Below are 57,671 nucleotides of genomic sequence, written 5' to 3' on the forward strand. Positions count from 1 at the left end.
GGCCGCCTATATCGGGGTCGAACAGCAAGGTCCCTTCAAGACCGACGCCTATCGCTACTAGCTACACCCCAAACCCAACCAAAGGGCGCCCGCCAACAACGGCCGGCGCCCTTTCTTGTGCGCAATGCGCGGCCATTTCTTATGGGTCCTGTGACCCGATGGAATGCAGATCCGGAGGGCGCCGGGCACGATTGTTGCCGGGAAAGCACCATTTTTTGCAATATGAATAAGTCAGGCTTGCACGTTATCAGCTTTTCTTATAATGCCAGTTCGACACCCGGCAACAATGGCCGGTGGGAATAAGAAGCGGTGCTGCAAGCACCGGAGTAAGAGGGGAGACTGAATATGCAACATCTGAGCGATGGCCGCCGTCCGACGTGTTCGCGGTGGCTTATGGTTACTACAGCGCTGAGCGCTGCCGGATTGATCGCGTCGCCGGCACTGGCGCAAGACGAAGCGCCCGCAGCCGCGCCTTCCGCCGAAGCCAATCAAAGCAACGAGACGATCATCGTCACAGCTTCGCGCACCGCCTCGTCCGGCCTCGATTCGCCGACGCCTACACAGGTTGTAAGCGGTGAAATTATCGACCGTCAGGCGGCGGAAACGATCATGGAGGTTCTCAACCAGAACCCCGCCTTCAAGGCGACCCGCTCGCCGAACGCCAACGCGACTAACCTTGCCAGCCCGGGTCAGGCGACCGCCGATCTGCGCGCCTTAGGTGGCCAGCGCACGCTGGTGCTGGTCAATGGCGCGCGCGTCGTTCCTTTCGCCCCGGCTTCAAGTCGTTCGGTACCGACTGTGCCCGACCTTAACCTGATGCCTACGATCATGATCGAGCGTATCGACGTGGTCACCGGCGGCGCCTCCGCGCTCTATGGTTCGGATGCTGTTTCCGGCGTCGTCAACCTGATCATGCGGACCGAATATGACGGGATCGACGCCCGCGTTCAGTATGGCATTTCTGACGAAGGCGACGATGAGCGCTATCGCCTCGGTGTCCTCGCAGGCACCGACTTTGCGAACGGGCGCGGCCATGTTGTCGCCAGCTTCGACTATTCGCAGTCGGAAGGCGTTCAGAGTCATTATGAACGCGACTGGGGCCGCCAAGAAGAACTGATCGTTCCCAATGTCGATGGCATCACGGGCCCTACCGGCGTCCCCTACGACCAGATCCGCACGACCATGGTGCGGCAGCAATTGGGTGCCGGCAGCGTGATCGTTGGCGGTCCGGCGGCACTGGTCGGCCAGACCTTCAATCCCGATGGCTCGATCCGTCCGTTCAACTACGGTACCCAGCGCGCCGGCCGGAACATGGTGGGCGGCGAAGGCTTCTCGCAAATCCTGATGACCGACCTCGTTCCGGAAGTCGAACGCTTCACCTTTTACGGTAGCGTCTATTACGACCTTGCCGACAATGTGACGGCCTATATCGAGGGCGGCTGGTCGCGCGGTACGGGCCGGATCGACGGCGCGAACCTGCGTATCACGAGCCAGTTGATCAGCAACGACAACCCCTTCATCCCTGCCGAAGCAAGGGCATTGCTGGGTGCGGATGATATCCGGATCAGCCGCCAAGGCTATGATCTCGGTGTCAACTATTTCACCACGAAAAACGAAACGCCTCATGGCACGCTCGGCGTCAGGGGCGACTTCGACAGCGGCCGCTGGCGGTGGGATGCGCATGCGACCTACGGTGAAAACCACTACGCGCAGCGTGCGTTCAACCAGCCCATCATCCAGAATCTCGCATTTGCATTCGATGCGGTGGATGAAGGTGCCTATCTGGGCGGCGTTCCCAACGGCAACGTCGTGTGCCGTGCTGTCGCTGACGGCAACCCGGCCGCAGCCGGCTGTGTGCCGCTTAACCTGTTCGGCGAAAATAACTTCAGCACGGCCGCCAGAGACTATATCATGGGCGAGCCCACGAACGACGTGGAGTACACGCAGTTCACGGTTGCGGCTAACCTGATTGGCGACATCTTCGAACTTCCGGCGGGGCCGGTCACAGTGGCGATCGGCGGCGAATATCGCAGGGAAACCCAGTCGCTGGTCTCCGATGCACTTTCCGAGATCAATGGGTATCTGGGTGCGGGTAACGCTCCGTCCTATTCGGGCGAGTTCGATGTCACCGAAGGCTATATCGAGGCGAGCGTACCGGTGTTCGACATGCTCGATCTCAACGGCGCCATCCGCTACGCCGACTATAGCTCGGCAGGTGGATTGACCGCTTGGAAGCTGGGCGGCGTTTTCGAACCGATCGATGGACTGAGGATCCGTGTTTCGCGTTCACGCGACATCCGGGCACCCCAGATCGCTGAACTCGCCAGTACCGGCAACTTCGTTTTCGGCCCGGTCACCCTGAACGTCGATGGTACGCAGAAGACGAACGTCATCCAGCAGAACTCGACGGCCGGTAATCCCGATGTCGGCGCGGAAATCGCCAGAACCTGGACGGCGGGCTTCGCCTATCAGGGTAGCGGAGCGCTTTATGGTCTGGGCTTCTCGGTCGATTATTACGATATCGACATCCAGAACGCGATTTCGAACCCGTCCGCGGCGCAGATTGCCGGTCTCTGCAATGCAGGCCAGCAGAATTTCTGCGATATCTTCGAATATGGTCCCGATCCCCTGAACGCCGGCGAGCGGATTCACACGCGGCTCATCTCGGGTTCACAAAATATCGGTTCCTTCGCGCAGACGGGCATCGATATGACGGTGAACTACCGCACCGATGTCGATTCCTTCGGTCCCGGCGGTTATTTCAACCTGCAGGGCAGCGGCACCTATGTGATCGACTCGATCTTCGATGCGGGCCTGGTTGGCAGCGCGCCGCTGGACAGTGCGGGGGCGCATAACCCCTATACGCTCGGTGCCACGCCGACTTTCCAGGGCAATCTGTCCGGTACGGCGGGCAATGACGATTTCAACGTCACCTTGCAGGCCCTGTTCATCAGCTCGGGTGTCCAGGATCGCAACTATACCGAAGACGCAGATAGGGCCGCGGCCGAAGGCCTTGTCTATGTCAACGATAACAGCGTGCCGGCGACTTGGTACTTCAACCTTTTCGGGCGTTTCTATCTCGGAGAGAATGAACAATACGAGATCTTCGGGGCGATCAACAATCTCCTCGACCAGGATCCGCGCTTTACGCCCTATTACATTCTCACCTCACCGGTGAATGGGCAGTATTACGACAAGATCGGCCGGCGCTTCACGATCGGCGCGCGCGTGAGGTTCTAGTTTGGTTTAGCTTTGAATCGATGGGTGTCCCGGCAACGGGGCACCCATTTTTTTTCCGGGTCGCGGCGACGAGAGGGTAAAAGTCAGGCAAGCGAATTCGGAACCGGCGGAAAAGGCACCGGAAATATGTATATGGCACGAGCGACGATCCGCACCACATTGCTTGCCCTGGCATCGCTGTGCGCCGTGTCATGCCAGACCAGTGAAAGGCCACCGTCCGTGACCCTGTATGATACCCATGCCCATTTCTTCACCGACGATATCGAAACCTATCCGATCGATACCTCGGGCGCGCGTGAGGGCGCCGATGTCCTGCGCGCTCGCATTCTTGCACATCCCTCGACGCCGGAGGCCATTCTCGAACTCTGGGATGTCAACGATGTTACCGGCGGATCGGGCGTCCAATATACGAGCGCCTACAAAACCGATAATCGTTATGTTCTCGACAGTTCGGACGCCTATCCGGAGCGTATTTCGGCTGTCGTCATCTTGGATGCGCGCGATCCCGATTCCCCTGCACGGTTGCGCGAACTGGTCACCGAACGAGGGGTTGCCGGCCTGCGTCTTACCGGCTTTGCGGCCGAGGACGGCTCTTGGCCATGGATGAATTCCGCTGCTGCTCTGGAAACCTGGGCCGAGGCCGATCGGCTGGGTATTGCGATGGTGCTGATGTACCTTCCCAAGCAACCCTCGGCTAGTGCGCTGGAGGAAATCCGCCAGCTTGCCGAACGGTTCACCAATGTGAATATCGTTCTGGATCATGCCGGCTGGGCGGCCACCGAAGGCGCGCCCGATTATGGGCTGACGCCCGCGCACTACGCGCTGGCGCCCTACCCGAATGTCTATTTCAAGTTCACCACGAACAACCTCTACGTTCTCGAGCGCCATGGCCTTCAGGCCGATACCTTCCTTCGCCATCTCGTGGACAGCTTCGGGGCGGACCGGATCATGTGGGGATCGGATTATGGCAACACGGACGGGGAATTCGCGGATATGGCCGCCCGCGCGCGCGCTGCTGCCGCGCTGCTGACCGACCAGGAACGGCAGCAAGTCCTCCATGACACCGGCGAAGCGCTTTTCGCCCGGCGCACGAACCCCTAGCGCGGGCCGCCCGCGCGCGTTTAGGAGCTGAAATTCAGCTGCTCGCCACCCCGAAACAAATTCACCAGTTCGCGCCGGGAGCATAGCCAGCGACCTTCTTCTTCGTCCCATCGGAACGTTTCGGTCGCCCGGCTGATCCGTGTCGGTACCATGCTTTCGCGCGGCGCGGCTCCGTCCGCGGCCCATAGCAGCATGTACCAATTGGCGGTCGCCCCGCCATGGTCGTCGAACTCCGCGCGAAAATTGCTGAAACCGTGGACCGCGACGCGCTCGCCGCGGCCTTCGCGCCAACTGTAAAATTGCTGGATTTCATCGCGCCCGGCCAGATGAAGCCGGCCCGACTGGTAGACGGCGTCCGGCGTATAATATTCCCTGGCACGGCGTCCCCAATTGGTGTCCACATCGTGCCAGAAATCGGCCAGGCCCATCTCCAGTTCGGCGGTCGCTATCGCCCTGTCTCTGCGATTCATCGTGTCGGCTCCATCATTGGAAGAACAATTTCATGGCTGCCTCGTCGATCGCCTGCCGTGTTGCTGCGTTCGGAACGAGGCGAGTGTAGAGTGCCAGTGCATCTTCGAAACTGGCGCTATTTTCGTGGTTTACGAAAGGCGCATCGCTGCCCCAGAGCAATCTGTCCGGCCCGATGCTGCCAAGCAAGCGATCGGTGCATTCCGCCGCTATATCATAGGGGATCCGAAATCCGGCCGACAGCTTTACCCAGAGATCGGCCCTTTCGGCAGCTTGCCCAATGGCGTCCAGGCCCGCCGCGCGTTGGGTGGGATCGCGTGGCGGCGCGCCGAAATGATCGATTACAATACGAACGCCGGTTTCTGCAAAGCCGGGAAGCAGTAGGGGAAGTTGCTCGCCCTTGGCCAGCAATTCGGCATGCAAACCGCAATCGGCCATCCGTTTGAGGAGGGAGCGATAAGGCTCCTCGCGCAGGTCCGGAAACTGATCCGTGCGGCGCCATTGCAGCCGGACGCCGACAACGCCTTGGTCGGCCATCTTTTGCAACGTCGCAAAATCGCTCCGGGGGCTGACGATCACCGTTCCGCGCAGACGCGGATATTGGCGCAGCGCGGCCAATGTGTATGCGTTATTCTCGCCGTAAAGGCTCGCGGCGGCGATAACGCCATAGTCGATGCCATAGGTGTCGAGGTCCGCCAGATAGCTCTCTACCGCATAGTCATAGTCCGGCGTCGAATGGGCGTCTTCGGCAAAGGGCATCGCACGCGTGAAAATATGCGCGTGCGCGTCGACGCGCGGGGCCGGTTCGACCGCTGCCGGTTCAGCCATGTTTGAGGGAGGCGCGGGTAATCGTCGGCGCGCCCTTCATGCTCATCAGCCAGAAGGAAAAAACCGCGCCCGAGGCGAGCGGAACCGCCAGCAGCATGAACAGCCCGACCGGACCCATCCCGGAGGTCACGATATAGCCGTACATCGGCGCAAAGATCGAGGCGATGCGGCCTGCGCCATAAGCCCAGCCAACACCGGTGGCCCGCACCTTGGGCGGATAGAGCGCCGCAGCCATCGCCGCGACGCCGGCCTGGCCTCCGTGCTGGAAGACCGCCATCACCGCGACCGCGACGAACATGCCATAGCCGGGAGCGAGAACGCCGATCATCGCCGCGCTGACGGCTGCGATCCCGAATGTCAGTGGCATGACAAGCCGGAAGCCGAGCTTGTCGATAAAGCCGCCGATCAACAGCATGCCGAAAAAGCCGGCAATGGTGTTGGTCGCGTTGATCGCCGCCACTTCCTGCCAGTTGAGCCCGACCACATCCTTGAAGATCGTCGATTTCCAGACACCTGCGGTGATGAAAACGAAACTGGAGATGGCGACCGCCCACATCAGCAGCGTCTTTGCGAGCTGGCCGCGGCCAAGAATTTCGATGATGTTGCCGCGCGTCTTGTCGCCCGTTTCGCCGGCTTCTGCCTTGAGGGTGATCGGGGGGGCGCCGGCGGGCCGCATTCGCGCAACGAGCGCGGGAATTTTCGGGTCGTCCGGGTTGCGCGTCATCATCGAGCGCAACGATTCCGGGAGGAACCACCAAATCAGCGGCAGCATGATCGCCGGCATCAGCACGGCGATCCAGAAGGCGCCCTGCCAACCATAAGGCTCCAGCACGAAGGCCTGCATTCCAGCGCCCAATAGCGCGCCCAGCATCGTACCGGAAACGGTGATCGTGCTGAATGTGGACCGAAGATGTCTCGGCGCCGTTTCAGATGCCAGCGTCACCAGGATCGGGATCATCGCGGTGCCGCACAGTCCGGCCAAAAACCGGAATATCGCGAAGGGAACAAGCGACGTCGTCTGGAGGATCGCCAGCGCGCTCAACATCATGCCGGTATAGCAGAGTAGCAGCACTCTCGGCCGGCTGAAACGGTCGGCGAGCGGGGGAATGAGAAACGCGCCGATCAGCATGCCGACCTGTTGTGCGATCATCGCCGATGTGATGTCTGAGCGCGGGACCCCGAAATCTTCCGCCAGCAACGGCAGGATCCAGCCGACAACATAAAGCTCATAGCCGTCGATCGCCGCCAATACGGTACACAGCACGAGAACGATGACATGGAAGCGGTTGAGCTTGAGGCCATCGAGAAAGGTGTCGACCTCGATCGGCTGCTGGTCGGTGTCGGTCATTCCCTCTCCCTCGGCCGGGCATCAGCCTCACAATTTTGATACCGATTTGAATAGCAACTGGATCATCCTGTCAATCATCTATATCATATAGCATTCTAAATAGACAAACGCAGGCTAAAGGTTCATATTCTAATCGCACATCGCCGCGTTGGCGGATTTTGAGGGTTTCGAGAGAATTCATGGAGATAAACGCGTCTCGCGACAATGTTGGCGCCACGCCCGTATTCGATGCGGATGCGGATTGGGAAAAATTACCCGAGGGAGTGTCGCATCGCGATGTCACGGGCGTTGCAGTTGACTCCGCCGACCGTGTCTATCTCTTCGTTCGTTTCCCGCACCGCGTCCTCGTTTACGAACGGGACGGGAGGTTCGTCGGCCGCTGGGGCGACGACATTTTCACGATGGCGCACGGCCTCACCATCGGTCCGGACGACCGCGTCTATTGCGTGGATAATGGCGATCATTCGATCCGCGTCTTCTCGCTGGATGGCCACCCGATCATGACCCTCGGCGTGCCCGGCCAGGCTTCCGATACGGGTTATGATCCCAAGCCGCCGTTCGAGGTTCATGCCTGCGAATGCATCCAATATCCGGGTGAGCCTTTCAACCGCTGCACAAATCTGGCTGTCGCGCCGAATGGCGAGCTTTATGTTGCCGACGGCTACGGCAATTGTCGCGTTCATCGCTTCACCGCCGATGGAGAGCTCATCCAGTCCTGGGGCGAGGTCGGCACCGGGGCCGGCGAATTCCATTTGCCGCACGGCATCGGCTGCGACGCCGAGGGGAGGGTGCTGGTTTGCGACCGGGAGAATGACCGGATCCAGATATTCTCTGCCGATGGCGAGTATCTCGATCAGTGGACAGACGTCCAGCGGCCCTGCGACATCGCCTTCGACGCCGACGGGCTGGCTTATGTCGCCGAACTCTGGCGGCCCAAGGGCAAGAAGAGCTTCGTCCATGGCGAAATGCGTGAAGACCATCCGGGCCGGGTGACGGTGCTCGATCGCGACGGCCGGGTGCTCGATCGCTGGGGCGGGTCGTCCGAAGGCCGCCACACGCCCGGCAATTTCATCGCGCCGCACGGCATCGCCGTGGACAGCCATGGCGACGTGTATGTGGCCGAAGTCACATACAGCTTCGCGCTTCGCGTCGGCTGGATCGACGAGGCGCATGCCGATCATCAGATCCAGAAATTTACTCGCCGAACCTGATGTCGGCCCAGATCACGTAACGGAGAAAAAAATGCGGCGTTCAACCGACCATATTCTGACGAGCCATGGGGGAAATCTGCCCCGCCCTGCGGATCTTGACGCACTGCTCGTCGATGCCGAGGCAAATAGAGAGGCGATCGAGGAACGGCTTCCTGTTGCCGTGCAAGAGGTGATCGACAAGCAGATCGCGTGCGGGCTCGATGTCGTCAATGACGGTGAATATGTGAAGGCGGCCAATATGGGCAGCTATTCCGGCTATGTGCAGGCGCGCACGAGCGGATGGGAAATGCTACCGCGCGACACTTCGATTCCGCCCAAGCGCAGCGGACCCGGCGAACGCGACCGGCGGGATTTCCCCGGCTTTTACGAATCCGGACTGTGGCTTGCGGGCGCCGGCGGTCCGGTCCGCCCCGGTTTCATGACCCCCGGCAAAACGATGCAGCTCAAGCCGAACGAAAAAGTGTGTACCGGCCCGCTATCCTATATCGGTCAGGATGCGATCCAGGCCGATATCGACGCGCTGAAAAAAGGGCTGGAGGGCAAGAGCGATACCGACGGTTTCATTGCCGCGCTTGGCCCACTGAGCGCGGGTGCCGGCGCGCGCAATGCCTATTATGACAACGAGAGCGACTATATGATGGCAGTCGCCGAGACAATGCGCGAGGAATATAAGGCGATCACCGATGCCGGACTGGTGGTCCAGCTGGACGAACCCGAATTCGCCACGACCTGGATGTTCTATCCCGACTGGAGCGTGGAGGAGTATCGCAAATATCTCGAATTCGCCGTCGAAGTGATCAACCACGCGCTGGAGGGCCTGCCCGAAGAGCAGGTTCGCTTTCATATGTGCTGGGGCAGCGGCCACCGCCCGCATGTTCACGATATCGAATTCCGACACATTGTCGATCTGCTGCTGAAAGTGAACGCGCAATGTTATACGTTCGAAGCCAGCAACCCACGTCATTCGCACGAATATCATGTGTTCGAGGATGTGAAGCTGCCCGATGGCAAGATCATCTGTCCGGGCGTGGTCGGCCATTATACGGACCTCGTCGAACATCCCGAACTCGTCGCCGAGCGGCTCGTCAATTTCGGCAAGCTGGTCGGAATGGAGAATCTGCAGGGCAGCACCGATTGCGGGATCGGATCGCGGGTCGGCCATCCGGAAATCGTATGGGCGAAGCTTACTGCAATGGCCGAAGGTGCGGCGTTGGCGGGGAAGCGCTTGAAAAACGCATAAATAAACGGCGGCGAGGCCGGGCGTTTCTTCCGGGATTTTCGGGCGGAAGGCCTTGCTGCGCCGCCGTTTTGCGACCGGCGATAACCTGTCCCCCCTTTTGGGTGTCGCGCGCGCTCGGCAAATCATGCTAGGCTCTAGACAGCAGCGCTGATATCCGACACTAAGGACGCGATGGGGAAAACCGTTCGTCCAAATCTCGACAAGCAATGGCCGTCGATCCTGCACCTTGTAAAGCAAGTGCAGTATAAGGCGTATGTGCAACTCGAAACGGTGTTCCATCCCTATGATATTACGGCGGTTCAGTTCCGCATCCTGACCACACTTTCGGCGCGTCCCGGAATGTCTTCGGCGCAACTTGCCCGGCTCTATGATGTGAAGCCGCAAACGATGATCAAGCAGATCCTGCTGCTCGAATCCAAAGGTCTGATCGACCGGCGGCCGAGCAAGAACAACAAAAGGCTGCTCGAACTCAAGTTGACGCCGGCGGGCAAGGATCGTCTCGAACAATGCCAGAAGGACTCGCGGGAACTGGAACGCGAAATCCTGGAGCCGCTAAGTTCGCGAGAGCAGAGCGAGCTGCGGGGATATCTGGTGCGCCTGCATACATCGCTGAGCGCGCCGCTGGACGACGAAGACGAGGATTCCGAGATCGAGGAATTCACGGAGGAATATAGCCGCGTTGGCGTCCAGCGCCCTTAAGCGACCTCAATCGGCCCCGGCCGCTCCCTCTCTCCCTCAATCCTTACTCTCAACCTGCCTCGCACCGTCCCTTAATGGGCTGCGGCGCGCTGCGCCGGGTTGAGCTGTTTGATGGTGAGCAGGATGTAGAGCGTAATGCCCGCGACGGCCAGCGGCCCTGCGAGAAGGAAGAAATAGCCGATCGCCCCCATATCATGTTCGAGGGCCAAGGCCCCGTAAATCGGTCCGATAATGGAGGTTATGCGCCCCGCGCCATAGGCCCAGCCGACGCCGGTGGCGCGGTTCCTGGTCGGATAGAGGGTCGAGGCGATGGAAGCGAGCCCGGCATGGGCCGCATGTTGGGCGGCGGCGTTGATCGCCAGCGCGACGAACATCAACGGCCCGGGGGCAAATACGCCCATCGCGATCGCGGCCAATGAGGCGATGATGAAATAGGTCGGAACGATGGCCTTGAATCCGAACCGGTCGATCATCATGCCGATCGTCACCATGCCGATGCCGCCGAAGATTACTCCGATGGCGGTGGTGAGGCCCACCTGTTCCCAATTCAGGCCGATAACATCGTGGAAGACGGTTGTCTTCCAAAGCGCGGCGCTGATGAAGCCGAAGCTCCCGACGAAGCCGAACCAGAGCAAAAGGGTTGGTATTCCGAGCCCGTCCTTGAACAGGCCTTTGACCCTAGAGAGACCGCCATCGCTCGCATCGCGCGCATCCTGCGCCGTGGGCGGCGCCAGTTCGGGCAGCTCGCCATCGACCGTCAGCGCCCGGAGGATCGTTTTGAGCCGCGGGTCGTTCGGATCGCGGGCGGCCAGGAATTTGGGAGATTCGGGTAGAAAGAAAAAGATGATCGGGACCAGAAGCAGCGGCATCGCCGTGCCGATCCAGAAAGCGATATGCCAGCCATAATCCTCCAGCAGGAATGCCTGCATCGCCGATCCCAACAAGGCGCCGGGCATCGATCCGGCGAGCACGATCGTCACCATGGTCGAGCGCCGCTTGGCCGGGGCCATTTCCGAAGCGAGTGCCACCATGTTGGCGATCACCGCGCTGGCGAATACGCCCGTTGCCAGACGGCAAAGGGCGAGGGCCGGGACGCTGGTCGTGAATATCGTCACGAAACAGCTGATCGACACGGTGAATACACACAGCATCAGCAATCGCCGCCGTCCAATCTGGTCGGCGATAGGCGCGATGAGGAAGGCGCCGATGACCATGCCTACCTGTTGGGTCATCAGAACCCAGGTCAGCGATGTGCGAGGCACGCCATAGTCGTCGGAAATCTTGGGCAGCACCCATGAGAGCAGGGCAAGATCGAAGCCATCGACCATCATCACCATCGCGCCGATCAGCATCACCCGGACGTGGAAACGTCCAAACTTAACCGTGTCGAGAAAGGTTTCGATATCGACGGGCGTCTTGCCGGGGGGCGCTGCGGCCATGGGGGCATCCTCTCTTTTTTATTCTGGCGACCACTCGATGGACCAAGCCCCGCTGGGTCGCATAAGAGTATAAGCCTAGCTGCTTGTCAACGCCGCGCACTGCCAGGATGCGGAGCGGCCCTTTACATAGCCGTCCTTTCCTGTCAGTTCTACTGTTATAAGCTTGGCTGTTAAAAATCAGGGTTGGAGAGGACCCTCAATCATGCCGATAGAGCAGATCGACCCGGGGCTGGGCGCTATCGTCCCCGCCGGTGCAGATTGGGAGCAATTGGGCGAAGGCTTTGGCGGTCCTACCGGGCCTGCCGAGGGGCCTGTATGGATCGCCGAGGGCGGCTATCTGCTGTTCAGCGATATCCACAACTCCAAGCGTTATCGCTGGTCTCCGGAAGACGGAATCACTCTCGACAAGGACGATACCAAGAACGGCAACGGCCAGACGCTCGATCGCGAAGGCCGGCTTGTCGTTTGCCATCATTTCAGTCGCTGCGTCGATCGCGAGGAAGCCGACGGCACCGTCACCGTGGTCGCCGATCGCTATCACGGGATGAAGCTCAACCGGCCCAACGACGTCGTAGTTAAATCGGACGGTTCGATCTATTTCACCGATCCGCCGCCCAAGGTGCCGTTCACGCCGGCCGATCATCCGCCCGAACTCGACATCGCCGGCGTCTACCGCGTCGCGCCCGAAGGCGATCGGATCAACCTGGTGACACGCGACCTCGTCAATCCCAACGGGCTGTGCTTCTCGCCCGATGAGAGCATCCTCTACGTCAATGACAGCAACAAGCACCGCAAGCTGATCATGGCCTATGACCTCGAAAAGGACGGCATGGTCGATCTCGGTAGCGCACGGCTGTTTTGCGACATGCGGGGCGATGATCGCCCCGGCGTCCCCGACGGGATGAAATGCGATATCGAGGGCAATGTCTATTGCACGGGCCCGGGCGGCATCTGGATCCTCGATTTCACGGGCAGGCATCTGGGTACGATTCTTGTCGAGGGCCGCGCTTCCAACATGAACTGGGGCGACGAGGATTGGCGCACGCTGTACTTCACGGGCGCGCGCTCGCTCAACCGCATCCGGCTTACCATCCCCGGCATTCCCGTACCTCGCGGCGCCCCGTCGTGACCGAGAGCGGGAACGGCGTGGGGCCGAAACAGACGCAAATCAGAGAAAGATAACAGCCATGCAGTTTGGATTATTTTACGAGCATCAGTCGCCAGCGCCGTTTAGCGCGGAGGGGGATCATGAGACCTTCCAGAATGCGCTGAGCGAGCTCGAGCTGGCGGACCGTCTCGGCTATGATTACGCGTGGCTGGTGGAGCACCACTTTCTCGAAGAATATTCTCACTCATCGGCGCCGGAGGTATTTCTGGGGGCGCTGTCGCAGCGCACGAAGCGGATGCGGCTGGGGCACGGCATCTGCGTGATGCCGCCCAAGATCAACCATCCGGTGCGGGTGGCCGAACGGATTGCGACCCTGGACCTGCTGTCGGGCGGCCGGGTCGACTGGGGAACCGGGGAGAGCGGTACGGCGATGGAGCTGGAAGGCTTCGGGGTCGACTATGATACCAAGAAGGATGCCTGGCGCGAGGCGACCGAGCAATGCGCGAACATGCTGACGATGAGCCCCTATCCGGGCCATGACGGCGAGTTCTTCTCGATGCCGACGCGCAACATCGTGCCCAAGCCGCTGCAGAAGCCGCACCCGCCTCTATGGGTGGCCTGCTCGCGGCGGGATACGATCCTCCATGCGGCAAGGAACGGTATGGGGGCGCTGGTGTTCGGCTTTGCTGCGCCGGAACAGGCGGGCAAATGGGTCGAGGAATATTACGACATCATCAAGTCGGACGAGTGCGTGCCGATCGGCCATGCGGTCAATCCGAACGTCGCGATCGTGACCGCGCTGTCGGTGAACGAGGATGAGCAGGTGGCGATCGACCGGGGGACGGAGGGGTTCAAGTTCTTCGGCTACTCGCTGGGCTTCTATGCCGCGTTCGGCAAGACGACACCGGGCCATTCGACGGTCTGGGAAGACTTCAAGAAAGCCGAAGGCTCGATCGACGACAATCACGGCAATGGCGGCATCGGTACGCCCGACCAGGTATATGAGCATTGCAAGGCGTATGCGGATGTGGGGGTCGACCAGATCATCTTCGTGCAGCAGACGGGCCCGGCCAATCACGACCATATCTGCGAATCGCTCAAGCTGTTTGCCGAAACCGCGATGCCGAAACTGAAGGCGGATGAGGAGGAGCGGCTGGCGAAGAAGCAGGCCGAGCTCGCGCCCTATGTGGAGGCGGCGCTGGCGCGCAAGGCGGCGGTCGCGCTCAAGGAACCGGCCAAGGAAGAGATCGCCGAGGTCCGCTCGTTCGGCCTGCGCAAGAAGGATGCCGGCACCTTCGTCAACACTCGCTCCGACCGGGGCGGCGGCCTCGCCGTCGTCGCCGACGACCCCATGGCCCCCGTCGCCAACAATCCCATCGAAAAGGCCGAATAGCCTTTAACCCGCAGGGCGGCGTCTTCCCTTAAGGCGCCGCCCTGTATTTCGTCCTATTCAGGAATCCTCACCCTCGTCCTGCGCTTCGGCCAGCTCGGTCAGTCGCCGCGCGGCGGTCACCGCAACCGGCCAGCCAGCATAAAAGGCGATATGGGCGATTGCCTCGCCCAGCTCTTCCATCGTCAGGCCGTTTTCCAGGCCGAGTTCCATATGGCCCTGTACCTGTTGGCGGTTGAGGGCGATTAGGCAGGTGATCGTGATCAGGCTGCGATCCCGCTTGGAAAGCTGGGATCGTTCCCAGACCTTATCGTAAAGGATGTTCTGGGTGAGTTCGTCGAGCAGGGGCGCGACCCCCGCCAATTGCTTGCCTCGTCCGCCTGAAGGTCTTTTCATCGCTTGATCTCCGTCTTTTCGGTTCAACCGCCCCGATAGGGCGTGAAATTCTCGGCCGCAGCTTTGAGCATCGCGCGGATCATCGTCAGGTCCGATTTCCACGCGATATATTTGACGCCGCGCGCGACATAGGATTCGAGCTGTTCTGCGTTCACCGCCACCGCGCCGATATGCTTGCGGCCCGCGGCGACCTCGATCACCCGGTCGACCGCCGCGACGACATCGGGATGCTGGGCATTTCCCGGATGGCCGAGCGACTGGCTGAGATCGCCGGTGCCGATGAACAGCACGTCGAGATGTTCGATTTCGCAAAGCGCTTCGACCTCATCCACCATTTCCTTGTTTTCGATATGGACGCTGACGAGAGTGTCGCGATTGGCGCGTTCCTCATAATCGGGGCCGGACTGGCCATAGGCGGCGGCGCGGCAGCCCCGGGCCGATCCGCGCTCGCCCAGCGGCCAATATTTAGCCTTGCAGATAACATCCTCGACTTCGGCGGCGCTTTTGAGCGAGGGAACCTGGATACCGCTCGCGCCGCTATCGAGCGCGTGGAGGATGTTGGTTTCCGCGGCATCGGGCGTACGGATGACGCTGCTCATGCCGACCAGCTCGCAGGTGCGAATCAGATTCTCGATGCTCGCATGGGTGAAGCAGCTATGTTCGCCGTCGACGATGATGAAGTCGAAACCGGCAAGGCCGAACAGCTCGACCAGCGGAGGTGAATCGAATTTGAAGAAGCTGCCGAAAACGGTCTCTCCGGCTTCCAGTTTTTTCTTAACCCCCGCATTGAACATCGGCATTCCCCTCATTTCGCGTCCGGACCGTCCGTTTCGCGCCGGCATGCTGGTTGTTATTTACAAATCGCGTTCAACATGACACCACCACACGTATAAGCCAAGCTTCTTTCTATCGGCGATGCCGATGGGAGTCGAAGCGCAGATAAGGCCCGAAGGGTCATGTATAGGGGACGATGTGAAGCAAAGCACTGACCGTATTCTCACCACCCATGTCGGCAGCCTGATTCGGCCCGTTCCCGTTCTGGAAGGCATGATGTCCAAGGTGCTGGGCGAACACGTCGACGAGGAAGCGTTCCAGAAGAGCGTCTCCGAGGGCGTGGCCGATGTCGTGGCCAAGCAGGCCGAAATCGGGATCGACATTCCCAGCGACGGCGAAATTTCGAAGCCGAGTTTCCACGCTTATGTCATCGAGCGCCTTGGTGGGCTGGAACGTGTACCGCCGGAAAAGGGCGCCTATTATGCCAAGCTCAGCGAGGAATTTCCGGGCTTCATGAATCAATATAACGCCATGTACAAAAGCATGTGGATGGCACCGGATCTCGATCCGGCACGCGTACAGAAGGCGCTGGCCGTGCCGAATTCCAGTTGCCGCGTCGTCGAACCGATCACCTATATCGGGCAGGAGGATCTCCAGCGCGATCTCGAAAACTATAAGGCGGCATTGGAGGGCAAGGATTTCGTCGAGGCGTTCATGCCGTCGGCAACGCCGGCGCGCGACGATGCCGATGCGGGCGAGGTCTATTCGAGCATGTCCGACTATCTCTATGCGCTCGCCGATGCGATGCACGAGGAATATAAGGCGATTACCGATGCCGGTTTCGTCGTCCAGCTTGATCTCGGCCTGCCGGCGCGCAACCAGGTGCTGCCGGGCAATCCCAACCCTTCGCCGGAGGATCTGCGCCGCGCGTCCGAAATGCAGGTCGAAGCCTATAATCACGCGCTGCGCGGCATTCCGGAAGACCGGGTCCGCTATCACATGTGCTGGGGCAGCATGAACACGCCGCACACGACCGATGTGCCGCTGCGCGAGGTAATCGACATCATCCTCAAGATCGACGCCCAGGCCTATGTCATCGAGGGCGCCAATCCGCGCCACGAGCATGAATGGATGGTATGGAAGGACGTGAAACTGCCCGAAGGCAAGATCCTGGTGCCCGGCGTCGTCAGCCACCAGACCAACGTCGTCGAGCATCCCGAACTGGTGGCCTGGCGAATCGAGAATTTCGCGAGCGTTGTCGGCCGAGAGAATGTCATTGCCGGCACCGATTGCGGTTTCTCGCAAGGCTGGAACATGGCGCGCGTTCACCCCGAAGTGCAATGGGCGAAGCTGGAGACACTGGTCGAAGGCGCGGCACTGGCATCGCAGCGCCTCTGGAACTGAGCATGGCCGGCAGTCCGCCTCTCGCCGAAGGACTGGCCGATTATATAGCGGCCGTTCGTCTGGCGCCGGGCGGCCAGCGGCCCTCGCCCGAACAGGCCCGGCTGGCGGCCGATTTGAACGCGGACGCGATCGCCTATCCGCGGCCCGAAGGCATGACTGTCACGACGAGTTTCGTTGTGCGGGAGGCCGGCGAAACCGCGGTCCGCATCTATCGACCGGCCGGGGACGGGCCGCAGCCGGGGATCGTCTATTTCCACGGCGGCGGCTTCACGACCGGCAGTCTCGACAGTTACGAGCCGGTCGCGATGGCGCTGGCCGAAGCCTCAGGGGCGACCGTAATCAGCGTCCATTATGCGCGGCTGCCGCAATCGACGCCGCAGGCGATGCTCGAAGAATGCTATGACGTGCTGTGCTGGACGGCGGAAATAGCGTCGATCCTGAAAATCGATACCCAGCAACTGGCCGTGGCCGGCGATAGCGCCGGCGCTTTCATCGCAGCCCTGCTTGCGATTCGGGCGCGGGACAGCGAAGGTCCGAATCTCGCCTGCCAGATATTATGTTACGGCCTTTTCGATCTCGACGAGATGCGAGACGCCTATCAGAAATCCGCTGACCCGATTTTGACCTTGCCGATCATCAAATCGATGATCGCGACTTATCGGGAATGCGACGCGCGAAGCTCCACACCGGTGGCTGCGCCGCTGCATAGCGATAATCTGGTCGGGCTCCCTCCGGCGCTGCTCGTAGGTGCGGCCTATGATGCCCTGCTCGACGAAGGACAGGACTATACCCGCAGATTGCGGGAAGCGGGCGTGGAAGCGCAGATGCGGATCGCCGAGCGCATGCCGCATGGATTTTTTCGTGCCGTCCGTTTTTCCGAAGCCGCGCGTGCGGAGATGCGGGAACTCGGCAAGGCGATACGGACCTATTTTAAACACGAACAAGGATAAGAGACATGGCCCTCAAGACCGACGATCCCGCTTTTCAGGCCGGCCGCGAAATGCGCCGGCAATTGTTTGGCGATGCGAGCATCGACCGGCTCGACGCGGCCGACGATTTCCACGAGCCACTTGAGAATTACGTAACCTCCGCCGTGTTCGGCGAAACCTGGACGCGCGAGGGGCTTACGGTCCGCGAACGCAGCCTGATCACGATGGCGATCGCCGCGGCGCTAGGGCGCAACCTGCCTCTCAGCCGGCTCGTCAAATGCGCAGTCCAGAACGGCGCGACCAAGGAGGAAATCCGCGAGGTGTTGCTGCACACGACCATGTATATCGGCGTCGCCGGCGGTGTCGAAAGCTGGGGCGTGGCGGCCGAGGCGCTTAAGGAAATAGACGCCTATTAAGGACGGCTATTCACCGCGCGATGTCGTCAGGCCGGCCGCTTCGACGCCGGCCGTCCCGCAAGCGGCGTCCTCGTCGGGCCGCAAGCCGGACGTGCCGACGCCGCCAAGGGGCACGCCGTCGGCCGTGTAGATCGGGACGCCGCCGGTCAGCGTTGCGGCGTGCGGCAGGTTGGGCGGGGGATTTAGCGCTCCGATATCGGCGGTAGCCCTGCCGAACATCGCCGAACCATTGGCTTTCCACCGCGCAAGTTCACCGACTGCCGCCGATGCGCCGTCCATATGCGCGAAAGCGACGAGCATGCCGCGATTGTCCATGACGGCGATTGCGACATTGCGATCATTTTCCATCGCCCATTGGACGCAGGAGCCGACGATCGTCGAAGCGCTGGCATAGTCGAGGCCGGGGCGCGGTGTTTGCGCCGTTGACGGCGCGGCGAGAAGGATGGCGGCACCAAGGCCGATATGGATCTTCATCGAACGCTCTCCAGTAATTGATGGACCGCCCGTAGCGGGTCCGTTCGCGCCTATCGCAGCGTTTCGAGATAGTCGATGATCGCGCTGCGGGCGGCGGCATCGCGCGTGCCGGGTATGCCCATCCGGGTTCCCGGAACGACACCGGCGGGATCGGCGAGGAAGCGATCGAGATTGCTGCGCGTCCAGCTGATCTGCGAATCCTGCATCGCCTGGGAATAGGAAAAGCCGGCTTTGCTGCCGGCATTGCTTCCGAACACGCCGAAGAGATTGGGTCCGACGGTGGCAGCGGCGCCGCGTTCGACCGTATGGCAGGCGCCGCAGGACGCGAAGGCCGCCGGCCGGGCTACCGCAGCAGGCGGCGCGCTCGCTGTGCTGGCCGGCGTGGCGGCTGGTGCGCTGGGTTCGGCTTCCACGCTTGCGGTCGAGGCTGCGGTTTCCGTCACGGCCTCTTCCGGTTCGGCTACCTCGGCGACTTCCTCGGTTGCGCTGGCCGAGGCAGATTGGCTCGGCTCTGGGCTTGCACTGCTCTGGGCTGCGGCGGCTTCGCTCGCGCCGCCCTGGCCGCATGCCGCCAGCAGGATCACCGAAACGCCGGTCAGCAAAAATGAAATATGAGATTGTGGCTTGATCACACGGGATTCCTTCAAAGAGACACGAGATCGCGATTTTGCAAATCCGGCCGACTTGGCCGATCGCTTTTTCGATGCCGTTACGCCTGACAACTTCGGCACCCAATTTTCTTCAATCTAGGTGCCGCCGCATGTCATACTTTGACGAATCAAATTAGACATTGCCAGAAAAAACTCTAGGCTGGGAAGCGCCATCGGGGGTCGATCCGTGAGCCTGTTGGGGCAGGGCGAAACTGTCAGGGGGAAGAATGCCAAGCCCGTCCATCAGGCTGTTCGATACTCATATTCATCTATCCACCAGCGACGTTGCACGGTTCCCGGTCGATCCCTCCGGTGCCAAGGAGGGCGAAGCGGCGATACTGCGCCGTGCCAGAAGCGATCCCGTTTCGATCGAAAGCGTCTTGCCGATATGGGATAGCTGTCATGTGGCGGGCGGCGCTGCGGTTCAATATTACAGTCTGTACAAGACGGACAACAGCTACAGCGTTGCGGTGGCGGATGCCCATCCCGACCGGCTGTCGGCGGTCGTCATGCTCGATGCCGCCGATCTCGGGACGCCCCGGAAGCTTCGGGCACTGGCGCAAAATCACAATGTCTCCGGCATAAGGCTGTTTGGGCCGGCGGATGCGGACGGCTGCTATCCATGGCTAGACACGCCAATGGCGGTGCGGGTCTGGGAAGAAGCTGCTGCGCTCGGTCTAGCCATGATATTGATGTATGCTGGCGGGCCGGCCTTGCGGGCGGCTTTTGCGCGGATCGCCGCGCTGGCAGACCGATTGGCGCCAATGCCCGTAATCCTCGATCATTTCGGTTGGCCGGGAATCGACGAAGGCGTGCACGGAGCGCTCAGCCCGGAACATCGCGCGCTCGCGGATACATCGAATATCCGCTTCAAGCTCTCGCAGATCAATCTGAAGCGCTTCGAAAGCACGGGAGTCGATAGCGCCGAATTCCTGCGGCATGCCGTCGATATCTACGGCGCCGATCGGATCATGTGGGGCTCGGACTATGGCAACACGGCCATGGCCTATGAGCGGATCGTCGAAGCCGCAATCGCCGCTACCGGTCGTCTCGACGAACGGGAACGCGATTCCGTGCTGCACGGCAATGGCGCGCGGCTGTTCGCACCTCGGTCATAGGATCATTCTTCGATACCGGATTCCGGCATCGGATAGTCGTCGGCGTTGAGCACCCAGCCGGGTTTCGTCGAGAAGTCGATCCGCGGAGGACAGAAGACGTCGAGCAGCCGGTTGAGTCCCTCGGCCATGCCCTGCGAGGTGTGTGTCGTAGGCGGCGGGATCACCGCAACCGAGGGCGTACCGCATGGTTCGTGATCGTCGTCCCGCCAGGTCGTGGAATCGCTGATCCACGGCCAGCGCAGATGGTGGACATAGTCGCCGTCAAGGCCGACCGAATATTGTTCGAAATCCTCATGATGGTGGGGCGAGAGATTGTCGGGCGCGCGTGGACCGACGCGGCCATCGCCCATATTCACCATGATCGTCGACCCCCGATAAAGGCGGCCGAAGCGCCCTTCTTCGGGTTCGACCGATCCCGAATAGACGCGGATCTTCCGGCCACCGACGGGATCGGGCCAGGGCTGGAACGGCGCGACATTGGGATCGGGTTCTTCATATGAGGCCGCGTTCGGGCATTTCGCGACCATATCGGCCGAGCGGGTAGTGATCAGCCGAACGATGCGGCCGCCCTTGCGGACCGTGATTTTGCTCGCGCCCGCCGGGATGAAGGCCACCGACCGGCCGCTGGCGATCTCGGTTCCGTCGTCGATTTCGATTTCGATCTCGGTATCGTCTTCGGGCAGGACAACGGCATATTCGTCGATCTGGTCCTCGCGCTCGAACACCGCCCCGGCTTTCGCTTCGCTATAGGCGACGACCATGGATTGGCCGCGGACATACCAGTCTTTCGACAAGTCGGAGCTTTCCTGCGGCGGGTCCCGGTAGAAATGCGCATAGCTGGCGTCTTTGAAGCCCGTAGGCGCCTTGGCTGCCGATTTTGCGGCAAGGCTCGCTCTCAAATCGTTGCGACCGTACATCGCCTTTTCCTCTCCCTTGTCCGGCGGACCAGCCCGTTTGGCCTGCGCCGATTTCCCGATCCGGGATATCACGGACCAAATCCTTATCCGAGGGACCTTAATCCCCTAGGCGTATCAGTCTAGTTGATATAAGACTATATGATATGTAGCGCAAAAGGCAATTCCGCGGCAGAGCGGGTAGCGGGAGAGGACGATTTGCCGGACGATATCATGGATCGACGGGTCGACGGCCCGGTGACGGCGCAATCCTCAAAGGATAGCGCGCAGGGCAAGCCCGCGCTTGCGCGGCTGCTGCGGCCCGCTTCGATAGCGATCGCCGGGGCCTCGCCCGATCCCGCCACGATGGGCGGTACGATTCTCGGCAATTGCGACCGATTCGGTTTTACCGGGCCGCTCCACCTGATCAGCCCGACACGCGACGAGATTGGCGGGCGCGCCTGTGTGAAATCGGTCGACGATCTTCCGTCCGGTGTCGATGCCGTGGTGCTCAGCATCCCGCGTCCGGCGATCCTGCCAGCGGTCGAGGCCTGTGCGCGCCGAGATGTCGGCGGCATCGTGGTTTTCGCGTCCGGATTTGCAGAGGCCGGCGAAGAAGGCCGGGCGACACAGGAGGCCATCGCCGCAACCTGCCGTGAGGCGGGCATGGCACTGCTCGGCCCGAACTGCCTCGGCTTCGTGAATTTTGCCGGCGGTTCTGCGCTGACCTTCGAGCCCGTCCATCCGCGCCCACTGGAAGATCGCCGGAGCGTGGCCGTTATCGCCCAGAGCGGCGCCATCGCCTCGAGCATGCGTGCCGCGATGCTGGGTCGGGGCATTTCCGTCTCGCTGTCGGTCGCGACCGGCAACGAAGCGGTTATCGGCGCGAGCGATCTCATTGAATATCTCGTCGCCGAAGGCTCGGCCGATGCGATCGCGCTCTATGCCGAACAGATCAAGGATCCCCAGGCCTTTCTCGGCGCCGCGCGCCAGGCGCGGCAGGCCGGCGTTCCGATCATCATGCTGCACCCGGGGCGTAGCCAGCGCGGACAGGAAGCGGCGCAGTCGCATACCGGTTCGATGGTCGGCGATTATGGCGTGATGCAGACAGCGGTTGAAAATGAAGCCGTGGCTATGGTGCCGACGATGGACGAACTGTTTGACGCCGTCGCGCTGCTCCACCGTTTCCCGGCGCCGCAGCCCGGCGCGTTGGCAATGGTCACCAACTCGGGCGCGATCCGCGGTATGGGCTTCGACGCCGCCGAGGATGCGGGCGTTCCGGTTGCCGAAATTTCCGAAGCGACGCGCGCGCGGCTTGCCGGCTTGCTTCCCGAGGGCATGGAGATCGACAATCCGCTTGATGTCGGTACGGCCGGTTTCGTCAGCGGCGACATCTTCCGCGATACGAGCGAGGCGATGCTGGACGATCCGGCGGTTGGTGCGGTGCTACTGCCCATGGCCGGCGGCGGACCCGCGCAGCAGCGCGCCAAAGCCGATGCCGTCATCCCGGTCGCGCTCGCCAGTGCCAAGCCCGTCGCGATGGCGATCACCGGCGACCAATCGCCGCTCGATCCGGACTTCCTTGCGGCGATGCAAGACAGTGAAACGCCGCTTTTCCGATCCCCCGAACGCGCGATCCGCGCCTTTGGGGCGGCCGAACGCTACGCCCGGTCGCTACGTGATGCCGACGATCGCTCGCCGGCCGCAACCGGGCTTTCAGGATGGCAGGAGCCGGGCGTCAAACCCGAATATCAGGGCAAGGCCTTTCTCCGCGAACTTGGCATCGCGACGCCCCAAGGCGATCTCGCGGGATCGCTCGAGAAGGCGCTGACCATCGCCGCGAAGATCGGTTTTCCGCTGGTGCTGAAGGCGCAGGCCGCGGCGCTTTCGCACAAGAGCGATATCGGCGGCGTGATTCTCGGTATCGCCGACGAGGGTCAACTGCGCGACGGTTGGAAAAAGCTGATGAGCAATCTCGGATCGGCATCGATTGACGGCGTGCTGGTGGAGCAGATGTCCGGGCCGGGCCTCGAGATGATTGTCGGCGCCCGTCACCATCCCGAATGGGGGCCGACGGTGCTGGTCGGACTGGGCGGCGTGCTGACCGAGGCGCTCGACGCGACGCTGCTTCTGCCCGCCGATATCTCGCATGCCCGCGCGGTGGATCGCATCCGCCAGCTGCGCGGCGCCAAGCTGCTCGAAGAGTTTCGCGGCCGCCCGGCCCGCGATGTTGGCGCCGTCGCCGATGCCGTGGTGAAGATCGGCGCTGCGATGCGCGCCGGGCTCGGCGTCGAGGAAATCGACGTCAATCCGTTGATGGTAGGCGCGGACGGCGAAGGCGCCGTGGCGCTTGATGCGCTAATCGTAACCGTCGCGGCTCCGCCACGGAACGACGAACAAGACACGTGAAGAGGAAAAGTTGAAATGAATAGCACTGTGAAAAATACCGGAGAGAAAGCCGTGCCCGGCGGCAATGACGTGCTCGTCGAATTCGAGGACGGTATCGCCTGGGTATATCTGAACCGGCCGGAAAAACGGAACGCGATGAGCGTCGATCTCGCCCGCGAAATGAATGTCGTGCTCGATGCGCTGGAGATCGACGATCGCTGCGGCGTTATCGTGCTGACCGGCGCGGGCGAGGCTTTCTCCGCCGGCATGGATCTCCAAGGTTTTTTCCGCACGACCGATGCCATCACCGATGTCGAGCGTCATCGCGCCTATCGCGAAACCCGCGCCTGGCAGTGGCGGACATTGATGCACTACGCCAAGCCGACGATCGCGATGGTCAATGGCTGGTGTTTCGGCGGTGCGTTCACGCCGTTGATCTGCTGCGATCTTGCCATCGCCGACAAGGACGCGGTGTTCGGTCTATCGGAAATCAACTGGGGGATCATTCCCGGCGGCGTGGTCTCCAAGGCGATCTCGACGCTGATGGGCGACCGCGAAGCGCTTTATTATGTCATGACCGGCGAAAAATTTGATGGGACGCGGGCTGCCGAAGTCGGCCTGGTCAACCAGGCAGTGCCAGCTGAAGAGCTCAAGGACCGGACGCGCGAACTGGCGAAAAACCTGCTGGAAAAGAACCCGACGGTGCTGCGCCAAGCCCGCATGGCTTATAAATATGCTCGGGAAATGAACTGGGAGCAGGCGGCCGAATATCTGACCGCCAAGGGCGACCAGACGACTTTCGTCGACACGGAAAAGGGTCGGGACAAGGGTTTGACGCAGTTTCTCGACGAGAAGACGTTCAAACCCGGCCTTGGAAACTACGAACGCGATTAGGACGGTTCTATGGAATCAGAGGGCGGCGGCGAGCCCGCCGCCCTTTTCCATCTCGGTTAGATGATGGTTGCTGTCCCCGAACATATTCTCCAGCACCGTTAGCCGCTGAAAATAGCGGCCTGCCGGATATTCGCTCGCCAATCCCATGCCGCCATGCAGCTGGATGGCCTGACTGCCGACAAAGCGCGACGCGCGATTGGTCAGCGCCTTGGCCGCGGCCACTGCGACATGCCGTTGCGTGGGCGGGGCATCCATCATCGAGATTGCATGGATCGTCATGGATCGCGTCTGTTCCAGCGCGATCAGCATGTCGGCGGCGCGATGCTGAAGGACCTGGAACGATCCTATCGGCGCGCCGAACTGGTTGCGTGTGCCTAGATATTCTACGGTAAGGGCGAGCAGTTTTTCCATCGCGCCGATCGCCTCGCTGCAGCAAGCGAGGATGGCCCCATCGACGATTTTAGCGACCAGTGCGCCATTGTTGGCGGGATCGCCGATCGCGGCGGCCTCCGCAATCTCCACACCGTCTAGCACGATATCAGCAGCGATGCGCCCGTCCGGGGTAGGCCGTTCGCGCAACGAGAGGCCGGATGCTCCAGGCGGAATCAGGAACAGTCCGAAGCCCTCCGGCGTCGTGGCCGGACAGATCAAATGGGTATCGGTCTCGGCGTTCAAGACCGCTCGCTTCTCTCCGCTCAGCGTCCAACCGGCATCCGACCGCTCTGCCTTCGTCCCGGGCTCGTGCCAGCGATAGCGCGTGTCCGGCTCGAAAAGGCAAAGCGCATATTTTTGACTGCCGTCGAGAAGGCCGGATAGGGCATCGGATGCGGTGCCGCCGTCGACAAGCGCCAACAGTCGGCCCGCCATAAGGACCGACTGGAGATAGGGTGCCGTTCCCAGGGTGCGGCCATAGGCTTCCATGACCAGCATGATTTCTTCTTGGCCGCCACCGAACCCGCCTTGCTCTTCGGCAAAGGGTAAACCGAGCAGTCCGAGCTCCAGATAGCCGTTCCAGAGTTTGTGGGAATCGACGTTGGCATCCTCGGCTTGCGCCTCGAACAATTTTCCCACGGCATCAGCGAGCATCCGCTGCTCTTCACTGAGATCGAAATTCATCTTTTGCTCCCCAAGCCGAGCACGGCCTTGGCCAAAATGTTGCGCTGGATCTCGTTGGATCCTCCGAAAATGGAATATTTGCGCGACGTGAAATAGGCCGAGAGGACCGAGGAATGCGCATCCAGACCCTGCGAATCGTCGCTCGCCAGAGAATCGGCAAAGCCGGCCGTCAGAGCTTCGGGGCCCAACGTATCGAGTAGAAGCTCGGCTGCATCCTGTAGGATCTCGCTCCCCTTGATCTTGAGGATCGAGGTTTTCGGATCGGCGCCTCCCGCGGGGTTGCCGGCGCTGGCGACGACCCGCATCTGCGTGATCTCCAGCGCTTTCAGCTCGATTTCGGCCCAGCTTAGCCGCCGGCGAAAGTCAGGGTCGTCGATCAACGGCCCGGCCTCGCCCCGCCGCGCCTTGGCCAGGGCGCGGACGCGATCCAGGCGCCGTTGGGAAAAGCCGATATTGCCCAAAGAGGTTCGTTCCTGGCCCAGCAGATATTTCGCGTAATCCCAGCCGCGGCCTTCTTCGCCGACGAGATTTTCCGCCGGAACCCGCACATCGTCGAAATAAACTTCGTTGACGTGATGAAAGCCATCGATGGTGGGGATGGGGCGGATGGTTATGCCCGGCGTGGCAAGGTCGATCAGCAGAAAGGATATGCCCTGCTGTTTCCGTTCGCATTGCGCGGTGCGGACGAGACAGAAGATCCAATCTGCCTTATGCGCGGCGGTCGTCCAGATCTTCTGCCCGTTGACCTGGTAGTGAGCGCCTTCCCGCACCGCGGAAGTTTTGAGCGAGGCTAGGTCCGAGCCCGCATTGGGTTCGGAAAAGCCTTGGCAAAACCACATGTCGAGATTGGCGACCGGCGCAAGAAAGCGGCGCTTCTGCTCCTCGGTGCCAAAGGCGGCGACGACCGGGCCGACCAGCGCGGCGTTGAACGGCAAGGGCCTGGGAACCGAATTCTGATCGATTTCCTGTACCAATATTGTCCGCTTGACCGCGGACCAGTCACGGCCGCCCCATTCGACCGGCCAATGCGGGACCGCATATCCCGCCCGGTTCAGTATCTGCTGGGATTCGACCTGCCATTCGCGCGGCAAGGGCCGTTCCTCATACACCGACTGGCGAATATTCTCGGAGATGTTCGAAAGAAGATATTCGCGCACCTCCGCGCGGAAGCGACGCTCGCCTTCGGTAAATGTAAGTTCCATGCTTCTCGCCCAATCGATTTGCGTTTTCCCATGGCGAACAGCATTCGACAAGAGCTAACGCAAGGCGCTATAGGCTCGGCAGCGAATATGGTGCAAGCGGCATCGCGAAAGGATTGGACATGACAGGCATGGCAACGGCACAAGCGGCGGAAATCCCTTCACTGAAGGAGGCGCGCGCCTTTGCGGCCGGCAAGCATCGGCTTTTCATCGGCGGGCAATGGGTGGATGCGCAGGGCGGCGAAAGCTTCGCGACCTATGATCCGGCTACCGGCGGCCATCTGGCGGATGTCGCCAAGGCCGGGGCAGCGGATGTCGACGCAGCGGTCCGCGCCGCGCGCGGGGCGATGGACGATCCCGCATGGCTCGACATGAAGCCGTCCGCTCGCGCCCGTTTGCTCAACCGGCTGGCCGATGCGCTGGAAGAATATGCTGACGAGTTTGCGGTGCTGGAAACGCTGGATAACGGCAAGCCCGTCGGCGATGCTCGGAATTTCGACATCCCCTATGCGACCGAAATGCTCCGTTACTATGCGGGGTGGGCGACCAAGCTCAACGGCGAGACGATTTCGCTGTCCGGGCCGGGCACCTGGCATGCCTATACGTTGCGCGAGCCGGTGGGGGTCGTTGCCCAGATCGTGCCCTGGAACGCACCGATCATGATGGCCGTAGCCAAGATCGCCCCCGCGCTTGCCGCGGGGTGCGCGGTTATTCTCAAGCCCGCTGAAGAAACCCCGCTTACCGCGTTGCGATTGGCGCATCTGATCGCGGAAATCGGCTTTCCCGACGGCGCCTTCAACCTGCTGACGGGCTTTGGGGAAACCGCCGGCGCGGCGCTGACCGAGCATGACGGCGTCGACAAGGTTACCTTCACCGGCTCGACCGAAGTGGGCCGGCATATCCTCAAGGCCGCGGCCGGCAACTTCAAACGGGTGACGCTCGAGCTGGGCGGCAAGACTCCGGTGATCGTCCTGCCCGATGCCGACATTGCCAGCGCCATCCAGGGAGCGGCGCGATCAATCTTCACCAATGCCGGGCAGGTCTGCAATGCCGGTTCGCGCCTGTTCGTCCATCGCAGCAATTTCGACGCCGTGGTCGATGGCGTTGCCGAGATAGCCGCATCGTTGAAGCTCGGCTCGGGCCTCGATACGAATACCCAGATGGGGCCGGTTATATCGGGCGCGCAGCGCGATCGGGTGCGGGACTATATCCGTGGCGGCGTGGACGAGGGCGCGACCTTGCGCGCCGGCGGCGGTGAGATGGACGGTACGGGCTATTTCGTTCCGCCCACCGTGCTGACCGATACCGATGCCTCGATGGCCGTGCGGCGCGAGGAGATATTCGGGCCGGTGCTCTGCGTCATGGCGTTCGGTGACGACGATCTGGATAGGATCGCCGCCGAAGCGAATGATAGCAATTACGGCCTCGGCGCGGTGCTGTGGACCAACAATCTGTCCGCCGCGCACAAGCTAGCGAAGAAGCTAAAGGCCGGGACCGTGCGAGTGAATGGCGGCGGGCTCGATCCGGCACTGCCGTTCGGCGGCTTTAAGCAATCGGGCTGGGGTCGAGAAAACGGCCGCGAGGGTATCGAAGCCTATACCGAGACCAAGTCGGTCGCAATGGCGCTCTAGCCGGAGGTCGCCGCGCGCTTGCGCGCGTTCCAGATTTTCAGCGTGTCATGCGCTTCGCTTGCAGCCTTTTCAAGAAATCCGGGTTCCTCGGTGCGCGCACCGATTTCCAGCCTCAGGCCGTTGGGATCGAAGAAATAGACCGAGCGGACAAAGCCGTGATCGACCATCGGGGTCGTCTCGACGCCATGTTCGGCAAGCCGCTTGCGCATCGCTTCCACATTTTCGACGGAATCGGTCTCGATCGCGAAATGCTGGACCCAGTCCGGCGTGTTGGGCGAAGGCTCCGGCATATCGTCTCCGCCGAGATCGAAAAAGGCGATGTAGGAGCCATTCTTCATCTCGAAGAAGAAATGGACATAGGGCGTCTCCTCACCCGTGCTGGGCACGCGTTCGGAGAGCATGCAGTTGACCAGCGGAAGCCCCAATATGTCTTCGTAGAAATGGCGCGTTTCCTCTGCGTCGCGGCAGGGATAGGCGAAATGATACAGGCCGTTCAGCGGTTTCGCGTCCGTCATCTTGCTCTCCTTCGCTTCGGGATACCAAGAGCAAAACCCAAGGCTTGTCATCCATAAAGGATGACAATTCCGACGCTCGGGATCCCCTGCATGGCCCAATAACGGCTGGACATATCAAACGCTATACAACATTATCAAACACAAAAGAAGGGTGGCCGGAGGCCGCCATATGGAGAAAGGCGGACAGGGAATGGCGGAATTGCGAGCCGTGCCGCAGATAGGACAGAGCCTGGCGGACGCCATGCGCTTCGGGCTGCGCAGGCTGGGCAAGGCAGTCGTGGTCGTCACCTGCTGGCATGCGGAAAGACGCTGGGCGATGACCGCGACGGCCGTCAGCGAACTCAGCATGGAACCGCCCTCGCTGCTCGTCTGCGTCAACCGTTCGGCGAGCATGTTCGAACCGCTCATGGCCGGGGCGAATTTCTGCGTGAACATTCTTCATGCGGATCAGCTTGCCATATCCCAGGCCTGCAGCGGTGCCGTGAAAGGCGAGGCTCGTTTTCGCGAGGGTCGCTGGGATTCGGGCGCCTGCGGAACGCCCTATCTCCGGGATGCGCAGGCCAGCTTCCTCTGCGATCATGAAACCCATATGGAATATGGTACGCATGCCATCGTGATCGGTGCGGTTCGGGAGGTGTATACACATGGCGATGCCGATCCGCTGATCTATCTCGACGGGCGCTATACGCGCGCAAAGGGATAGGACGGCGAGATTGTACAATCGCGCCTCGCTAGGCAGTATCCCTGATTGGCGATTTTTTGCGCGTTGCGGCCGGGACAGGGAAGTCGAAACAGATGGATGACACCCAGGTTCTCCTAGAGCAGATCGAACATGCCTGCCGCCGTATGAAAATGGCACAGTCGACATTCGGTCGGCTTGCGGTCAACGACGGCAAGCTCGTTTCCCGGCTACAGCAGGGTGGACGCGTCACCGTCCAGACGGTCGAGCGTGTGCATCGCTTTATCGAGGAACAGGACGGCGCTTCGGCCTCGGCGCTACGTTCCGGCATCAAGGGACTGCGGTCCGCCCCGCGGCCCGAGCATAATTTTCGCTTCTACGACAATCGCCAGAAATATCTGATGTTCGTCAACACGACGACGGAAAAGCAGATCATCGCCGATCGCGCAGTGCAGGAGCTGGCAAAAACCCAGCCCGCCCCGCCGGCTATTCGCCTTTTCGACGGCGGTGCCGGCGACGGGACCGCGCTGGCTCGAATCCTGCGGAGCTTGCACAGCAGCCACCCCTGGGTGCCGCATTATGTGGTGGCTAAGGAAATCAGCATGGAAAATATCCGGCTGACCTTGGACAAGATTCCGGATCGCCTGCGCGAACATAGCGCGACTGTCGTGGTGCTCACCAATATGAAATATTGCGAGGCGCCTTATCTTCAGCCGGAAACCCCTGCGGGTGCCAGCGCGATGGTCTGGCACGAGGTTGCCCTGGACGGCACCAGCGCCGGTGAGTTCGAGCAGCAGATTGCCGAACTGGAACCTTTTCTGGCGCAGCATTGGCAGGCGAGTATCGGCAGTTCGAGCGGCAATCCGGTGTACAAGACGCCGGTCGTTCTCGTGCTCTATCGGCGCGATCACGGTTTCATGCTCGGGCCGATCATTCCCAAGCGCGGCTATGTACAGGCGGATTTCGATTTCGTGCTGCTCTCTCAGCCTTATAGCGCCCGCGCGCCCTTGGGATTCAAAACCTCCCGGATCGTGACGCCGCTGGCCAGAGCGCTCAGGCCGAACGGGAAATTGATGGGCATCCATAGCCATGGCAACGATCCGGGTATGGAGATCATCCGCAGCATCTGGCCGGACGAGGATCCCTTCCGGCATGACGGCACGATGATCCTGGATGCCGTGAAAGCGGAAATGGGCCCGGCGGCACGCGATTTCGAATTTCATTCCCCGGCGGATTCCGAAGCGCTGTTCCGCTATGATATCCGCACCCTGCCGACCGAAATCGACGAACATACGCCGATCGGCAGTTCCACGCTTTTCGCCGCCTGGAATGCGGCAAGCTATGTGGCACAGATCGAGGACGGGCGGCTCGCCCGGGCCCATTCCACCGATCAATATCTGGATGCGACGCGCGAGGTTCTGCAGCGCCATCAGGGCCTCTGGTTCAACGACGAAATTTACACGATCTCTCGCCGTGCAGGGCTCGGCTAGGAAATGAAAAGATATTTGGGGAAGGGGGCGGTTATGCGAAAGCTTGCCACCGCGAATCGATTCGGATGAGCGCTCTGCAAAGGGATCGTGAGGAAGGGCAGGTCTGTCCTTTTTGTGGCGCCGCCTGGACGGACGGGATGTTCGCCTTGCTCGATCGCCATTCGCTTCCTTCCGGCTGCGCTTGCTGTAGCGGCAGTCATGAACATCCGTTGGCATCCGCGCCGCAACCAACCGAGGATATCTGCTGTGAGGCGTGCGGGAAGCCAATTTACAGGGCTCTCTCCCTGGCTTCCACGCGCTGATCTGGCGCTGATTTCGGCTTTGCGGAACGATACGGCGTCCCGGCGCGAGATAACCGGCCAAGGCAATCCGGCAGGCCAAGTTCTTCAACAATCGGCGGAATTTTCCGCAATGGAAGCAGGCTTTGGCCTTGCTCTTTCCTCCTGTCAGTTTCGCTGTTATAAGCCATGCTGTTAAAAAGGAGAGAGGGGCAGCCATGCAGTTTGGATTATTTTACGAGCATCAGTCGCCAGCGCCGTTTAGCGCGGAGGGGGATCATGAGACCTTCCAGAATGCGCTGAGCGAGCTCGAGCTGGCGGACCGTCTCGGCTATGATTACGCGTGGCTGGTGGAGCACCACTTTCTCGAAGAATATTCTCACTCATCGGCGCCGGAGGTATTTCTGGGGGCGCTGTCGCAGCGCACGAAGCGGATGCGGCTGGGGCACGGCATCTGCGTGATGCCGCCCAAGATCAACCATCCGGTGCGGGTGGCCGAACGGATTGCGACCCTGGACCTGCTGTCGGGCGGCCGGGTCGACTGGGGAACCGGGGAGAGCGGTACGGCGATGGAGCTGGAAGGCTTCGGGGTCGACTATGATACCAAGAAGGATGCCTGGCGCGAGGCGACCGAGCAATGCGCGAACATGCTGACGATGAGCCCCTATCCGGGCCATGACGGCGAGTTCTTCTCGATGCCGACGCGCAACATCGTGCCCAAGCCGCTGCAGAAGCCGCACCCGCCTCTATGGGTGGCCTGCTCGCGGCGGGATACGATCCTCCATGCGGCAAGGAACGGTATGGGGGCGCTGGTGTTCGGCTTTGCTGCGCCGGAACAGGCGGGCAAATGGGTCGAGGAATATTACGACATCATCAAGTCGGACGAGTGCGTGCCGATCGGCCATGCGGTCAATCCGAACGTCGCGATCGTGACCGCGCTGTCGGTGAACGAGGATGAGCAGGTGGCGATCGACCGGGGGACGGAGGGGTTCAAGTTCTTCGGCTACTCGCTGGGCTTCTATGCCGCGTTCGGCAAGACGACACCGGGCCATTCGACGGTCTGGGAAGACTTCAAGAAAGCCGAAGGCTCGATCGACGACAATCACGGCAATGGCGGCATCGGTACGCCCGACCAGGTATATGAGCATTGCAAGGCGTATGCGGATGTGGGGGTCGACCAGATCATCTTCGTGCAGCAGACGGGCCCGGCCAATCACGACCATATCTGCGAATCGCTCAAGCTGTTTGCCGAAACCGCGATGCCGAAACTGAAGGCGGATGAGGAGGAGCGGCTGGCGAAGAAGCAGGCCGAGCTCGCGCCCTATGTGGAGGCGGCGCTGGCGCGCAAGGCGGCGGTCGCGCTCAAGGAACCGGCCAAGGAAGAGATCGCCGAGGTCCGCTCGTTCGGCCTGCGCAAGAAGGATGCCGGCACCTTCGTCAACACTCGCTCCGACCGGGGCGGCGGCCTCGCCGTCGTCGCCGACGACCCCATGGCCCCCGTCGCCAACAATCCCACCGAAAAGGCCGAATAGCAGCGGCGCGGATTTGGCGCGGCAGGAGTCAGGATCCCGCCGCGAAGGGCTCGTCGAAACCTGCCGATTTGATGAAACTGGCGAGCAGCGCATAATAGCCGGCGATGGCGACGATCTCGGTCGCCTCGCGGCGGCCCAGCCGGTCGACCGCTGGGCCCAGCAAATGGGGCGGCGCTTCGCCGGTATCGACAACGGCCTGGCACAGCTCGATCACCGTTGCCGCAGGTTCGTCGGCGTTCTGGCATAGCGCGCCCGGTCGGGTCGCCTGCAATATAGTATCCACGACTCCAGCCGCCGTCGCGATTGAGGCATGGTAATTCCATTCATAACCACATTCGACCGCGCCCGCCGTTGTGAGGATCGCGATTTCCCGCAGATCGTCCGGCAGCGCCGAGGAATAACGGAGTGCGGCCCCGACCTCCTGGATCGTCTCGGTCAGTTGCGGAGCGTCCAGCATGGCGAGAAAGGGGCTCGGCACGGAGCCGCGGGGCCCGGCCGTGATCTTGTCGACGACCCGCTGTTGGTCTGGCGTTGCGCCTGCAAGGCTTGCCGGGAGGCCGATCAGTTGATCGTCCTGCAACGATAATTTCGGAAGGGGTGCCGGCTCCGCAGCGCCGAATTCCCGGTCTCGCGCGGACGCTATCCGGCCAGCGACGGTGTGCAGCAGCGCCACTATCTCCCCCTCGTCCGAACGATCGAACCGCTTTTTCGGGACGATCATCGCCAGCGCGGCAGGGTCTTCATTGACTTCCGACGGAACGGGCACCGCGATCCCCACACTGCCATGGTCCAATTCGCCGCGAGATATGTCGAAGCCCTTTCGGCGGATGGCCGAAAGCTCTGCACGCCGCTTTTCCCATATGTCCGGATCGAGCCGCGACGGCGTGATACCTTCGGCTGCTGCGACAAGCGCCTTTTGCCGGGCTGATGGGAGCTGCGCCAGTACGACGCGGCCGCCTGCGCCTTTCATCATCGGCATGGTCCGGCCCCGCCCATAGCTGACGGTAATGCCGGGATCGTGGCTGGCGTGGTTCAGCACGAGGATGCGATTGCCGGACAGCCCGATCAGTTGCAGGTCGCAATGCCGCGCCGCGCCGATTTCGGCCATGATGTGCTCGCCGGCATCGAGCAGGGGATCCGAGGAGCGGATCAGATAGTCGAGTTCGATGGCGCGCGGCCCCAGCCGATAGGCGCCGCCGAACCGGGTGAGTAGCCCGGCGTCGCAGAGTGCTTTCAGATAGCGATAGGCGGTCGCGCGGGTGAGGCCGAAAGCCTCCTGCACCACGTCCGGCGTGATCGAAGGCTGGTCCGGCGAAAAGAGATCCAGCAGACCGAGCATTTTCGAGAGGCTAGACATTGCGGCTCCTGAAGGGGTGATTTTTCGGCATTATCTCATATTATGAGATTTTACTCTAGAAGCTGCCGAGAAAAATGGTAGTATCGGAGATTGTTCAACAATAGCGGATTCTATGCAGGCCAGATCACCCCTTCTCTCTCTCGGCTATGTCGGTGTGACGACGACGCAGCTCGACGAATGGGCGAGCTTCGCGACGGACTTGCTCGGGATGCAGATTGGCGCGCGAGACGCCCGCGTCCTGGCGCTACGTACCGACGGCCGGTCTCAGCGACTGTTCGTGGAAAGCGGCGAGGGGGAGCGGGTGCAGGTGATGGGCTGGGAGGTTGCCGATGGCGACGCGCTGGCCGGTCTCGCGACCCGGCTTTCAGACGCGGGGCATGAGGTGACACCAGGCAGCGCCGAGCTCGCCGAACAGCGCCGCGTCGCCGGGCTTGCCGTGGCGCATGATCCCGTAGGCAACCGGCTCGAATTCTTTCACGATGCCGCCGACGCAGCGGAACCCTTCGCGCCGTCTCGTGCGATAAGCGGTTTTCGAACTGGGCCGCTGGGGCTCGGTCATGCCGTCCTGACCGTGCGGTCTGTCGATGCGATCTTGCCCTTCTACACCGATCTTCTGGGCTTTCGTCTCAGCGATTACGCGTTGCGTCCGTTCGGGGCCTATTTCTTCCATCTCAATAGCCGCCACCACAGTTTCGCCGTGGTCGAGACGGGCGAGGACGGATTCCATCACCTGATGGTCGAGCTCAATTCGCTCGACGATGTCGGCCAGGCCTATGATCTTGCGCAGCTTGAGGACGGCCGGGTTGGCGTGACCCTAGGCCGCCATAGCAACGACTTCATGACCTCCTTCTACGCCCGGTCGCCCTCCGGCTTCATGATCGAATATGGCTGGGGCGGTCGGTCGATCGACCCGGAGAATTGGGAGCCGTTCGAATGCGACTACGGGCCGAGCCTGTGGGGCCATGAACGGTCCTGGCTCGACAATGCCAAACGGGCCGAGGCGCGGAAGCTGAGACTGGATGCAGCGGCGCAAGGGCGGCGCGCGCCGGACTTCGTCCGCGGGAATGACTGACGTGAGAGGAATGACATGAAGCTTGTGAGTTTCGAATATCAGGGCCGTCCGGGCTGGGGAATCGCCGAAGAGCAGGGCCTTCGCGATATGAGCGCGGCGCTGCCGGGTATCGCGTCGCTCAAGGCGCTGTTGGCCGCCGACGCGCTGGATGCGGCGCGCGAAGCGGCGGCTTCGGCGCCGTCACTGGCGATGGATGCGGTAACCCTACTGCCGGTGATCCCCGATCCCTCGAAAATCATATGCTGCGGTCTCAACTATGACGAACATCGCATCGAATCGAACAATCCGGAGCGCGGCCATCCGACCCTATTCGTCCGTTTCGCCGACAGCCAGGCGGCGCATGGTGCGCGGGTCGAGCATCCCCCCGAAACCACCAAGCTCGACTATGAGGCCGAGCTCGCGGTGGTGATCGGGCACGGCGGACGCCGGATCGCGCGTGACGCGGCATGGAGCCATGTCGCCGGCTATGCCTGCTACAACGATATCAGCGTCCGCGACTGGCAGAAGCACAGTTCGCAGATGACGCCGGGCAAGAATTTTCCGACGACGGGCTCGTTTGGTCCCTGGCTTGTGACACGCGATGAAATCGACGATCTCGCTTCGCTCGCAATTCGCTCCCGGCTCAACGGGAAAGTGATGCAGGACGCACATCTCGGGGACATGATCTTCGATATTCCGCAGCTGATCGAATATATCTCCACCTTCACGCCGCTTTCGCCCGGTGACGTGATCCTCACCGGTACGCCGGGGGGCGTGGGTTTGCGGCGGGATCCTCCAGTATTCATGAAGCCCGGCGATCGGATCGAAGTGGAAATCGAGAAGATCGGGCTGCTTGCCAACCCGATCGTCTGAAGAGACGACCAATGCGACCGGCGGTCTAGTCCTCGGCCGCGGCGGCGCCTAGCCGTTCGGAGATGTTCTGCGCTTTCTCAACGAGCAGGGTAGTGTAAGCTTTCTGCCGCTCGCCGACGACATAGTCGGTCGGGCCGAGCAGCGTGATAGCGGCGGCCAACTGGTGGCCATAATCGAAGATCGGCACCGCGATGCCGGCGAAATTCCGGTGGAGATTGCCGACCGTAGTCGCATAGCCGGCCTTGCGCGTCTTCTCGATATCCGCGTTCAGCTCCTTGGCGGACGGCACCTTCGCTCGCTTGCTGGCGGCCTCGTAGGCGTTTTGGGCTTTCATCGCCCTGGCCGATTCGGATTTCGGCAAATGGGCCAGATAAACAAGGCCGGTCGCTGAGGTTTTGAGCGGCAGGATATAGCCAAGCCTGATAGAGAACGCCCCCTGCAGCGTCCCGTCGGCCTTGGCCACGATGCAAGGGCCGCGATCGCCCCAGAGCGATAGATAGACCGCGCAATCGGTATCGTCGCGAAGGTCGTTCAAAACGTCCGTGGCCAGGCTCACCACGTCAAGCTGGCGAATCGCCGCCAGCCCTAGCTGGATCGCGAAGGATCCGAGGCCGTAATGGCCATTGCTCATATCCTGATAGGCCATGTCTTCGCGCACGAAGCTGACGAGATACAGGTGCGCCTTGCTGGGCGGCATTTCGGCCCGTGCCGCGATTTCCCGCAACGGTAGAGGTCCGTTCGCTGTCCTGAGAACCCGAAGCACCCGGAATCCGACCTCGATAGACTGAACGCGCCTGCGAGACTGAGCGGTATCTGCCATGGCCGGTCTTGCCCCTTCGCTTGCCATCACCTGCTCCCCTCACTGCCCCAGCTCGGTCGCCGATGTCCACCGATCTTGTGGGCGGTGCGGAAAGAGTAGTCAGAGTCCCGCATGTCTGATAATGACGAATGCGATTCGTTAAAATAGAGAATGCGAATGAAGGCTGGCGTGGATGCAGAAGGGTAGAGGGCTTGAAGAATAATCTGGCGATCGGGATTGTCGGCGGCGGAATCGGGGGGCTGACGGCAGCGCTTGCCCTGCTGCGCCGCGGCTTTAAGGTGTCGGTATATGAGCAGGCGCCGGTTCTGCAGGAAGTCGGTGCGGGCCTTCAGATCAGCCCGAACGGCGTGCGCGTGTTGGCGTCACTGGGGCTGATGGAGGAACTGGAAAAAATCAGCTTCGTGCCGCAGGGCAAGGAAATTCGCCTGTGGAGTACCGGCGATACCTGGAAGCTGTTCGATCTCGGCGCTGAATCGGTGGAACGCTACGGCTTCCCCTATATCACCGTCCACCGCAACGATTTGCACCAGATGCTGCTCAAGGCGGTGGAGGCGCTCTCGCCCGATGCGATCCATCTCGGCCATCGCTTCACCGAGGTCGAGCGCAATGACGGCCAGGCAACCCTTGCCTTCGACGGCAAGCCCACGGCGACCTTCGATGTCGTGATCGGTGCCGATGGTGTCCATTCGAAGATGCGCGAGCTGTTGTTCGGATCGGGACCTGTCAAGTTCACCGGTATCGTTGCCTGGCGCGGCGTCATTCCGATGGAATTGCTGCCCGAAGAACTCGCCAGGCCGGTCGGCGTAAATTGGGTGGGGCCGGGCGGCCATGTCATCCATTATCCCATCCGCAACGGCGAATTGATGAACTTTACCAGCGTCGTCGAGCGGCAGGACTGGCAGGTGGAATCCTGGTCCACCCCGGGCACCAACCAGGAATATCATGACGATTATCCCGGTTGGAACGAAGAGGTGCACGCTTATATAGCGGCCATCCCCCAGCCTTTCAAATGGGCGCTGATCGCGCGACCACCGATGCAGCGCTGGGTGGAAGGGCGCGTCGCCTTGCTCGGCGATGCTTGCCACCCGTCCTTGCCATTTCTCGCCCAAGGCGCAGTCATGGCGCTCGAAGACGGGTGCATCCTCGCTCGCGCCTTCGACGATTGCGACACCGTTGAGGAAGCGCTCGAGGTTTATCAACGCATGCGCGTGCCGCGTACGACCAAGGCCGTCCAGGGCGCCTATGCCAATACGAAGCGCTTCCATAATCCGGCGCTGGCCGATCCCGCCGGGGCCCAGGCTTATGTCGACGAGCAATGGCAACCCGACCGTGTCGTTGAACGCTATGAATGGCTGTTCCGGTACGACGCAACTGGCGTGCCGCTGACGGATAACAGCGTCGACGCGACAGTGGCGGCAGAGTAGCGCGATGCCGACGCCTTCCAGCCAGACGACCGTGGAATGGACCCGAACCCCACTGATCGTGTCTTTTGCGGACAATCCCAAATTCACCGAAACCTATGGTTTTGCCGGAAATTCCGGCAAGGTGAATCTCGAAGGACAGTTGCTCCGCGATCCGCAATCGACCTCGCGTACGGTCTATATATTCATGCATCCGACCTCAGTGCTGCATCTCTTGCCGATGCCGACCGCGCTTGCCGATGCGGGCCTCCACGTGCTGTGCGCGGCCAGCCGTTATCCGCGTAACGATACGGCGCTGATCTTTGAAAAGGTCGCGATCGATCTCGGCAAATGGGTCGCCCATGCGCGGGACGAACTCGGCTATGACAAGGTCGTGCTGGTCGGCTGGTCGGGCGGCGGATCGCTATCGCTTTTCTATCAGGCGCAGGCCGAGAATCCGAGCGTCATCGAAACCCCCGCTGGCGATCCGGTCGATCTGACCGCGGCCGGTTTGCGCCCGGCCGACGGCGTGATCTTCATCGCCGCCCATCTTTCGCGGGCTGAGACGCTCACCGAATGGCTCGATCCCTCGGTGCGCGACGAACTCGATCCGGATAATCGCGATCCCGAACTCGATATCTACTCGCCCGATTGCCCGCACCAGCCGCCTTATGATGAGGAATTCATCAAGCGTTTCCGCGAGGCGCAACGCGCGCGCAACCGGCGGATCACACAATGGGCGACCAACGAACTGGCCCGGCTCCAGGCCAAGGGCACGGCCGAACAGGAGCGCGCTTTCGTTGTTCATCGCACGATGTGCGACGTGCGCTGGCTGGACCCAGCCGTCGATCCTTCGGACAGGAAGCCGGGTTGGACCTATATGGGCGATCCAGTTGCGGTGAATGTCGGGCCGGTCGGTCTGGCGCGCTACACCACGTTGCGCTCCTGGCTCAGCCAGTGGAGCTACGACAAGTCCAACGCCAAGGGCCCGATGAACGCGGCGCGCATTCACAATACGCCCGTGCTCCAGATCGAGAACACGGCCGACGAGGCCGTGCCCGCGACGCACAACCCCACGATCCGCGATGCCTTGGCGACGTCGGACAAGGAATATGTGCGGCTGGAAGGCGCGACGCATTATTATCTGGGTCAACCCGAACTCCTCGCCCGGTGCATCGACTCCGTGATCGACTGGAGTCGGCGAAAGGGCCTGCTTGCCGAATGATCGCGCCTCCGGTTCGATCGACTATGCGCGCGCGGGCAGCGCGCCGCCCTTCGCGATGCCGGCGCGCGGAAAGGCCGAGGAACGGTCGGTGCCGGACTGTTTCGCCGATCTTATCAGCGCCATTGGCAGTGATCGCTTCCCCCGCCGTTTCTTGAAAGCGATGCAGGTCCTGGCAGATGTGGAGCTATGCTCCGTCTTCCAGCGCAGCCCGACAGAGCCCGTCAGGTTGCTCTTTGCCGAAGGGGACCAGCCCCACAATTCGGATTTTCCGTTTCGCGCATCGCTGGACTATGCGCGCACCCATTGGCGTTCGGATCATCAGATTTCCCAACTTTCCCGATCCGGTCGCAAGGCACCGGTCGTCGTACGCAAATGCGCGGCGGAGATCGCTGATCCAGCCTATCGCAGCGCCTGTTACGAACGGGCTGGGATCATAGAGCGGGTTTCAATCTTCTGGCCCGGGCCGCCGACCCTCGTCGCCAATGGCTATCGCACTGCGCAAAGTCCATCTTTCTCCGCCCTCGATATCGACCGGCTGGAGCGCCATGCGGGATTGCTGATGGCGGCGGTGGATCGTCACCGGCAGGCCGGCGCGAGCGCCGGGCCGATGTTCAACGAGCCGGATCTCGTCCAGTCGCTGATGGCGCTCCGCTGCCGTCTCAGCATGCGCGAGGCGGAGATCTCGGCGGCGATGATACTCGGAGAAACGCAGGAAGAAATCGCGAGCCGCAAGCGGCTCTCACATGGCAGCGTCGTCACCTATCGCCGGCGAGCATACAATAAGCTGGGCGTCGGCAATCGCCGCGATCTTCTGCGCCTCTACCGCCGGATGGCGACCGGCGAATTACCCATCCCGGAATGATTGCTATCAAAAATTGCCATATATAAACTAGGCTGATAAATAGCCGCAAAATTTGGGAAGAGGATGGGTATGCGGGATTTCTTGAAAACCGTTTTGATCGGCGGCGTGGCTCTCGGCACGGCTCATATGGCGATGGCGACCTTTCCGGCTGCCAATGTCAATCAGCAGCGGCTGCTCGCCGCCGACAGCGAGCCCGGCCAGTGGATGTCGCATGGTCGCACCTATGGAGAGCAGCGCTTCAGCCCTCTCGACGCGATCAACGACGGCAATGTCGGCGAACTGAGCTTGGCCTGGTTTGCCGATCTCCCGGTCGATCGGGGCATGGAGGGCACGCCGCTGATGGTCGATGGCGTCCTCTACAATACCGAACCCTGGAACGTTACCGTCGCCTATAATGCGGCGACCGGCGAAGAATTGTGGCGCTTCGACCCGGAGGTCGATCGCGACAAGGGCCGGCATGCCTGTTGCGATGTCATCACCCGGGGAATCGCGGCTTGGGAAGGCAAGATCATCATTGCCACCCTGGACGGCCGGTTGATCGCGGTAGACGCAGAGACGGGTGAGCCTGTGTGGAGCGTCGCGACCTTCGACCCGGTCTGGCCCTATACGATCACGGGCGCGCCGCGCGTGTTCGATGGCAGGGTGCTGATCGGCAATGCTGGCGCAGAGGGCGCCGCGCGCGGCTATGTCACCGCCTATGATGCCGATACCGGCGAGCAGCTCTGGCGCTTCTATACGGTGCCCGGCAATCCTGCGGACGGCTTTGAAAGCGAGGCCATGGAGATGGCCGCGGGCACCTGGTTCGGCGAATGGTGGGAACGCGGCGGCGGGGGTACGGTCTGGGATTCGATCGTCTACGATCCGGAACTCGATCTCGTCTATATCGGCGTCGGCAATGGCGGGCCCTGGCCGCAAATCTATCGCAGCCCCGGCGGCGGCGACAATCTCTTCCTTTCGTCGATCGTCGCGTTGCGCGCCGATACCGGCGAATATGTCTGGCACTATCAGACGACGCCCGGCGAAGAATGGGATTATACCGCGACCCAGTCTATGATCTTGGCCGATCTCGAGCTCGACGGCGAAACCCGCCAGGTCCTGATGCAGGCGCCTAAAAACGGCTTTTTCTATATCCTCGACCGGGCGACCGGCGAACTGCTGTCGGCCGAGCCTTATGTGGCCATGAACTGGGCGACGGGTATCGACATGGAAACCGGACGGCCGATCATGAACCCGGAAACGCGCTACGGCGAAACCCCGGTTATCGTCACGCCGGGGCCGGCAGGCGGACATAATTGGCACTCGATGGCCTATAGCCCGCAAACCGGCCTCGCCTATTTTCCGGTGACCCAGATGTATATGGCTTATTCGGTCAACCCGGATTTCCGGCAGACCCCGGGCAATATGAGCCAGCTCGGTATTGCGTCGACCGGCTTCGACCTGACCCGGCAAGCCGCGAGCGAATTTGCCGAGCGTCACAACGAGACATGGCTGACGGCCTGGGATCCGGTCTCGCAGCAAGAGCGTTGGCGCGTGCCCTATCCGCAACGGGGCAGCGGCGGCCTGCTCGCCACGGCCGGCAATCTCGTTTTCCAGGGAACCGTTCTCGGGACCTTCGCGGCCTATCGCGCCGATACCGGCGAGAAGCTTTGGGAAATGCCCGTCCAGCAAGTGCCGATTGCCGGCGCGATCAGCTATATGATCGACGGTGAGCAATATATTGCCGTCAATGCCGGATGGGGCGGCGGGCTCGCCCATTCGACGAGCGTCGGTTCGCTCGGTTTCACCGTTTCGGCATCTCCGCGCCTGCTGGTGTTCAAACTGGGCGGGACCGCACAGCTACCGCCCGTCGGCGATGCCGGGCCGGAACTGGTGCGCCCGGAAGAAACCGATGCCAGCCCGGCGACGATCGCACAGGGCGAGCGACTCTATGCCGATTATTGCTCTAGTTGTCATGGCGAGCAGGCGCGTGGGGGTATCAAGGATCTTCGCCGGATGTCACCGGCGACCCATGCGGAATTTATGGATATCGTCCGTGGCGGTTCGCGTCGGGAACAGGGCATGGCGAGCTTTGCCGATCTGGTCAGCAACGAGGACGCGATTGCGATCCATGCCTATCTGATCCGCAGGGCAAATCAGGACTGGGACAGCCTGACGGCGGGCGAATGAGGGGTTGTCGCTAGCGCGTCAGCGCTTCCTCGTAGATGCTGGGATCGATCAGCCCGGATAGCTCTTCGCGGCTGCGGGGCGGGCGGCCGCTCTGCTCGGCGAGCCAGAGCTCCTCTTCGACCAGCACGTCGAGCAGGTCGTCGGGAAGCGCTGCGGGAAAGCTCAGATAGGGCCAGGAGCGGACGATTTCGTCGGGCCTGAAGCCCGCCGCCGCGGCGACCAGAGCCTGCGCTTCGCCCGGCTCCTCGCCCATCTGCTCCGACGCGTCGATCAGTGCACGGACGAACGCAACTATCCTTGCGCGCTTTGCCGGGTCGGCGAGATTGGCGGCTGTGCTGTTGAGGTTGAAGAGTTCGCGATAGATCCCTTCGCCGCTGAATTCGACGATATCCTCGCCAAGAACCTCCGCCGCGTTGCCGGCGAACGGCTCCCAGATCGCGACGGCATCGACCTCGCGATTCGCGAGCGCCTCGTCCATCTCGTCGACCGAAACGCGGATGGCGTCGACATCGGAGATCGTGAGCCCTGCTCGGGCAAGCATCCGACCGAGAAAATAGCCGGCGGATGTCGGCGCAAGGGTGGCGATCCGCTTGCCTTCGAGATCGGCGATTCTTTCGATGCCCGCCGATCGGCGCGCGACGATCCGGTAATGGCCTTCGGTTACGGTCAGGATGATCCGGACGCCGGGATGATCGACCGAATAGCGCAGCGCCTGGGTTTCCGCATGAGTGGCGATATCGGCAACCCCCGCTTCACCGAAGCTCGGCTCGGTAACCCCGACGAGATTGGGAATGCCGCCATCGCGAACGCTATACTCGGCACCGTAGAGAGTGTGCGCCGTCAGCAACACGGGCGCTATCTCCACCGTGTGCTGGCTGCCATGGATCGCCAGGGGTGCGGCGCTTCCCGGGCGCGGGTCCGGTGGCGTGATGCAGGCCGCAAAAAGCGGCGTGGCCACCGCCATTGTCCCGGCCAGTCCGATGCGTTGCAGATTCATGCCGCTTCCCCCTCGATGCGATCGTCTAGAGGCTGTCGCGGACGAGCGCAGCGCCCTCGACCATCGCGCACATTTTCCCATAGGCGATGTCGCGCGGGACATATTTGAACCCGCAATCGGGCGCGACGATGATCCGTTCGACGTCCACCTCGGTCATCGCCCGGCGGATCCGCTCGGCGACGACATCCGGCGTTTCGATTGCCGGATCGTTCAGATCCAGTACGCCGACCATGATGTGCTTGTCCTTGAGCGGCTTCAGCTCGGTCGGGTCGAGATGCGGTTGGGCCGTCTCCACCGATACCTGGTCGATCTTGGTGCCAGCGAGCTCGGCGAGATAGTCATAGCCCTTGGGCCGGTCGCCATGGATGATCGCGGCATAGCCGAAGCACAAATGCAGCGCGGTGATTCCATTCGTGCCGTCGAGCGCGCGGTCGATCGCCTGGGGGCCATATTCGCGGGCCTTTTCGGGCCGGGCCTGCAGATAGGGTTCGTCGATCTGGACGATGTCCGCGCCGGCCGCGAAAAGATCCCTGATCTCCTCGTTCACGGCCGCGGCATAGTCGAGCGCCATTTCGGCTTCGCTCTGGTAGAAATCATTCTGGGCCTGCTGGGTCATGGTGAAGGGCCCGGGCACGGTGATCTTGATCTTGCGGTCGGTATGCTTGCGCAGAAATTCGACGTCGCGAACCTGCACGGGATGCTTGCGCCGAATCTTTCCCGTGATCCGCGGAACCGGATTGGCATGGCCGCTACGATCGAGCGCGGTGCCGGGATTGTCCATGTCCACGCCTTCCAGCGCTGTGGCGAACCGGTTCGAATAGCTTTCCCGCCGCATCTCGCCGTCGGTGATGATGTCGAGCCCGGCGCGTTCCTGCTGATGGATCGCCATGATCGTGGCATCGTCCTGGGCTTCGTCGAGAAATTCCGGAATAGGGCGCCAGAGCTCTAGCGCGCGCACCCGCGGCGGGAAGCGGCCCGCCAGCTTGTCGCGATCGATTAGCCAATCGGGCATTGCATAGGATCCGACCAAGGTGGTGGGCAGCAGTTTGTCCATGCTCTCTCTCCAGCTCCGTTTATATTTTATAACAGCCAAGCGAACACATAACGGAGGGGCCGGCAATTGTCATGGGCTTCGAGTGAGGGACATCCCGTTGAAGGTTCGCGCGGGGCCGGCGATCCTTCGATCGCGCGGTGGCCGGCGAAACCGGCAATTCGAGATAAGTGGATTTATGGCGCAAGGCACATTATATCCCGGTCGGTATGAATGTAACCGCACCTCTCGCCCGCAAGGGTCGGCCGCGCGAATTTTGCGTGGAAACCGCGCTGAGCGCGGCCCTCGGCGTATTCTGGACGAAGGGTTTCGACGCCGCGTCGCTGACCGACCTCACCGAGGCGATGGGCGTCACACGGCCCAGCCTCTATGCTGCGTTTGGCAATAAGGAACAACTCTTCAAGAGCGCGCTCGACCTCTATGAGCGGGAGAAGCTCGCTTATGTCAGCAATGCGATGGCCGCACCGACGGCGCGCGGTGTTGCCGAAGCGTTGCTTTACGGTGCGCTCGATCTGTTGGCGCAGGACGACGAGACGCGGGGGTGCCTCGGCGTTCTCAGCACCATGGCCTGCAATGCCGAAGCCGATTCCATCCGTGAGGATGTACTTGCGCGGCAGCAGTCCTCGAAAGACGCCATGATCGCACGGTTCCAGCGTGCCGCGGACGAGGGCGAACTTCCTGCCGGAATGAGCCCGCAGGCGATCGCCGACTATTTGCGGGCGATCATGCAGGGGCTTTCTATACAAGCCCGGTCCGGGGCCGGGCGTCCCGAACTCGAACAGATCGTGGAGACGAGTCTGGCGCTCTGGCCGACAAAATAGGCTTTCATACCGCCTAGTATAAATTTCTCTTGACGATCGCCGGGCTTATTTCGTACCAATCGGTACGAAATCAAAAAGGCACGACTTGATCGTGCTATCATCCGAGAGAAAACGATAATGAACATGCTCACGCGCATCAGCGCGGGCGCAGCGTCGGCGTTGCCGGAGTCCGCCCGCACCCTATCGACCCGCCGCAGGATTCTCCTCGCGGTTCTGGCCGGGGCGTTCCTCGCCCTGCTCGCGCTCGCCGTCTGGGCCTATAGCGGAGACCGTGCCGAAGCCGCGCCGGCATTGCCGCTGGTGACCGTGGCGACACCGCTGCAACGCGAAATCCAGGAATGGAGTGACAATATCGGCCGTTTCGAACCGAGCCGCAGCGTCGAAGTGCGCCCTCGCGTGTCCGGTGCAATCGTCGGCATCCACTTCACCGACGGCGCGTCCGTTCAGCGCGGGCAATTGCTCTTCACCATCGATCCGCGGCCGTATCGTGCTGCGCTCGCCGAAGCGCAGGGGCGGCTCGCCAGCGCGCGCAGCCAGCTGGGGCTTGCCCGAACCAATCTCGATCGGGCCGAACGACTCCTGCCCGAAGAGGCGATTTCCGAAAGCGATGTCGATCGGCTGCGTGCCGAAGTGCGAGTTGCCGAAGCAGCCGCAGCGACGGCCGGCGCGCAGGTACGCGCGCGTGCTCTCGACGTCGAATTCACCCAGGTTCGTGCGCCGATTTCCGGCCGGGTATCGGACCGCCGCATCGATATTGGAAACCTGGTGGGCGCCGGCGACGGGCCTGGTGGAACGCTGCTGACGACGATCAATACGCTCAATCCGATCTATTTCGTCTTCGAGGGGTCGGAGGGCGATTTTCTGCGCAACCGGCGATCGGAAGCCGGCGATAACGGGCCGGTGCAGGTCGATATCCGCCTGCAGGACGAGACCGATTATAGCTGGCACGGCACACTCGATTTCACCGATAACGGCCTCGATTCCCGCTCGGGCACGATCCGCCGCCGCGCGGTGCTCGACAATCCCGACGAATTCCTGACCCCCGGCATGTTCGGCCATATGCGCCTTACTGCCGGTGATCCCAGCCCCGCGCTGTTGATCCCGGACTCCGCGATTCAGAGCGATCAGGAACGCAAGCTTGTCCTGACGGTCGCCGAGGACGGTACCGTTACCGCCAAGACGGTGGAGCTGGGTCCGATTGTCGACGGATTGCGTGTCGTGCGCAGCGGGCTCGAGCCGACCGACCGGGTGATCATCGCGGGCGTGCAGGTGGCTGCGCCGGGCGCGTCCGTACGGGTGGAACGCGGACGGATTGCGCCGATGCGTGGCGAACCCGTTGCGGTCGCCCGTATGCCAGTTGCCGGGCAGGCAAGCTTCGCCAACTAGAAGCCGAAATCAAAACGGGGCCGGCCTTTGCGCGGGTTCTGCAAACAGGGATCGAACGGAAGAGACTATGCGCCTCTCACGCTTTTTCATCACGCGGCCGATCTTCGCCGCCGTCATCGCGATCGTCATCACGATCGTCGGGGCGATCGCCTATCCGAGCCTGCCGGTAGCGCAATATCCTGATATCGTGCCGCCGACGGTTACCGTTTCCGCATCCTTTCCCGGCGCTTCGGCGGAAACCGTCGCGGAAACCGTGGCGGCGCCGCTCGAGCAGGAGATCAACGGCGTCGAGCACATGCTCTATCTGTCCTCGCAATCGACCGGTGACGGCGCGCTGACGATCACCGCCACCTTCGAACCGGGCACCGATCTCGATGCGGCGCAGGTGCTGGTGCAGAACCGTGTCGCCGTTGCCGAGCCGCGCCTGCCCGAAGACGTGCGCCGCAATGGTGTCGTCACGCGCAAGTCCACGCCGGATATCTTGCTCGCCGTCAATCTGGTGTCCCCCGATCACAGCCTCGATCGGCAGTATCTGTCCAACTATGCGGTCAGCCGGATTCGCGATCGGTTGGCACGCATCGATGGCGTCGGCGAGGTCCGCATCCTCGGCGGCAGCGATTATGCCATGCGTGTCTGGATCGATCCGGGCCGGGCGGCCGCGCTTGACCTTACTGCCGGAGAGATCATCGCAGCGCTGCGGGGGCAAAATGTGCAGGTTGCGGCCGGTATACTGGGCCAGCCCGGCGGGCAGGATCTCGACCAGAGTTTCCAGTTGAACGTCGAGACCCAGGGCCGGCTGACCGATCCGGACGAGTTCGCGAATATCGTCGTGCGTACCGATGAAGCCGGACGCCAGATCCGCGTGTCGGATTTCGCGCGCGTCGAGCTGGGCTCGTCGGACTATGCCTCGAACGCCTATCTCTCGGGTGAGCCCAGCGTCGTCATCGGCATTTTGCAGCGCCCCGGCACCAATGCCCTGGCCGCCGCCCAGAGTGTCGAGGGCGAACTCGAAACGCTATCGGCGGATTTTCCGCCGGGCCTCGCCTATGAACTCGTCTACAATCCTACGCGCTTCATCTCCCAGTCGATCGACGCGGTGATGGAGACGATCCTGGAGGCGATCTTTCTCGTCGCGCTCGTCATCCTGCTGTTCCTGCAGCGCTGGCGTGCGGCGATCATCCCGGTGCTGGCCATCCCGGTATCACTGACGGGGACGATGGCGGTGCTTGCGGCGGTCGGATATTCGATCAACAATCTCTCGCTCTTCGGGCTCGTGCTGGCGATCGGTATCGTCGTCGACGACGCCATCGTTGTCGTCGAGAATGTCGAAAGAAACCTGCGCCGGGGTCTCGCGCCGATAGAAGCCGCCAAGACCTCGATGGACGAGGTCGGCGCGGCGCTGATCGCCATCGTCCTTGTGCTGTGCGCGGTTTTCATTCCATCGCTGTTCCTGTCCGGCCTGACCGGCGGCTTCTACCGTCAGTTCGCGGTGACGATTTCGGCGGCAACGGTGATCTCGCTGATATTGTCGCTGACGCTTTCTCCGGCGCTCGCGGCGATCCTTCTCAAGAATGAGGAGGAAAACGCATCGCGCAGCCGGTTTGGCCAATGGATCAAGCGCGGCGGCGACACCTTTAATCGTTGGTTTGACCGGGCGAGCGCCGCCTATTCGCGCCTTGTCTCGCGGTTATTGCGCCGGCCGCGCGCGATGCTTGCCGGGTATGCGGCGATGATCGCTGCGACCGCCGCGATCTTCCTGGCCACGCCGACGGGTTTCATCCCCGCCGTCGACCAGGGCTATTTCCTGACGATCGTGCAGCTGCCCCCGGGCGCGTCGCTCGAACGGACCGACGCCGTCACCAGGGAGGTCGCGGAGCGGGTCGCCGACATTGATGGCGTCGAGGGTACGGTCGCGATCGTCGGCTTCGACGGCGCCTCGCAGACCCAGGCACCGAATTTCGCCGCCACTTTTGTCGTGCTCAACAGTTTTGAGGATCGCGAGGCGCTCGGCGTCAGCTATGACGATATTATCGCCGAGGCGCATGCAAGGACGGCGGACCTCACGGGGGCATCGCTGCTCATGGTCCCGCCGCCCGTGATCCGCGGCGTCGGTTCGGCCGGAGGTTTCCAGTTCATGCTGCAGGACCGGGGCGGGCATGGCTATGATGGCCTCGCCCAGCAGGCGGGCGCGATCATCGGCCCGGCAAATGGGCGGGACGAGCTGGCCATGGCCTATACGCTGTTCAACAATTCGACGCCCAATATCTTTGCCGATATCGATCGCGACAAGGCCGAACTGCTGGGTGTGCCGCCCGAACGCGTGTTCGAGACGCTGAGCGTCTATCTCGGCTCGTCCTTCGTCAACGACTTCAATTTTCTGGGGCGTACCTACCGGGTCACGGCGCAGGCCGATGCGCCGTATCGCGCAACCGAATCGGACATCGCCAACCTGCGGACGCGCTCGAATTCCGGAGAGATGGTGCCGATCGGTTCGGTCGCGACCTTCCGCAGCGAAACCGGGCCGTACCGCGTGATGCGCTACAACCTCTATCCGGCGATCGAGATCGCGGGCGACACCGCGCCGGGCTATTCGGCGGGACAGGCACTGTCGGCCATGGAGGAACTTGCCGACACGAATCTCGGCGCAGGCTATGGCTATGAATGGTCGGGCATCGCCTATCAGCAGCAGGCGGCGGGCAACACCGCGGCGCTGGTCTTCGTCCTTGCCGTCGTCTTCGTGTTCCTGGTGCTCGCGGCGCAGTTCGAAAGTGTTACCCTGCCGCTATCGATCATCCTGATCGTGCCGATGTGCCTGTTCGCGGCGATGGTCGGGGTCAATCTGCGCGGCATGGACAATAATGTGCTGACCCAGATCGGTCTCGTGGTGCTGATCGGTCTCGCCGCGAAGAACGCGATCCTGATCGTCGAATTCGCCAAGCAGGCGGAAGAGCGCGACGGCCTGAGCCCGGTGGATGCGGCCATCACGGCCGCCGGTACAAGGCTGCGCCCGATCGTGATGACGAGCCTTGCCTTCATTCTCGGCGTCGTGCCGCTGGTGCTGGCTTCCGGGGCCGGCGCGGAGTTGCGCCAGGCGCTGGGCACGGCGGTGTTCTTTGGGATGATCGGCGTCACCGCCTTCGGCCTGCTCTTCACGCCAACCTTTTACGTCGTGTGCCGATCGCTCGGAGACTGGTTCGGCCGTCGGCGCTGGCGCCGCCCGCGGGCCGACCTCGTCCCGAGCACCAACTGAAGGACAATGTTCATGCGACCGCTTCTCTCGCTCACCTCGCTCCTCGTCCTGGCCGCCTGCGCCGTTGGGCCGGATTATGTGGAGCCGCTGCCGCCGTCTTCTGCGCAAGGCGATTTCGTCTCGCTCGGCGATGCCGTGACGACAGATGCGCCGCGCGGTGACTGGTGGCGCCTGTACGACGATCCCGTGCTCGACGGTTTCGTGACGCAGGCGCTGGAGGAAAATACCGATATCCGCGTTGCGCTCGCCAATGTGGCCCGCGCCCGGGCCGGCCTGCGCCGCGCCGGTTCGGATGCAGGGCCCGAGCTCGAAGCCGGGCTTGGCGGGAATTACGGGCGGTCCATTGCGCCCGACGGCGGTCTGACGTCCGAGGACTGGCAGTTTCAGGCGAGCGCCGGGGTCTCATACGAGATCGACCTCTTCGGCCGCGTATCGCGTGGCGTAGAGGCGGCGCGCGGGGATCTGGCGGCAGCCGAAGCCGATGCCCAGGCGGTGCGGATTCTCGTCGCCGCGGAAACAACGCGCGCCTATGCCGATTTCGTTGCGGCGCGCGAGCAGCTCGCCGTGGCCGAACGCATTGTCGCGCTGCTCGACGAATCGCTCAGCCTGACACAGCGCCGCCGCGAGGTCGGGCTGGCGACGCGTTTCGATACCGCCCGGCTTGCCACTTTGCGCGACCAGCGCTCGGCGGAGGTACCGCTCTTTGCCGCCCGCCGCGATGCCGCGCTGTTCAGCCTCGCAGCGTTAACCGGCAATACGCCGGCCGGGTTTCCCGCTTCGGCGATCCCCCGGCACGAGAGCCTGGCGTTGGACACGACCGTCCCGGTCGGCGACGGCGCGGCGCTGCTCGCCCGGCGCCCGGACGTCCGCGCCGCCGAGCGCCGCCTCGCTGCCGCGACTGCGCGCGTCGGCGTTGTGACCGCCGATCTCTTCCCGCGAATCTCGCTGGGTGCTTCGGCCGCGTCGGTCGGCGGCGATCTCGGCGATGTGCTGACGGGCGGGCCGATCGGTTGGCTGCTCGGCGGCCTGCTCGACTGGGCGATCAATCCCGGCCGGGCAGAGGCGGAAATCGCCATCGCCAACGCCGAAGCCGATGGGCTTCTTGCCGAATTCGACGGTGCCGTGCTGCGCGCATTGCAGGAAACCGACACCGCCTTGTCGGCCTATGGCCATTCGCTCGAACGACAAGCCGCGCTGGGCTCGGCGCTGGAGGAAGCACGCGCCGCGCTGCGCATCGCCCAGGTGCGGCAGCGAGAGGGCGATATCGGGTTGCTCGAACTGCTGGATGCGCAGCGGACCTTTGCCGATACCGAAGCCGACTATTCCGGCGCGAGGGCGGATGTCGCGTCGGCGCAGATCGACCTGTTTCTCGCGCTTGGTGGTGGCTGGGGGGATCGCCCAGCATGACCTAGGGAAGCTCGGAAATATCGACGAACATGATCCCGTTTGTCCAAAGCTGCGGCACGATTGCCCGGCGGCGAACCGGATCGTAACCGATTGATGCCGGGTCCGGAATATTGCCAGCGATTTCGCTGACGGCTCCGGTCGTTGCGACATGCAGCAGCGCCGAACCGCGGATCGACGACACGAGAAAACCGCCGTCTTCCAATATGACGAGGCCGTCGTTGCGATCATAGGGTAGGGCTATGGTGCGCAGCAATATTCCCGATGGTGCGCGAATCTCCATTTTGGCGGCGCCGCTTGAGACGTAGACGATGTTGCCTTGGGCATCGATATGCTGTCCGGCCTTGCGAGCGAGATGTGATATTCCATGTGGCGAACGCGGCTCTCTACCAAAACCCCAACTTTGCAAATACGCTGGCGCGCGGGCCGAATCAGAATTACGCGCTCCTCTGGCGAGAGATCGTCCCGCATCACCTTGAGCTTGGGAAACTATAATGGCTGCCTCTCAAACCCGCGGATCGGGCCCCAAGCTGATCGCCCTCCTGAAACAGATCGCAGAGGTCGGGCACGCCGTCGCGTTGAAGGACATTGCCGAAAAGGCGGACTTGCCTCCCAGTTCGGCGCATCGGCTGATGACGATCCTTGTCCAGACGGGAATGGTCGAACGCGGCGCGCACCAGACGTATCGGCCGGGACGCGAACTCTACCGGATCGCCTCGTTGCTCCGATCGCAATTCGATCTTGCCGACGTCGCGAGACCGTATCTAGAGCGCCTCTGGTCGGATTGGCAGGAAACCACCGTATTGTGCCTGTTCAACCCATCGACACTTACGGCAACAATCGTCGATGCTGTCATCACGCCGCATCCGCTTCGCTATGCCGTCGATATCGGCCTTGAGCTTTCATTGCCCTGGGGTTCTCTCGGCCGCTCCATGCTCGCCTGTCTTGAATCATCGCAGGTCGACGAGATTTTGGGCCAAGCCACGGTCGGGCCGCTGAGCGGCCGGCCGGTGCCGCCGCGCAAGGAACTGGCAGCGGATCTCGATCGCATAAGAGAGCATGGATTTGCCGACTATAGCGATCCTGAACATGATGTGGCGGGCGTCGCCGCGCCGCTCACAGGCGCCGGGGGGAGGCTGGTAGGCTGTATCGGAATCACCATGCCGGTACGACGGTTTCGAGCGCATGAAGGCGCAGGAATGGGCGAAGCGGTGCGGGCGGTCACACAAGAACTATGCACGTTGCTCGAAATGCAGGGATGAGAGCGCCACTATAATTCCATTATACGGAATAATGATTCTGCATAATGGAATTTTCTTGACCTGTTGAATCCTCAACATAGTATTTCGCTCGGACGAGCCCGCAGAGGCACGCCAGCGGAAATCATTGGAGGGGGATCTGCCATGAAGTATGCAGTCTATTCACGTATTCCGGCCATAGCGTCGCACGCGACGATCGCGACGGTGCTGGCCCTGGCTAGCCATTCGGCCAACGCCCAAACGACGGGCAATGGCGAGCAGGCGGCGAACGATGATCGTGTCATTATCGTTACCGCGCAGTTTCGCGAGCAGAATCTTCAGGATACGCCGCTCGCCATTACGGCGCTGAATGCCGAAATGCTCGAGGCCCGGGGGCAGACCAACATAGCCGATGTCGGCGTAACCGCACCGAACGTTACGTTGCGCGAAGCGGCGGCAACATATGGGCCGGCTACGGTGGCTTATATTCGCGGTGTCGGCCAGCGCGACACGACCTTCGCGCTCGAACCCGGTGTCGGCATATATATTGACGATGTCTATTTCCCGACGCTGCATGGCTCGCAGCTAGAACTCATCGATCTCGACAGGGTCGAAATCTTGCGCGGTCCGCAGGGCACCCTCGCCGGCCAGAACTCGATCGGCGGCGCGATCCGGCTCTACTCGCAGGTGCCGGACGGCGATACCGAAGGCTATGTCCAGGCGACCTATGGCAGCTACGACCGTATGGAGCTGCGCGGCGCCGTCAGCTTTCCGCTGAGCAGCAATCTGTTCGCCCGCGTTTCGGGAACGGCTGCGCGGCGCGACGGCTATATCACCCGCTACGATTTCGCCTGCACGCATCCGGGCACGGCCATTCCCAGCACTGTTACCGATGCCGACGACTGCGTTCTCGGTACCGAGGGCGGCAGGGACTATGTCGCGGGACGACTGGCGCTGCGCTGGGAGCCTTCGGACCGCGTTTCGCTCGATATCATCGCCGATATCACCGAGGATAACAGTGAAGTCGGTCCGACGACGCTCATTTTCGTCGGGCAGCCCGGCCCTCCCGGTGTCGTCGCGGCGGGTTCCGGCGGTGCGCCCGCTTATTTCCTGAACGGTGTGCCTTATGGCACTGCCGCCGGCTCGCAATTCGTATCCTATTCGCCTTACGGAAACTTCGCGCTCGATCCGTTCAGCAACAGTCCGTATATCAGTTACGAGAACTACGCCGATATCGCCCCGCGCGATGGCAGCGCGCCATGGCAGGCTCCGCTGACGGGCTCGATCGACAGTTGGGGCGTTTCGGCCAATCTCAATATTGAACTGTCGGATACTGTTTCGATCACCTCGATCACCGGCTATCGCGAGTTCAGCGGCGATTATTCCTCAGGCGATGGCTCGCCTTTGTCGCCAACGCTTCAGGCCAATCGCGTCTTCAACGAACAGTTCAGTCAGGAAATCCGGCTCAATGCCGAGATCGCCGATATCGTGAACCTGACCGTGGGCGGCTTTTATTTCGACAAGGAAAGCCGCAACGCCTCGCGTATCACCTTGGTGCCGTTCAACTTTACCGAGGAAAATATCGTTCCTCAGGAAACGCTGGCGGTCTTTGCCAATGCCGATATCGCGATCACCGACCGGCTGAACCTGGTCTTCGGCATCCGCTACACGGATCAGGAGAAGGAGTTCCAATATGGCCGTTTCGGCGTTCCGGGCTCGGACGGCCTTCTCAACGGTTCCGGACCGCCGCCGACGGGTGCCAACGGCACCGATGGCGCGGCGCCCTTCCAGGTCGCGGGCCTGAACGGATTGGTCGGAACGTTCGAAGGCGAACGCGTCGATTATCGCGGGGCAATCCAGTATCGCTGGTCCGACGCCTTCATGACCTATGCTCAATATTCGACGGGCTTCAAAGGCGGCGGCATCAACCCGCGACCGTTCTTCGTGACACAGGCTCTACCGCATGGTCCCGAGACGCTCGAAGCATGGGAAATCGGGTTCAAGAGCGATTTGCTCGACCGCCGGGTGCGGCTCAATGCGTCGGCCTTCTGGAACAGCTACAGCGACATCCTCGTCACGGTTTCCAACTGCCCGCTGCCCGGTCCGTTCCCGCCGGCACCGTGCGCCCTGCCGCTCAACGCCGGCGAGGCCGATGTACGCGGTTTCGAACTGGAAATGGCGGCCGAGCCCGTGGACGGTTTGCTGATCGATGCCTCGCTGGCCTATCTCGATTTCGACTACAAATCGCTGTCGCCGCAAGCGGTGGCGTCGGGTATCGGGCTCGAAGATGACGGCCAATATATTCAGCAATGGCAATGGAGTATCGGCGCGCAATATGCGATCGACCTCGGCGGCGCCGGTACGCTGACACCGCGAGTCGATATCAATTTCGAGGATGATTACGCGCGCAACGCGAACAATGTCGATGCCGCCACAGGCGGCGTCGATATGTTCGGGCAGCTTCAGAGCCGCACGCTCGTCAATGCACGGCTCACCTATCTAGAGCCGGATGAGGATTGGCAGGTGTCGCTCGAAGTCCGAAATCTGACCGACGAACTCTATTATACGGATATTTTCGACAATCGCGGGTCGACCAACTCGATCCAGGGGCGGCCCGGTATGCCGCGCACCTGGGCGGTGACGTTCCGCTACAATTTCGACTAGGTACCGCGCGCCGGGGCGACATGCGTCCTGGCCGCATGTTACAGGAGTGACCGTTATGGCCAGCCTTGCGACTGCTGATTCAGCGACCAGGACGGGTACGCTTGTCGCCGGATTGCCGATGCCTGAATTCGCGCATATCGGCGTCGAACCGATCAGCGGTGCGTGCGGCGCCGAGATATCGGGGGTCGATCTCACCAAGCCGTTGGAAGGCGCAATACTCGACGAAGTCATGAAGGCGTTCGAGCATTTCCTCGTCATTGTCTTTCGGGATCAGGATTTGACGCCCGGGCAGCACAAGGCCTTTTCGCGCCAGTTCGGCGAGATCATGGAACTGCCCCAGGCGCCGACCTATGGCGACCACCAGGATATGCAGGAGGTGCGCCGCGAGGCCGACGAGCCGGAAAATGTTGTGCCGTCCTTCGAACATTTTCACACCGACAGCCCGTTCCTGCTCCGGCCACCGCTTGGTATCGTCATGCGGGCGCTCGAAGTGCCCAAATATGGCGGGGATACGGCCTTTTCGAGTGCCTATCTCGTTTACGAAAATCTTTCGAACGGGATGAAGGAGCTGCTTGATGGCCTCCAGATCGTCTATTCGGGCAAGCATATCTGGGCGAACAATGAAAAGCTGCCACTGGAAGAGCGGCTAAGGCTCCGGGAATCGCACGACTTTTCCGAGGACGAACTCGAAAACATCCATCCCGCTGTCCGCATCCATCCGCGCACCGGGCGCAAGGCGCTCTTCGCGACGACCGCCTATTTCCAGCGCTTCGTCGGTTGGAGCGAGGAGGAGAGCCGTGCGCTGCTCGATTATTTGCAAAGCCTTGCCCAAAGGCTGCATTATCATTGCCGGGTGAATTGGCGGAAGGACACTCTGATCGTGTGGGACAATCGCTTCCTCCTTCACCGCGGCGTCCACGACTTCAAGTTCGAGCGGCGTCATCTCATCCGCACGACGATCATGGGCGAACGCCCCTTGGGGGTGGCGGATGCAGTTGCCTGATTTCCCGGTATCATGAAAGTTGGCGCCGCGATCGCGGAAATATTGAAGCGCGAAGGGGTCGATATCATTTTCGGCTATCCGCGCAACGCTGTGCTCGAAGCGGCGGCGGCGGAAGGCATTCGGCCGATCATCGTCCGCCAGGAGCGTACGGGGCTTCACATGGCCGACGCCCTGTCGCGGCTGACGCGGGGCGAGAAGATGGGCGTCTTTGCCATGCAGCATGGACCGGGGACCGAGAACGCCTATGGCGGGATCGCCCAGGCCTATTCGGAATCGGTGCCGGTTCTCGTGTTGCCGCAGGGCTATGCGCGGCGGCTGGCCCATGTGCCCGACAATTACAACGCCTCGCTCTCGATGCGCGATATTACCAAGTCCGCCGAACCGATCACCGCGGCGGGGGAAACGGTGGGCGTCCTGCGCCGCGCATTCACGGCGCTGCGTAACGGACGGCTGCGGCCGGCACTCGTCGAAATGCCGTCGGACATTCTGGACGATGAGGTCGGTGAGCCGATCACATACGAACCGGTTGTCCGCACACGTTCGGCGCCGGACGCCGTAGCTGTGCGCGCGGCGGCGGAATTGCTCGTCGGCGCAAGACGGCCGGTCATCCATACGGGGCAGGGCGTGCACTGGGCCGAAGCCTACGAGGCGCTACAGGCCCTTGCCGAACTGCTCGCCGCGCCCGTCAGCACCAGCCTTGAAGGCAAGAGCGCATTTGACGAGACCCATCCGCTGGCGATCGGATCGGGCGGCGCGGCGATCCCCGGACAGCTGCGCCACTTCCTCGACGAGGCCGATGTCATCCTCGGCATCGGTTGCAGCTTTTCTGAAACCCCGTTCGGTGTCCGTATGCCGACCGGCAAACGGGTCATCCATGCCACGCTCGATCCGGCCGACATCAACAAATCGGTGATCGCCGAACAGGCCTTGGTCGGCGATGCGCGGTTGAGCTTGGAAATGCTGGTCGAAGCCTGCGCCGCGCTGATCGACACGCCGCGCGATCCCGCCGCCGTGCACCGGGAGATCGCCGAGGTGGAGGCGCGCTGGATGGACGAATGGCGGCCGCTGCTCGAATCGACCGATGCCCCGCTGAGCCCCTATCATGTACTCTGGCAGCTCCAGCAGACCGTCGATGTCGCCAACACGATCATAACCCATGATGCCGGCAGCCCACGCGATCAGCTTTCGCCATTCTGGAAGACGACCGCGCCGCTCAGCTATATCGGCTGGGGAAAGACGACGCAGCTCGGCTACG

General features: G+C 62.1%; 48 protein-coding genes (1 of these 48 running past the window's edge). 31 read left to right on the forward strand and 17 right to left on the reverse strand.

Annotated features, from left to right (window positions below; genetic code table 11):
- Positions 1-393 precede the first annotated feature (393 nt).
- A complete protein-coding gene (locus H6P80_RS14595; RefSeq protein ID WP_185802166.1) occupies positions 394-3,240 on the forward strand; it encodes a TonB-dependent receptor plug domain-containing protein in 2,847 nt (948 codons plus the stop codon).
- A 219-nt stretch (positions 3,241-3,459) separates the two neighbouring features.
- Positions 3,460-4,341: an amidohydrolase family protein gene (locus H6P80_RS14600; protein ID WP_221893044.1), complete on the forward strand. Its 882-nt coding sequence runs from the start codon at positions 3,460-3,462 to the stop codon at positions 4,339-4,341.
- Between the two features lie 20 nt (positions 4,342-4,361).
- Here the strand turns inward: H6P80_RS14600 and H6P80_RS14605 are convergent, their stop codons facing one another.
- The 3 genes from H6P80_RS14605 to H6P80_RS14615 are packed head-to-tail and all read right to left on the reverse strand — an operon-like array spanning position 4,362 to position 6,985.
- Positions 4,362-4,811: a hypothetical protein gene (locus H6P80_RS14605; RefSeq protein WP_185802168.1), complete on the reverse strand. Its 450-nt coding sequence runs from the start codon at positions 4,809-4,811 to the stop codon at positions 4,362-4,364.
- A 13-nt stretch (positions 4,812-4,824) separates the two neighbouring features.
- Positions 4,825-5,637 carry an amidohydrolase family protein gene (locus H6P80_RS14610; RefSeq protein ID WP_185802169.1) on the reverse strand — a complete coding sequence of 271 codons (813 nt, stop codon included), beginning with the start codon at positions 5,635-5,637 and terminating at the stop codon, positions 4,825-4,827.
- Positions 5,630-6,985, reverse strand: coding sequence for an MFS transporter (locus tag H6P80_RS14615; RefSeq protein ID WP_185802170.1), 1,356 nt, complete (start codon positions 6,983-6,985; stop codon positions 5,630-5,632). Before H6P80_RS14615 ends, H6P80_RS14610 begins: the two co-directional genes overlap by 8 nt.
- A gap of 179 nt (positions 6,986-7,164) precedes the next feature.
- Between H6P80_RS14615 and H6P80_RS14620 the strand changes: the two genes are divergently transcribed.
- From H6P80_RS14620 to H6P80_RS14630, 3 genes are all read left to right on the forward strand, one after another.
- On the forward strand, positions 7,165-8,196 hold the full coding sequence (locus tag H6P80_RS14620; RefSeq protein ID WP_185802171.1) for a peptidyl-alpha-hydroxyglycine alpha-amidating lyase family protein: 1,032 nt from the start codon (positions 7,165-7,167) through the stop codon (positions 8,194-8,196).
- Between the two features lie 31 nt (positions 8,197-8,227).
- A complete protein-coding gene (locus tag H6P80_RS14625) occupies positions 8,228-9,436 on the forward strand; it encodes a cobalamin-independent methionine synthase II family protein (RefSeq protein WP_185802172.1) in 1,209 nt (402 codons plus the stop codon).
- Positions 9,437-9,607: 171 nt separating this feature from the next.
- Positions 9,608-10,135 (forward strand): MarR family winged helix-turn-helix transcriptional regulator, encoded by a 528-nt coding sequence (locus tag H6P80_RS14630; protein ID WP_185802173.1) that lies wholly within the window; start codon positions 9,608-9,610, stop codon positions 10,133-10,135.
- A gap of 71 nt (positions 10,136-10,206) precedes the next feature.
- Here the strand turns inward: H6P80_RS14630 and H6P80_RS14635 are convergent, their stop codons facing one another.
- Positions 10,207-11,574 (reverse strand): MFS transporter, encoded by a 1,368-nt coding sequence (locus H6P80_RS14635; RefSeq protein ID WP_185802174.1) that lies wholly within the window; start codon positions 11,572-11,574, stop codon positions 10,207-10,209.
- A gap of 202 nt (positions 11,575-11,776) precedes the next feature.
- Between H6P80_RS14635 and H6P80_RS14640 the strand changes: the two genes are divergently transcribed.
- Together H6P80_RS14640 and H6P80_RS14645 are read left to right on the forward strand one after the other, a co-directional pair.
- On the forward strand, positions 11,777-12,703 hold the full coding sequence (locus H6P80_RS14640; RefSeq protein WP_185802175.1) for an SMP-30/gluconolactonase/LRE family protein: 927 nt from the start codon (positions 11,777-11,779) through the stop codon (positions 12,701-12,703).
- A gap of 58 nt (positions 12,704-12,761) precedes the next feature.
- Complete coding sequence (locus H6P80_RS14645; RefSeq protein WP_185802176.1) at positions 12,762-14,075, forward strand: LLM class flavin-dependent oxidoreductase; 1,314 nt, start codon at positions 12,762-12,764, stop codon at positions 14,073-14,075.
- Between the two features lie 57 nt (positions 14,076-14,132).
- Here the strand turns inward: H6P80_RS14645 and H6P80_RS14650 are convergent, their stop codons facing one another.
- Positions 14,133-14,468 (reverse strand): carboxymuconolactone decarboxylase family protein, encoded by a 336-nt coding sequence (locus tag H6P80_RS14650; protein WP_185802177.1) that lies wholly within the window; start codon positions 14,466-14,468, stop codon positions 14,133-14,135.
- A gap of 23 nt (positions 14,469-14,491) precedes the next feature.
- On the reverse strand, positions 14,492-15,268 hold the full coding sequence (locus H6P80_RS14655) for an HpcH/HpaI aldolase family protein (RefSeq protein ID WP_185802178.1): 777 nt from the start codon (positions 15,266-15,268) through the stop codon (positions 14,492-14,494).
- Positions 15,269-15,440: 172 nt separating this feature from the next.
- On the opposite strand from H6P80_RS14655, the gene H6P80_RS16745 reads away from it, so the two are divergent.
- From H6P80_RS16745 to H6P80_RS14670, 3 genes are read left to right on the forward strand one after another with little or no spacing between them, the layout of a single operon-like run.
- Positions 15,441-16,646: a cobalamin-independent methionine synthase II family protein gene (locus H6P80_RS16745; RefSeq protein WP_185802179.1), complete on the forward strand. Its 1,206-nt coding sequence runs from the start codon at positions 15,441-15,443 to the stop codon at positions 16,644-16,646.
- A gap of 2 nt (positions 16,647-16,648) precedes the next feature.
- Entirely contained in the window at positions 16,649-17,596 is a 948-nt protein-coding gene (locus H6P80_RS14665) for an alpha/beta hydrolase (protein WP_185802180.1), read from the forward strand.
- Between the two features lie 5 nt (positions 17,597-17,601).
- Positions 17,602-17,991, forward strand: coding sequence for a carboxymuconolactone decarboxylase family protein (locus tag H6P80_RS14670; protein WP_221893045.1), 390 nt, complete (start codon positions 17,602-17,604; stop codon positions 17,989-17,991).
- A gap of 6 nt (positions 17,992-17,997) precedes the next feature.
- Here H6P80_RS14670 and H6P80_RS14675 read toward each other — a convergent pair whose 3' ends face one another.
- Positions 17,998-18,465 (reverse strand): heme-binding protein, encoded by a 468-nt coding sequence (locus H6P80_RS14675; protein WP_185802181.1) that lies wholly within the window; start codon positions 18,463-18,465, stop codon positions 17,998-18,000.
- 50 nt (positions 18,466-18,515) lie between these two features.
- Positions 18,516-19,097: a c-type cytochrome gene (locus H6P80_RS14680; protein ID WP_328805037.1), complete on the reverse strand. Its 582-nt coding sequence runs from the start codon at positions 19,095-19,097 to the stop codon at positions 18,516-18,518.
- 245 nt (positions 19,098-19,342) lie between these two features.
- Here H6P80_RS14680 and H6P80_RS14685 point away from each other — a divergent pair, with 245 nt between their 5' ends.
- Positions 19,343-20,233, forward strand: coding sequence for an amidohydrolase family protein (locus H6P80_RS14685; protein ID WP_185802182.1), 891 nt, complete (start codon positions 19,343-19,345; stop codon positions 20,231-20,233).
- 2 nt (positions 20,234-20,235) lie between these two features.
- Here the strand turns inward: H6P80_RS14685 and H6P80_RS14690 are convergent, their stop codons facing one another.
- Positions 20,236-21,222, reverse strand: a complete 987-nt coding sequence (locus tag H6P80_RS14690) for a hypothetical protein (RefSeq protein WP_328805038.1) — start codon at positions 21,220-21,222, stop codon at positions 20,236-20,238.
- Between the two features lie 138 nt (positions 21,223-21,360).
- On the opposite strand from H6P80_RS14690, the gene H6P80_RS14695 reads away from it, so the two are divergent.
- Entirely contained in the window at positions 21,361-23,535 is a 2,175-nt protein-coding gene (locus tag H6P80_RS14695; RefSeq protein WP_185802487.1) for an acetate--CoA ligase family protein, read from the forward strand.
- A 15-nt stretch (positions 23,536-23,550) separates the two neighbouring features.
- Positions 23,551-24,408, forward strand: coding sequence for a p-hydroxycinnamoyl CoA hydratase/lyase (locus H6P80_RS14700; RefSeq protein ID WP_185802183.1), 858 nt, complete (start codon positions 23,551-23,553; stop codon positions 24,406-24,408).
- Positions 24,409-24,423: 15 nt separating this feature from the next.
- Here the strand turns inward: H6P80_RS14700 and H6P80_RS14705 are convergent, their stop codons facing one another.
- Complete coding sequence (locus H6P80_RS14705; RefSeq protein WP_185802184.1) at positions 24,424-25,524, reverse strand: acyl-CoA dehydrogenase; 1,101 nt, start codon at positions 25,522-25,524, stop codon at positions 24,424-24,426.
- Positions 25,521-26,726 (reverse strand): acyl-CoA dehydrogenase family protein, encoded by a 1,206-nt coding sequence (locus tag H6P80_RS14710; protein ID WP_185802185.1) that lies wholly within the window; start codon positions 26,724-26,726, stop codon positions 25,521-25,523. Before H6P80_RS14710 ends, H6P80_RS14705 begins: the two co-directional genes overlap by 4 nt.
- Positions 26,727-26,845: 119 nt before the next feature.
- On the opposite strand from H6P80_RS14710, the gene H6P80_RS14715 reads away from it, so the two are divergent.
- Complete coding sequence (locus H6P80_RS14715; RefSeq protein WP_185802186.1) at positions 26,846-28,354, forward strand: aldehyde dehydrogenase family protein; 1,509 nt, start codon at positions 26,846-26,848, stop codon at positions 28,352-28,354.
- Here H6P80_RS14715 and H6P80_RS14720 read toward each other — a convergent pair.
- On the reverse strand, positions 28,351-28,869 hold the full coding sequence (locus tag H6P80_RS14720) for a VOC family protein (protein ID WP_185802187.1): 519 nt from the start codon (positions 28,867-28,869) through the stop codon (positions 28,351-28,353). The genes H6P80_RS14715 and H6P80_RS14720 overlap by 4 nt on opposite strands.
- A 190-nt stretch (positions 28,870-29,059) precedes the next feature.
- On the opposite strand from H6P80_RS14720, the gene H6P80_RS14725 reads away from it, so the two are divergent.
- The 3 genes from H6P80_RS14725 (at position 29,060) to H6P80_RS14735 (ending at position 32,848) form a co-directional block, all read left to right on the forward strand.
- A complete protein-coding gene (locus H6P80_RS14725) occupies positions 29,060-29,572 on the forward strand; it encodes a flavin reductase family protein (protein WP_221893047.1) in 513 nt (170 codons plus the stop codon).
- 92 nt (positions 29,573-29,664) lie between these two features.
- Positions 29,665-31,038 (forward strand): hypothetical protein, encoded by a 1,374-nt coding sequence (locus H6P80_RS14730; protein WP_185802188.1) that lies wholly within the window; start codon positions 29,665-29,667, stop codon positions 31,036-31,038.
- A gap of 496 nt (positions 31,039-31,534) precedes the next feature.
- Positions 31,535-32,848 (forward strand): LLM class flavin-dependent oxidoreductase, encoded by a 1,314-nt coding sequence (locus H6P80_RS14735; RefSeq protein ID WP_185802189.1) that lies wholly within the window; start codon positions 31,535-31,537, stop codon positions 32,846-32,848.
- 28 nt (positions 32,849-32,876) lie between these two features.
- Here H6P80_RS14735 and H6P80_RS14740 read toward each other — a convergent pair whose 3' ends face one another.
- Positions 32,877-34,205 carry an IclR family transcriptional regulator domain-containing protein gene (locus tag H6P80_RS14740; protein WP_185802190.1) on the reverse strand — a complete coding sequence of 443 codons (1,329 nt, stop codon included), beginning with the start codon at positions 34,203-34,205 and terminating at the stop codon, positions 32,877-32,879.
- 112 nt (positions 34,206-34,317) lie between these two features.
- Between H6P80_RS14740 and H6P80_RS14745 the strand changes: the two genes are divergently transcribed.
- Both H6P80_RS14745 and H6P80_RS14750 read left to right on the forward strand, forming a co-directional pair.
- Positions 34,318-35,277, forward strand: coding sequence for a VOC family protein (locus H6P80_RS14745; RefSeq protein ID WP_185802191.1), 960 nt, complete (start codon positions 34,318-34,320; stop codon positions 35,275-35,277).
- Between the two features lie 15 nt (positions 35,278-35,292).
- Positions 35,293-36,129, forward strand: a complete 837-nt coding sequence (locus H6P80_RS14750) for a fumarylacetoacetate hydrolase family protein (protein ID WP_185802192.1) — start codon at positions 35,293-35,295, stop codon at positions 36,127-36,129.
- A gap of 25 nt (positions 36,130-36,154) precedes the next feature.
- On the opposite strand, the gene H6P80_RS14755 is transcribed toward H6P80_RS14750, so the two are convergent.
- On the reverse strand, positions 36,155-36,949 hold the full coding sequence (locus tag H6P80_RS14755; protein ID WP_185802193.1) for an IclR family transcriptional regulator: 795 nt from the start codon (positions 36,947-36,949) through the stop codon (positions 36,155-36,157).
- A gap of 191 nt (positions 36,950-37,140) precedes the next feature.
- Here H6P80_RS14755 and H6P80_RS14760 point away from each other — a divergent pair, with 191 nt between their 5' ends.
- The 4 genes from H6P80_RS14760 (at position 37,141) to H6P80_RS14775 (ending at position 42,602) form a co-directional block, all read left to right on the forward strand.
- Positions 37,141-38,373 (forward strand): FAD-dependent monooxygenase, encoded by a 1,233-nt coding sequence (locus tag H6P80_RS14760; protein ID WP_235973966.1) that lies wholly within the window; start codon positions 37,141-37,143, stop codon positions 38,371-38,373.
- 4 nt (positions 38,374-38,377) lie between these two features.
- Positions 38,378-39,574, forward strand: a complete 1,197-nt coding sequence (locus H6P80_RS14765) for an alpha/beta hydrolase family protein (protein WP_185802195.1) — start codon at positions 38,378-38,380, stop codon at positions 39,572-39,574.
- Positions 39,564-40,436 carry a helix-turn-helix transcriptional regulator gene (locus H6P80_RS14770; RefSeq protein ID WP_185802196.1) on the forward strand — a complete coding sequence of 291 codons (873 nt, stop codon included), beginning with the start codon at positions 39,564-39,566 and terminating at the stop codon, positions 40,434-40,436. The genes H6P80_RS14765 and H6P80_RS14770 overlap by 11 nt, the downstream gene beginning before the upstream one ends.
- Before the next feature lie 69 nt (positions 40,437-40,505).
- Complete coding sequence (locus tag H6P80_RS14775) at positions 40,506-42,602, forward strand: PQQ-dependent dehydrogenase, methanol/ethanol family (RefSeq protein WP_185802197.1); 2,097 nt, start codon at positions 40,506-40,508, stop codon at positions 42,600-42,602.
- Between the two features lie 10 nt (positions 42,603-42,612).
- On the opposite strand, the gene H6P80_RS14780 is transcribed toward H6P80_RS14775, so the two are convergent.
- Together H6P80_RS14780 and H6P80_RS14785 are read right to left on the reverse strand one after the other, a co-directional pair.
- The gene (locus tag H6P80_RS14780) at positions 42,613-43,599 is read right to left on the reverse strand and encodes an ABC transporter substrate-binding protein (RefSeq protein WP_185802198.1); all 987 of its coding nucleotides are present in this window, start codon (positions 43,597-43,599) and stop codon (positions 42,613-42,615) included.
- 25 nt (positions 43,600-43,624) lie between these two features.
- Positions 43,625-44,653: a 5-methyltetrahydropteroyltriglutamate--homocysteine methyltransferase gene (locus H6P80_RS14785; RefSeq protein ID WP_185802199.1), complete on the reverse strand. Its 1,029-nt coding sequence runs from the start codon at positions 44,651-44,653 to the stop codon at positions 43,625-43,627.
- A gap of 206 nt (positions 44,654-44,859) precedes the next feature.
- On the opposite strand from H6P80_RS14785, the gene H6P80_RS14790 reads away from it, so the two are divergent.
- The 4 genes from H6P80_RS14790 (at position 44,860) to H6P80_RS16420 (ending at position 51,514) form a co-directional block, all read left to right on the forward strand.
- Positions 44,860-45,471, forward strand: coding sequence for a TetR/AcrR family transcriptional regulator (locus H6P80_RS14790; RefSeq protein WP_185802489.1), 612 nt, complete (start codon positions 44,860-44,862; stop codon positions 45,469-45,471).
- Between the two features lie 117 nt (positions 45,472-45,588).
- Positions 45,589-46,857 carry an efflux RND transporter periplasmic adaptor subunit gene (locus H6P80_RS14795; protein ID WP_185802200.1) on the forward strand — a complete coding sequence of 423 codons (1,269 nt, stop codon included), beginning with the start codon at positions 45,589-45,591 and terminating at the stop codon, positions 46,855-46,857.
- A gap of 67 nt (positions 46,858-46,924) precedes the next feature.
- Entirely contained in the window at positions 46,925-50,107 is a 3,183-nt protein-coding gene (locus H6P80_RS14800) for an efflux RND transporter permease subunit (protein WP_185802201.1), read from the forward strand.
- A gap of 12 nt (positions 50,108-50,119) precedes the next feature.
- The gene (locus tag H6P80_RS16420) at positions 50,120-51,514 is read left to right on the forward strand and encodes an efflux transporter outer membrane subunit (RefSeq protein WP_221893048.1); all 1,395 of its coding nucleotides are present in this window, start codon (positions 50,120-50,122) and stop codon (positions 51,512-51,514) included.
- A gap of 1 nt (position 51,515) precedes the next feature.
- Here the strand turns inward: H6P80_RS16420 and H6P80_RS14815 are convergent, their stop codons facing one another.
- On the reverse strand, positions 51,516-51,794 hold the full coding sequence (locus H6P80_RS14815; RefSeq protein ID WP_185802202.1) for an SMP-30/gluconolactonase/LRE family protein: 279 nt from the start codon (positions 51,792-51,794) through the stop codon (positions 51,516-51,518).
- 211 nt (positions 51,795-52,005) lie between these two features.
- On the opposite strand from H6P80_RS14815, the gene H6P80_RS14820 reads away from it, so the two are divergent.
- The 4 genes from H6P80_RS14820 to H6P80_RS14835 all read left to right on the forward strand — a co-directional run.
- On the forward strand, positions 52,006-52,773 hold the full coding sequence (locus H6P80_RS14820) for an IclR family transcriptional regulator (RefSeq protein WP_185802203.1): 768 nt from the start codon (positions 52,006-52,008) through the stop codon (positions 52,771-52,773).
- 141 nt (positions 52,774-52,914) lie between these two features.
- Positions 52,915-55,413 (forward strand): TonB-dependent receptor, encoded by a 2,499-nt coding sequence (locus H6P80_RS14825; RefSeq protein ID WP_185802204.1) that lies wholly within the window; start codon positions 52,915-52,917, stop codon positions 55,411-55,413.
- A 55-nt stretch (positions 55,414-55,468) separates the two neighbouring features.
- Positions 55,469-56,416 (forward strand): TauD/TfdA dioxygenase family protein, encoded by a 948-nt coding sequence (locus H6P80_RS14830; RefSeq protein WP_221893049.1) that lies wholly within the window; start codon positions 55,469-55,471, stop codon positions 56,414-56,416.
- A gap of 12 nt (positions 56,417-56,428) precedes the next feature.
- Positions 56,429-57,671, forward strand: partial view of a thiamine pyrophosphate-requiring protein gene (locus H6P80_RS14835; RefSeq protein ID WP_185802206.1) — the 5' portion only. The gene runs 386 nt beyond the window's last position; 1,243 of the gene's 1,629 nt are visible here — the first part of the coding sequence; it begins with the start codon at positions 56,429-56,431; its stop codon lies beyond the right edge, outside the window.

The sequence above is a fragment of the Parasphingopyxis marina genome (genome assembly GCF_014237875.1).
Lineage (GTDB): Bacteria > Pseudomonadota > Alphaproteobacteria > Sphingomonadales > Sphingomonadaceae > Parasphingopyxis > Parasphingopyxis marina.

Excerpts from the sequence above, each read along its gene's own strand:
- H6P80_RS14595 (WP_185802166.1), top strand. The coding sequence starts at position 394 with ATGGTTACTACAGCGCTGAGCGCTGCCGGATTGATCGCGTCGCCGGCA.
- H6P80_RS14605 (WP_185802168.1), bottom strand. The coding sequence starts at position 4,811 with ATGAATCGCAGAGACAGGGCGATAGCGACCGCCGAACTGGAGATGGGC.
- H6P80_RS14610 (WP_185802169.1), bottom strand. The coding sequence starts at position 5,637 with ATGGCTGAACCGGCAGCGGTCGAACCGGCCCCGCGCGTCGACGCGCAC.
- H6P80_RS14615 (WP_185802170.1), bottom strand. The coding sequence starts at position 6,985 with ATGACCGACACCGACCAGCAGCCGATCGAGGTCGACACCTTTCTCGAT.
- H6P80_RS14620 (WP_185802171.1), top strand. The coding sequence starts at position 7,165 with ATGGAGATAAACGCGTCTCGCGACAATGTTGGCGCCACGCCCGTATTC.
- H6P80_RS14625 (WP_185802172.1), top strand. The coding sequence starts at position 8,228 with ATGCGGCGTTCAACCGACCATATTCTGACGAGCCATGGGGGAAATCTG.
- H6P80_RS14630 (WP_185802173.1), top strand. The coding sequence starts at position 9,608 with ATGGGGAAAACCGTTCGTCCAAATCTCGACAAGCAATGGCCGTCGATC.
- H6P80_RS14635 (WP_185802174.1), bottom strand. The coding sequence starts at position 11,574 with ATGGCCGCAGCGCCCCCCGGCAAGACGCCCGTCGATATCGAAACCTTT.
- H6P80_RS14640 (WP_185802175.1), top strand. The coding sequence starts at position 11,777 with ATGCCGATAGAGCAGATCGACCCGGGGCTGGGCGCTATCGTCCCCGCC.
- H6P80_RS14645 (WP_185802176.1), top strand. The coding sequence starts at position 12,762 with ATGCAGTTTGGATTATTTTACGAGCATCAGTCGCCAGCGCCGTTTAGC.
- H6P80_RS14650 (WP_185802177.1), bottom strand. The coding sequence starts at position 14,468 with ATGAAAAGACCTTCAGGCGGACGAGGCAAGCAATTGGCGGGGGTCGCG.
- H6P80_RS14655 (WP_185802178.1), bottom strand. The coding sequence starts at position 15,268 with ATGCCGATGTTCAATGCGGGGGTTAAGAAAAAACTGGAAGCCGGAGAG.
- H6P80_RS14665 (WP_185802180.1), top strand. The coding sequence starts at position 16,649 with ATGGCCGGCAGTCCGCCTCTCGCCGAAGGACTGGCCGATTATATAGCG.
- H6P80_RS14670 (WP_221893045.1), top strand. The coding sequence starts at position 17,602 with ATGGCCCTCAAGACCGACGATCCCGCTTTTCAGGCCGGCCGCGAAATG.
- H6P80_RS14675 (WP_185802181.1), bottom strand. The coding sequence starts at position 18,465 with ATGAAGATCCATATCGGCCTTGGTGCCGCCATCCTTCTCGCCGCGCCG.
- H6P80_RS14685 (WP_185802182.1), top strand. The coding sequence starts at position 19,343 with ATGCCAAGCCCGTCCATCAGGCTGTTCGATACTCATATTCATCTATCC.
- H6P80_RS14695 (WP_185802487.1), top strand. The coding sequence starts at position 21,361 with ATGGATCGACGGGTCGACGGCCCGGTGACGGCGCAATCCTCAAAGGAT.
- H6P80_RS14700 (WP_185802183.1), top strand. The coding sequence starts at position 23,551 with ATGAATAGCACTGTGAAAAATACCGGAGAGAAAGCCGTGCCCGGCGGC.
- H6P80_RS14705 (WP_185802184.1), bottom strand. The coding sequence starts at position 25,524 with ATGAATTTCGATCTCAGTGAAGAGCAGCGGATGCTCGCTGATGCCGTG.
- H6P80_RS14710 (WP_185802185.1), bottom strand. The coding sequence starts at position 26,726 with ATGGAACTTACATTTACCGAAGGCGAGCGTCGCTTCCGCGCGGAGGTG.
- H6P80_RS14715 (WP_185802186.1), top strand. The coding sequence starts at position 26,846 with ATGACAGGCATGGCAACGGCACAAGCGGCGGAAATCCCTTCACTGAAG.
- H6P80_RS14720 (WP_185802187.1), bottom strand. The coding sequence starts at position 28,869 with ATGACGGACGCGAAACCGCTGAACGGCCTGTATCATTTCGCCTATCCC.
- H6P80_RS14725 (WP_221893047.1), top strand. The coding sequence starts at position 29,060 with ATGGCGGAATTGCGAGCCGTGCCGCAGATAGGACAGAGCCTGGCGGAC.
- H6P80_RS14730 (WP_185802188.1), top strand. The coding sequence starts at position 29,665 with ATGGATGACACCCAGGTTCTCCTAGAGCAGATCGAACATGCCTGCCGC.
- H6P80_RS14735 (WP_185802189.1), top strand. The coding sequence starts at position 31,535 with ATGCAGTTTGGATTATTTTACGAGCATCAGTCGCCAGCGCCGTTTAGC.
- H6P80_RS14740 (WP_185802190.1), bottom strand. The coding sequence starts at position 34,205 with ATGTCTAGCCTCTCGAAAATGCTCGGTCTGCTGGATCTCTTTTCGCCG.
- H6P80_RS14745 (WP_185802191.1), top strand. The coding sequence starts at position 34,318 with ATGCAGGCCAGATCACCCCTTCTCTCTCTCGGCTATGTCGGTGTGACG.
- H6P80_RS14750 (WP_185802192.1), top strand. The coding sequence starts at position 35,293 with ATGAAGCTTGTGAGTTTCGAATATCAGGGCCGTCCGGGCTGGGGAATC.
- H6P80_RS14755 (WP_185802193.1), bottom strand. The coding sequence starts at position 36,949 with ATGGCAGATACCGCTCAGTCTCGCAGGCGCGTTCAGTCTATCGAGGTC.
- H6P80_RS14765 (WP_185802195.1), top strand. The coding sequence starts at position 38,378 with ATGCCGACGCCTTCCAGCCAGACGACCGTGGAATGGACCCGAACCCCA.
- H6P80_RS14775 (WP_185802197.1), top strand. The coding sequence starts at position 40,506 with ATGCGGGATTTCTTGAAAACCGTTTTGATCGGCGGCGTGGCTCTCGGC.
- H6P80_RS14780 (WP_185802198.1), bottom strand. The coding sequence starts at position 43,599 with ATGAATCTGCAACGCATCGGACTGGCCGGGACAATGGCGGTGGCCACG.
- H6P80_RS14785 (WP_185802199.1), bottom strand. The coding sequence starts at position 44,653 with ATGGACAAACTGCTGCCCACCACCTTGGTCGGATCCTATGCAATGCCC.
- H6P80_RS14790 (WP_185802489.1), top strand. The coding sequence starts at position 44,860 with ATGAATGTAACCGCACCTCTCGCCCGCAAGGGTCGGCCGCGCGAATTT.
- H6P80_RS14795 (WP_185802200.1), top strand. The coding sequence starts at position 45,589 with ATGAACATGCTCACGCGCATCAGCGCGGGCGCAGCGTCGGCGTTGCCG.
- H6P80_RS14800 (WP_185802201.1), top strand. The coding sequence starts at position 46,925 with ATGCGCCTCTCACGCTTTTTCATCACGCGGCCGATCTTCGCCGCCGTC.
- H6P80_RS16420 (WP_221893048.1), top strand. The coding sequence starts at position 50,120 with ATGCGACCGCTTCTCTCGCTCACCTCGCTCCTCGTCCTGGCCGCCTGC.
- H6P80_RS14815 (WP_185802202.1), bottom strand. The coding sequence starts at position 51,794 with ATGGAGATTCGCGCACCATCGGGAATATTGCTGCGCACCATAGCCCTA.
- H6P80_RS14820 (WP_185802203.1), top strand. The coding sequence starts at position 52,006 with ATGGCTGCCTCTCAAACCCGCGGATCGGGCCCCAAGCTGATCGCCCTC.
- H6P80_RS14825 (WP_185802204.1), top strand. The coding sequence starts at position 52,915 with ATGAAGTATGCAGTCTATTCACGTATTCCGGCCATAGCGTCGCACGCG.
- H6P80_RS14830 (WP_221893049.1), top strand. The coding sequence starts at position 55,469 with ATGGCCAGCCTTGCGACTGCTGATTCAGCGACCAGGACGGGTACGCTT.